Here is a 55760-nt window from a genome sequence, read left to right on the forward strand (position 1 = left end):
GCTGCGCTACGCATGGCTCCGCGCGCCGCCACTCCACCGAATACAAAATTCACATCCAAGCCACCAGTCGGCACGCTTGACTCAAAAGCCCTCATATGAGGGTGGGCAAAGCGAAGCGTGCCCACCATTTCTCGCGTGCGTGCCGATGGTGGGCACGGCGCTATGCGCCTTTGCCCACCCTACGATTCTTATTCCAGCCCGATCTGCGTCAGATCCTGGAACCAGTGCTGCGCCTGCACGAACTTCTTCACCTTCGGCGACAGCGCGTGCGGGTTGGTGTCGTGCACCACCCAGACCAGCGTCGCGTCATCGACGATCGCTGCATGCGCCTGCGCCAGCAGTTCGTCCTGCTTGGCAACATCGAACGTCTGCTTGGCCTCGTCGATCAGCGCGTCGACCTTCGGGCTCTTGTAGCCGCCCCAGTTGACACCGACCGGCGCGATCTGGCCGGAGTGGAAGAAGCGCACGATGGCATAGAGCGGATCCGAGGTGACATAGGCGATGTTGTTGGAGGTGATGTTCGCATTCATCTCGTCGGCCGCGCCCTTGCGCCACGCCGTGTACAGTGTTTCGAGCTCGACCACTTTGAAGTCGATCTCGATGCCGATTTCCTTAAAGCTCTGCTGCAGGAATTCGTTCATCGGCAACGACAGCATCTGCCCGGTGCCGCCCTGCGCGATGATGAAAGTCGTCTTCAGCGGCTTCTCCTTCGAGTAGCCCGCTTCCTGCACCAGTTTCCTCGCCGCCGCGACATCGTACTTCAGGTCAAAGGACGGCTTGCCGAACCAGGGGCTCGACGGGTCGACTTGGCCCTTGGCGGGCTTTGCCAATCCGTTCATGAGGCCAACCACCGCATCGCGATCGATCGCGAGGTTGAGCGCCTTGCGGAGGCGAATGTCGGTCCAGGGCGAGCCGGGCAGTACGCTCAGATGATAATTCCAGACATGCGGCGTGACGTTGTCGACGATCTTCATGCCGGCGGATTTGAGCTGCGGCACTGCATCGGGCGCCGGCGTTTCGATCAGATCGACCTGGCCGGCCAACAGCGCATTGGTGCGCGTCAGCGCCTCCGGCATCGGGATCAGCACGATCTTGTCGGCCTTCGGAAGACGCTTCCTGTCCCAATAGTCGGCGTTCTTGGTCAGCTCCGCGAGCTCACGCGGGACGAGTTTTGTGAGCTTGAACGGCCCGGTGCCCGAGGGCTGACTGGCAAATTTGTCCCAGTCCTTGCCGAGCTTTTCATATTGCGCGGGGCTCGAGACCAGGAACCAGAGCATCTGGTATGGGAAGAAGGAGTCGACGGTCTTGGTCGTGATCTCGATCGTGTCGTCGTCGACCTTGGCGTAGCTGGCGACCGAGGGCAGGCGGGTCTTCACCTGCGCGCTCTGTCGCTTGTCGAACTGCGGTGCCTTGTCGTTGAGCACCTTGTCCAGATTCCAGATCACCGCGTCGGCATTGAACTCGCTGCCGTCATGAAATTTGACGCCCTTGCGCAGCGTAAAGCGCCACTTCTTCTTGTCTGAATCGTCGACCTTCCATTCGGTTGCCAGCCCCGGCACCAGCTTGCCCGGCCGGTCCGACACGTCCATCTCCCAGGCGACCAGCGGATCGTAGATCGTATAGGCCGAAAACTGGTAGGCGCCGGCGCCGCGGTCGGGCTGGCCGGTGGTCAGCGGAATGTCCGCCATCGAAATGCCGTAGCGCACAACGGTCTCCGCCTGCGCCGAAATCGTGGGCAAGCCAAGAGGGAATCCGAGGGCTATTGCCGCGGCAGCAAGAAGCATCGAATATCGGGTGCGCATGATTTAAGCTCCATCGGGCGGGGGGTAGAGCTAAAAAATGCAAGCTTGGTGCCAAATGGAGCATGGAACGCGCGCGTGGATGCGCACTCTACAGGGAGTTGTGCGGCCAATGGCCCCTAGCCAATCGCCTGCCCTCGCACCAGCCTTGGCACAGGCGTTGCATACCTTTGCATAAGAATTAGTCACCCAAGTCGAGAAGGGATTGCTGCATATGCGTAACGAGACATCGAAGAAGACGGCCACCGCGTGGCTGCTGGCGACCGCCCTGGTGGTGGGGCTGCCGCAGCTCGCAAGCGCCGAGACCGTGCTGCGGATCGGCATGACGGCGGCCGATATTCCGCGCACGCTCGGGCAACCCGATCAGGGTTTTGAGGGCAACCGCTTCACCGGCCTGACGATGTATGACGGCCTGACGATGTGGGACCTCTCCTCGGCCAGCAAGGCGAGCGTCATGATTCCCGGGCTTGCGACCGAGTGGAAGGTCGATGAGGCCGACAAGAAGAAGTGGACCTTCAAGCTGCGTCCCGGCGTCAAATTCCATGATGGCAGCGACTTCAATGCCGACGCCGTGGTCTGGAACGTCGAGAAGGTGCTGAAGCAGGATGCGCCGCATTTCGACGCCAGCCAGGTCGGCGTCACCGCCTCGCGCATGCCGACGCTGGCCTCGGCGCGCAAGATCGACGACATGACGGTGGAATTGACCACCAAGGAGCCGGACAGTTTTCTGCCGATCAACCTGACCAACCTGTTCATGGCGAGCCCCGCCAAATGGCAGGCGTTCTACGACAAGGCTGACGGCGCCGACGCCAAGGCGAAATCGCAGGCCGCCTGGGCCGCGTTTGCCAGGGACGCCTCGGGCACCGGCCCCTGGAAGATGTCGAAATTCACGCCGCGCGAACGGCTCGAACTGGTCAAGAACGAGGGCTATTGGGACAAGGCCCGCGTGCCCAAGGTCGACCGGATGGTGCTGTTGCCGATGCCGGAAGCAAATGCCCGCACCGCGGCGCTGCTGTCCGGTCAGGTCGACTGGGTCGAGGCACCGGCGCCGGATGCCGTCAAGGAGATCAAGCAGCGCGGCTTCCAGCTTCAGGCCAATGAATCCCCGCATGTCTGGCCCTGGCAGTTCTCGCGCATCGAAGGCTCGCCCTGGAACGACATCCGCGTCCGCAAGGCCGCCAATCTCTGCATCGACCGTGAAGGTCTGAAAGAGGGCCTGCTCGCCGGCCTGATGGTGCCGGCCACTGGCACGTTCGAGCCCGGCCATCCCTGGCGCGGAAAGCCGACCTTCGAGATCAAGTATGACCTGAAGGCCGCCCAGAAGCTGATGCAGGAGGCCGGATACGGCCCGAGCAAGAAGCTGACGGTAAAGACCCAGACCTCCGCCTCGGGGTCGGGCCAGATGCAGCCCTTGCCGATGAACGAATATCTGCAGCAGGCACTGGCCGAGTGCTACTTCGACGTCCAGCTCGATGTCATCGAGTGGAACACGCTGTTCACCAACTGGCGCCGCGGCGCCAAGGATCCGACCGCCAACGGCGCCAACGCCACCAACGTCACCTATGCGGCGATGGACCCGTTCTTCGCGCTGGTGCGCTTCCTGCAATCGTCGATGGCGCCGCCGGTCTCGAACAATTGGGGCTACATCAACAACCCCAAGTTTGACGAGCTGGTGACCAAGGCCCGCCAGACCTTCGATCCCGCAGCCCGCGACGCGGCACTCGCCGACCTGCATGCGGCATCCGTCGATGACGCGGCGTTCCTCTACGTCGCTCACGACGTCTCGCCGCGCGCGATGAGCCCGAAGGTCAAGGGTTTTGTGCAGCCGAAGAGCTGGTTCGTCGACTTCTCGCCGGTGACGATGGCGCCGTAGGTCCGGACTTGCGATGTTGCACCCTCTCCCCTAGTGGGAGAGGGTGGCTTCGATGCGAAGCATCGAAGCCGGGTGAGGGGTTTTCTCCGCGGACACGCCTCCCTCATCTGGATTGTCTGTGTCCGCGGATAGAACCCCTCATCTGGCGCGGCCTAGCGTCCGCGCCACCTTCTCCCACAAGGGGAGAAGGGAAAAAGAAAAGCAAACCGTGTTCGCTTATATCGCCCGGCGTATCGTCTACGTCATTCCGATCGTGATCAGCGTCGCGCTGGTGTGTTTCCTGCTCGTGCATATCACGCCCGGCGACCCGCTGGTCGCGGTGCTGCCGGCGGATGCCTCGCAGGAACTCGCCGCGCAAATGCGAACGGCTTACGGCTTCGACCGGCCGCTGCCGGTGCAGTTCGGGCTGTGGATTTGGCGCGCACTCCACGGCGATCTTGGCAGCTCGATCGCGACCGGTCGCCCGGTGCTGACGGAAGTGTTGCGCGCGGTCGGCAATACCGTGACGCTTGCGATCGCCGCAGCGATGATTGGCTTCACGCTCGGGCTGTTGTTCGGCCTGATCGCCGGCTATTTCCGCGACACATGGGTCGACAAGGTCGCGACCTCGGTTGCGATTGCCGGAGTTTCGGTGCCGCATTACTGGCTCGGCATGGTGATGGTCATCATCTTCTCGGTGCAGCTCAACTGGCTGCCCGCGGTCGGCGCCGGTCCCGGTGGTTCCGGTTCGTGGGGCTGGGATTGGGAGCATATGAAATATCTCATCCTGCCGGCGATCACGACCTCGGTGATTCCGATGGGTATCGTCACCCGCACCGTGCGCGCGCTCACCGGCGATATCCTTTCGCAGGATTTCGTCGAGGCCCTGCGCGCCAAGGGCCTCCGCGAACTCGACGTGTTCAAGCACGTCATCAAGAACGCCGCTCCGACCGCGCTTGCGGTGATGGGCCTGCAGCTCGGCTACATGCTCGGCGGCTCGATCCTGATCGAGACCGTGTTCTCCTGGCCCGGCTCGGGCTTGCTGCTCAATTCGGCGATCTTCCAGCGCGACCTGCCGCTCTTGCAGGGCACCATCCTGGTGCTGGCGCTGTTCTTCGTCGCCCTTAACCTCCTGGTCGATATCGCGCAGGCCGCGATCGATCCGCGCATCAAGCGGGGCTGATCATGACCGTGATGTCGGATACTGCGCTGCAAGCCGCGCCCATCACCAAGGCGCGGGGCTATTGGGCGACCGTCGGCCGCCGCATCGTGCGCGACAAGGTCAGCATGGTCTGCGCCTTCGTGCTGGTGCTGATCTTCGCTTCCGCGCTGCTGGCGCCCTGGCTCGGCCTCGCCGATCCCTATCAGGGCTCGATGATCCGGAGGCTTCGCCATATCGGCACGCCGAACTATCCGTTCGGCACCGACGAACTCGGCCGCGACATGCTGGCTCGGCTGATCTATGGCGGGCGGCTGTCGCTGATCATCGGCATCCTGCCCGTGATCTTCGCCTTCGTGATCGGTACCTCGCTCGGCCTTGTCGCCGGCTATGTCGGCGGCCGGCTCAATACCGCGATCATGCGCACCATCGACGTGTTCTACGCCTTCCCCTCGGTGCTGCTGGCGATCGCGATCTCGGGCGCGCTGGGCGCGGGCATCGTCAACTCGATCGTCTCGTTGACCATCGTATTCGTTCCGCAGATCACCCGCGTCGCCGAAAGCGTCACGACAGGCGTGCGCAACATGGATTTCGTCGAAGCCGCGCGCGCCTCCGGCGCCGGGCCCTTTACCATCATGCGCGTGCACATGCTGGGCAATGTGCTCGGACCGATCTTCGTCTACGCGACGGGACTGATTTCGGTGTCGATGATCCTCGCCGCCGGCCTGTCGTTCCTCGGCCTCGGCACCAAGCCGCCGGAACCGGAATGGGGCCTGATGCTGAACACGCTGCGCACGGCGATCTATGTCAACCCATGGGTGGCGGCGCTGCCGGGCGTCATGATCTTTGCGGTGTCGATCTGCTTCAATCTTTTGAGCGACGGCATGCGTAGCGCCATGGATATCAGGAACTGACGCGATGAGTGAAACCAGCCCGTCAGTCGATCATTTGGAGCCGGTCGAGGACGTCGGCGGCGCGGCGCAGCCGCTGTTGCAGGTCGCAGGCCTCACCAAGCATTTCCCGGTGCGGGGCGATCTGTTCAGCCAGCGCAAAACCGTGCGCGCGGTCGATAATGTCTCCTTCTCCATTGCCAAGGGCGAAACCGTCGGCATCGTCGGCGAGTCCGGCTGCGGCAAGTCGACCACCGCACGACTGCTGATGCACCTGATGAAGCGCGATGCCGGAGATATTATCTATGACGGCCTGCAGGTCGGCCGTGCACTGTCGCTGCGAGAACTTCGCCGTGGCATGCAGATGGTGTTCCAGGACAGCTACGCCTCGCTCAATCCGCGCCTCACCATCGAGGACTCGATCGCGTTCGGTCCAAAGGTTCACGGCATGGCCGATGCCGCCGCGCGCACGCTGGCGCGCGAACTGCTCGGCAAGGTGGGCCTGCGGCCGGAAACCTTTGCCAACCGCTACCCGCACGAGATTTCCGGCGGCCAGCGCCAGCGCGTCAATATCGCGCGGGCGCTGGCGCTGTCGCCGCGGCTCGTGATCCTGGATGAAGCCGTCTCGGCGCTCGATAAATCCGTCGAGGCGCAGGTGCTCAACCTGCTCGCCGATCTCAAGCGCGAATTCGGGCTGACCTATCTGTTCATCAGCCACGATCTCAACGTGGTGCGTTATATCTCGGACCGCGTGCTGGTGATGTATCTCGGCGAGGTGGTCGAACTCGGCCCGGTCGACAAGGTCTGGGACGCGCCGGCGCATCCCTATACGCGGGCGCTGCTGGCAGCGATGCCGTCGTCCGACCCTGATAATCGCACCGAGACGCCGCCGATCTCAGGCGACCCGCCCAACCCGATCGACCCGCCCTCCGGCTGCCGGTTTCACACCCGCTGTCCGTTTGCGGAGCCGCTCTGCGCAAATGCGACGCCAAACCTCAGCGATGTCGATACAATGGGCCATCAGGCGGCGTGCTACATGGCCATCCCGGGCTCCGGACACAGCCGCGCGCCGGCCGACAAGAATGACATGGGAGTGAGCGCCGCATGACAAGACCCGATCCAAAACAGGTCAAGGTAATGACCGACGTCGCCGGCGTGCCGCAGGATTCGGAAGTATCCGCCCGCATCGCCAATTCCATCGGCCCGGCCTTCGACGGCTTTGCGCCGGTCGCCGGCACGCTGCCGATGGACCTCGAGCCGGCAAGCTTCCTGCTGGTGCAGAACGCGAAGGTGTCGAAATGAGCGGCGAACCAGCCCTGATGTCGCTCGTTGCGGTTGCCAAGGCGATCGCGGCCAAGAAAATTTCCTCGCGCGAGGCGACGCAATCCTGTCTCGACCGGATCGCGCAGTGGCAGCCGCACGTCAACGCCTACATGGCGATCGAGCCGGAGGCAGCGCTTGCCGCGGCCGATGCCGCCGACGCTGATCTCGCCAAGGGCAAGATTGCCGGCCCGCTACTTGGTGTGCCAATGGCGCACAAGGACATGTATTACGACGCCGGCAAGGTCGTGACCTGCGGCTCCAAGATCCGGCGCGAATTCGTCGCGACGACGACGTCGACCGCGTTGCAGCGGCTGAAGGACGCCGGCTCCGTCAGGCTCGGCTCGCTGCAGATGGTCGAATTCGCCTACGGGCCAACCGGCCACAATGTGCATTACGGCGCGGTGCGTAACCCCTGGAATGTCGATCACATCACCGGCGGCTCGTCGTCCGGCTCGGGCTCCGCGGTCGCGGCACGGCTGACCTTTGCGGCGCTGGGCTCGGATACCGGCGGCTCGATCCGGATGCCCGCGCATTTTTGCGGCGTCACCGGCTTCAAGACCACGGTCGGCCTGATCAGCCGCGCCGGCGCGATGCCGCTGTCGCAATCGCTCGATACCGTAGGCCCGCTCGCGCAGACCGTCGAGGACTGTGCGCTGCTGGTGGGGCTGATGGCGGGCGCCGATCCCGAGGATCCGACCACGTCGACGCAGCCGGTGCCGAACTACATGGCCGCGACCACGGGCTCGATGAAGGGCCTGAAGATCGGCGTGCCGACCGCCTTCTATGTCGACGATCTCGATTCCGAAGTGGCGCGGGTGCTGGATGAGACCATCGCTACGCTGAAAAAGGAAGGCGCCGAAATCGTCAAGGTCGAGCTGCCGGACCAGCGCCAGCTCACCGCCGCCTGCCAGATCGTGCTCGCCACCGAAGCTGCCGCCTTCCACAAGCGCTGGATGATCGAACGTCCCCAGGATTACGGTGCGCAGGTCCTGATGCGGCTGCAGAACGGGCTTGCCATTCCGGCCGTGACCTATCTCGAAGCGATGCGCTGGCGCGGTCCGGCGCTCGCCGCCTACCTTGCGGCGGTGGAAGGCACCGATGCCGTGATCGCGCCGGTGGCGCCAATGCCGGCGGCGACGATTGCCGAGAGCGACGTCGGCAACAGCCTCGATGCGGAAGCCGTGATCCAGCGGATCACGCGCTTCACCCGTCCGATCAATTATCTCGGCCTGCCGTCGCTTTCGATTCCCGCCGGTTTCACCAGCAAGGGCCTGCCCGTCGGCATGCAATTGATCGGCCGTGCCTTTGACGAGGCCGGGCTGGTGCGGATCGGCGCGGCGTTCCAGCGCGCCACCGACCATCACCAAAAGGTACCAAAATTGGCATGAGCAATCTTGTCGACATCCGCGACCTCAATATCCGCTTCACCGGCGAGCGCACGGTTCATGCCGTCAACGACATCTCGCTTTCGCTGGGCGAGGGCGAGGTGCTCGGCCTGCTGGGCGAATCCGGCTCCGGCAAGAGCGTGACCCTGCGCGCGCTGATGCGACTATTGCCGAAGAAGCGCACGCTGATTTCGGGCACCGTGAAGGTTTTGGGACGCGACGTGCTGGCGATGAACGACGAGGAGCTTTCGGCGTTTCGCGGCCAGACCGTCTCGATGATCTTCCAGGAGCCTGCGCTGGCGCTCGATCCCGTCTACACGATCGGCCGCCAGATCGCCGAAAGCGTGATCCGTCACGAAGGCAAGAGCGAGAAGGAAGCCATGGCTCGCGCGCTGGAAATGCTGGAGGTGGTCCGGATCCCCTCCGCCAAGCGCCGGCTCGAGGCCTATCCGCACGAAATGTCGGGCGGCATGCGCCAGCGCGCAATGATCGCGCTGGCGCTCGCCTGCAAGCCGAAGATTTTGCTGGCGGACGAACCGACCACGGCACTGGACGCCACCGTGCAGATCCAGATTCTGCTGCTGCTCCGCGAATTGCAGCGCGAGTTCGGCATGTCCGTGATCTTCGTGACCCACGATATCGGCGTCGCGATTGAAATCTGCGACCGCGTTGCCGTGATGTATGCCGGTCAGATCGTGGAGCAGGGCACCTTGCGCGACATCGTCCGCACCCCGGTGCATCCCTATGCCAAGGGCTTGCTGGCTTCGACCGTCCACGGCGCCAAGCGCGGCCAGCGCCTTGAAACCATCCCGGGCACGCCGCCCTCGCTGGACAAGGCGCCCGTCAGTTGCTCCTTCGCGCCGCGCTGCGCGGTTGCGCAGCCGCGCTGCAGCGAGCGATTACCGCCGAATGTGCAGGTGTCGGCGGATCGAACGGCGAGGTGTGTGCTGGCGGAGCGGGCTAATGCAGTTGCTGCTACCTGACAAGTGATGACGCAATTGAACTTCGTCATGCCCGGGCTTGTCCCGGGCATCCACGTCTTCACGGCATTGCAGCGACAAAGACGTGGATGGCCGGGACAAGCCCGGCCATGACGAAAAAAATCGCGCTGCACCGCGTCTGGACACGTGAGAGAAGCTACCCGCCCAATCCCGGATCGGCCCATTGCTCGATCTGTGACGGTCCCACGACTTGCTTCGGCTGATGCGGGTTGAGCGTGCCGGCGCTGGCGGACCAGCCCTTGGCCAGGATTTGCATCGCAAACAATTTTGCGTCGATCTCGGATTTGAAGGTGCGGGTCGAGCGGGCCATGCTCTCCGCAGTCTCATCCGTCTTGTCCGGACCAAAGGTGACGTACCAAATATCGCTCTGTTTCATGGCGACATAACGCGCGTGACATAAAAAAGTTTCACTTCGCTGGCCGCATATGAAGTCGTGCGGACGGCCGGTCACATCGGACCATGATGGGCAGATGGTCGCCCGCGTGCGCTGCGAATCTGGGGGCTGAACATGGTAATTTCCAACGAAGGCATTCTCGTCATTCTGTTTGTCGGCCTGGTGGCCGGCTGGCTTGCCGGCAAGATCGTGCACGGCACCGGCTTCGGCATCATCGGCGACATTCTCGTCGGCATTGCCGGCGCGCTGCTCGCGAGCCTGCTGTTTCCCAAGCTCGGCATTCGTCTCGGCACCGGGCTGGTGTCCGAAATCGTCTATTCCACCATCGGCGCCATCATCCTGCTTGTGATCGTACGGCTGCTCCGAACCGGCGGGCGGTGGTAGCGCGCGCTATTTCGCGCGGCTGACCGCCTCGACGATCCAGCGCCGGACCGCGGCAATCCGGCGGTCGCGCGCCTGCTCAGTGCGGGAGACGAGGTAGATCGTCTCGCTATGCGCGGCCTCGAACGCGAACGGCGCCACCAGTTTCTTGCCAAAGGAGGGCCGCGCCCTGATCAGCGGCGACATGCCGAGCGTCACGCCAAGGCCCTGTTCGGCGGCGTCCAGCATCGCCGGTACGCTGTCGAGCCACAGATGCCCGCGCGGGGTGAGATGCGACAGGCCGGCCTCGCGCAGCCAGACTGGCCAGGCGCGCGGCTGCGTCGTCAGGTGAATCAGCACCTCTCGCGACAGGTCTTCAGGTGCCTTCAATCCGCCCCTGACCAGCGCGGGTGCGCAGACCGGCAGGCCCTTCACCGCGACCAGCGGTTCGAATTTCAGCCCGGTGGAATGTTCGCGGCCATAGCGGATGGCGACGTCGACGCGCGAGGCATTGAAGTCGGCATATTGATGCGTCGCCTCGATGCGCAGCGTGAGCCCTGGATGGCGCCGCTTGAACTCCGGCAGCGCCGGGATCAGCACGGCCGAAGTGAAGAACGGCAGCGAACTGATCCAGAGTTCGGCGCTGGCATCGCGGCGATTTCGCAGCATGTCGCGGCCGGCTTCCTGCAGCGCCGCCAGCGCCGCGGAGACCTTTGCGAGATAACGCTCGCCGTCCGCCGTCAGCCGCACCGAACGCGCGCCGCGCACGAACAGCCTTGTGCCGAACTGCTGTTCCAGTCCGCGGATCTGATGACTGATCGCGGACGGGCTGAGCGAGAGATCGCGCGCCGCGCGGCGAAAGCTCAATTGCGTGGCGGCGCGCTCGAACGCCAGCAGCGCCGGCAGGGGAGGAATCGCGCGCAGCGACGTGCCGGGTGCATCAGACGGATGAATGATATTCATCTGAGGTGACGAATTCCCTTTTGTTACAGGCCCAAGTTTCCGCCAGATTGGCCCGACGCTCAACCCTGCTCATCTCTGGAATCCGAGCCATGGCCATCTTCGAATCCACAGGCCCCAACCGCTGGCAGCCCACCGCCCTTGCCGCCGGTCCTTTCGCGGGCCCGCAGGGCGGGGCGGTCGCAAGCCTTCTGACGGCGGAAATCGAGGCGCTGGCCGATCGGCGAAACTGGGGCACGGCGATCGCCTCGTCGGCCTGGTTCCTGCGGCCGACCCCGATGGCGCCGTTGCGAACCGCGCTGTCGGTCGTGACCGACGGCGGCCGCGTCAGCGTGGTCGACAACGCGCTGTGGCCGGCCGGCGAGGACCAGCCCTGCGCCACCGTGCGGGTGACGCTGTCGCGCGAACGCGCCGTTGAAGTGCCCGGCTTTGCCGACTCCCCGCGCGAGGCTGCCGATCTCACGCAGTTGCCGATTCGCACCCGGCGGGCGGCGCATGGCAAGCCGTGGTTCATGGAGGCGATGGAGGCCCGCGAAGGCGACGGCGTCGCCTGGTTTCGCATGAACCAGACGATCATCGACGGCGCAGGATCCTCGCCGAAGCTGCCGCTATCCTCGGTGCTCGGCCCGGCGGACTGGACCCATGGCATCGCCCGTCCATTCCAGGACGTGGTGGCGGATCCGAACCCGAATCTGACGGTTCAGTTGTTCCGCCAGCCGGCCGGCGAATGGGTCGGCGTTCGCGCGCAGGCCCGCTGGCGGCCCGCGGCCGACCTTGGCGTCGGAAGCGGCGTCCTGCTCGACGTCCATGGCGAGATCGGCCGGGTCTCGATGTCGGTGATTCTGGCACCGTTTCCGCGCCCGGCGAAGCCCGAACCCGCCGCAGGACTTGCGCCGGCCTCGAATTAGCTGCCCAGACGCGTCTCCGCCCCGCTCATCGGGGTGAACTAAAGGCAGGTTAACGTGACATAAATAGACGATGTCCAAAAACATCGCTAAAACCAGCACGTTACCCGATCGTCCTGAAGAGACACGCATTTATGGCAGCCGCTCCCGGCGTCCGGAAATCCGAGCTCGGTGAGGCGCTGCGCGCCTGCCGCAACGCCTTTATCGGCGTTGGCGTCATGAGTTGCATGATCAATTTGCTGTACCTGACCGGCTCGATCTTCATGCTGGAGGTCTACGATCGCGTGTTGCCGAGCCGCAGCGTGCCGACCCTGGTTGGCCTCGTGATTCTCGCCGCCGGCCTCTACATCGCGCAAGGAGGCCTCGATCTGATTCGCGGCCGCATCCTCGGCCGTATCGGCACCGCGCTCGATGAGGCCATCAATGCGCGCGTGTTCGAAACCGTGGTGCGGCTGCCGCTGATGGTCGGCGCCCGCAACGAGGGGCTGCAGCCCTTGCGCGATCTCGACAATGTCAGGTCATTTCTCGGCAGCATGGGGCCGGGCGCGTTTTTCGATCTGCCGTGGCTGCCGTTCTATCTCGCGATCTGCTTTGCGTTCCACTGGCTGCTCGGCGTCACGGCGCTGGCTGGCGCCATCATTCTGGTAGCGCTGACGCTGATCACCGAATTCCTGTCGCGCACGCCGGCCAAGGAGGCGATGACGCTGGCGGCGCGGCGCAACGATCTCGCCGCCACCAGCCGCCGCAACGCCGAAGTGCTGGTCGCGATGGGCATGTCCGGACGACTGATGAAGCGCTGGGGCGAGGCCAATGAGACCTACTTGGCCGGCAATCAGCGCGCCAGCGACATTGCCGGCGGCCTCGGCGCCGTCGCCAAGGTGCTGCGCATGATGCTGCAGTCGGCGGTGCTTGCAGTCGGCGCTTATCTCGTGATCCATCAGGAAGCGACCGCCGGCATCATCATCGCGGGCTCGATCCTGAGCGCCCGCGCGCTGGCCCCCGTCGACCTTGCCATTGCGCACTGGAAGGGCTTTGTCGCCGCGCGGCAGAGCTGGCATCGTCTTTCCAAGCTGCTGGAGCAGATTCCGGCGTCGAACGCGCAGACGGCGCTGCAGGCGCCGACCAAGCGGCTGTCGGTCGAGGCCGTCAGCATCGTGCCACCGGGCGAGCAGCGCGTCATCGTGCAGGACGTCAATTTCGCTGTCGAGGCCGGCACCGGCGTCGGCGTGATCGGTCCGAGCGGCTCCGGAAAATCGTCGCTGGTGCGCGCGCTGGTCGGCGTCTGGACGCCCGCCCGCGGCAAGGTGCGGCTCGACGGCGCGGCGCTCGACCAGTGGTCGTCGGACGTGCTCGGCCGTCACATCGGCTATCTGCCGCAGGACGTGGAACTGTTCGCCGGCACCGTGGCGCAGAACATCTGCCGCTTCGACCCCGAGGCGAAGTCGGACGCCATCATCGCTGCTGCCAAGGAAGCCGGCGTGCATGAGATGATCATCAAGATGCGCGAGGGCTATGACACCCAGATCGGCGAGCAGGGCGCTTCGCTCTCGGCCGGGCAGGCGCAGCGCGTGGCGCTGGCGCGCGCGCTTTATGGCCATCCGTTCCTGATCGTGCTCGATGAGCCGAACTCCAACCTCGACAGCGAGGGCGACGAGGCGCTGACCCGCGCGGTGCGCGCCGCGCGGGAGCGCGGCGCCATCGTGGTCGTGGTGGCGCACCGGCCGATCGGCATCGAGGCGGTCGATCAATTGCTGGTCTTGAAGGACGGCCGCATGCAGGCGTTCGGTCCGAAGGAAACCGTGCTCGGCCAGGTGCTGCAGCGCGTTCCGTCGCCGCCGCCGCCGATCAAGATCGTTTCCGAAGCGGGAGCTGCGAAGAAATCATGACCGCGGAGCTGAAAGGCGCGCGCCGCTCGATCCGCTCGCACCTGATCCTGGGTCTGGCGCTGATGCTGGTGATCGTCGGCGGGTTCGGCGGCTGGGCCTCGACGGTGCAGATTTCGGGCGCGCTGATCGCGCCGGGTTCGGTGGTGGTCGATTCCAACGTCAAGAAGGTGCAGCACCCGACCGGCGGCGTGGTCGGCGAGGTCCGCGTGCGCGACGGCGATATCGTCAAGGCCGGCGACGTTGTGGTGCGGCTCGACGAGACCGTGGTCAAGGCCAGCCTTGCCATCGTGGTCAAGACGCTGAACGGCTTGTGGGCGCGCGCCGCGCGGCTGGAGGCGGAGCAGCGCGGCCTCGACAAGATCAAGTTTCCGCCGCAGCTCGCCGATCGCGCCGACGACCCCGATGTCCGCGACGTCATCGCGAGCGAAACAAAACTGTTCGAGGTCCGCGTGTTCGGGCGCGCCGGGCAGAAATCGCAGTTGCGCGAGCGCGTGGCGCAGCTCAACGAGGAGATCGCCGGCCTCACCGCGCAGGAGCAGGCCAAGGAAAAGGAAATCGCGCTGGTGGAGAAAGAGCTGGTCGGCGTCCGCCAGCTCTATGAGCAGCGCCTGATCCAGATCTCGCGCCTGACGGTGCTGGAGCGTGACCTCGCCCGCCTGTCGGGCGAGCGTGCGCAATATATCGCCGCGCGGGCGCAGGCGAGGGGCAAGATCACCGAAACCGAACTGCAGATCATCCAGATCGACAAGGACGTCGTCAGCGAAGTTTCCAAGGACCTGCGCGAGACCAACGACAAGATCGGCGAGTTCGTCGAGCGCAAGGTCACCGCCGAGGATCAATTGCGCCGCATCGACATCCGCGCGCCGCAGGACGGCGTCGTGCTGCAGTCGACGGTGCACACTGTGGGCGGCGTGATCACCGCCGGTGACGCCATCATGATGGTCGTGCCGCGGGCCGACGATCTCTCGGTCGAGGCCAAGGTCAATCCACAGGATATCGACAAGCTGCAGATCGGCCAGAAAACGCTGCTGCGGCTATCCGCCTTCAACCAGCGCACCACGCCGGAACTCAATGGTGTGGTGACTCGCGTCTCCGCCGACGTCACCACCGACCAGCGCACCGGCCAGAGCTATTACACCATCCGCGTCTCGCTGCCGCCGGCCGAAGTCGCCCGCCTCGGCGACAACGTCAAGATCATCCCGGGCATGCCGGTGGAAGCCTTCGTCCAGACCGGCGACCGCACCATGTTCTCCTATCTGATGAAGCCGTTCAGCGACCAGCTGATGCGCTCGTTCCGGGAGAGGTGAGGACGTCTGCGTAGCCCGGATGGAGCGAAGCGCAATCCGGGAATCGGTTCATCTGGCTGGCACTGCCCCGGATTTCGCTGCGCTTCATCCGGGCTACGTCCCGCTATCTCCTGTCATACTCATCCGGTCCCATCGCCCACGCCCATTCCTCATGGCCCGGCGCGTAGGTGCGGTTGGTCTCCGCCGGGTTGCGGTTGACCAGCGGCCGCATGAACATCGGGTGCGTGGCGCTGCGGACCTCGTGCTCGACGGTGAACAGGTGCTTGCCGCTGTCGAGATCGACGATGTCGCGGAAGCGGTACTGATACTGGTTGTCTTCCTGCGAGATCAGGCCGCGCTCGCGCAGGCGGCGATATGGGCCGGAAAAGTCCGTGATGTAGATCTGCACGTGATGCCCGTCGTAATCCGGCAGCATCCGGTCGGTCTCGCGGAACTGCAGATATTGGTTCTTGCCGGCATTGACGCGCGCCACGGTGCCATCGCCATTCACAAGCTCGGCCTGCATCCCCATGATCGCCGGATAGAAGCCGCAAATCGCTTTCGCCGTCCCGACGGGTACGTCGAACTCGACATAGGGAATGCCGAGCGTGATGCGCCCGAAGCGCGCGGCATCCGGCTCATAGCAGCGCACGCGGTTGCCCCATGGGCAGATCGCTTCGACATGGTCGTTGTGCTCTCGATACGCAAACGCTGTGCCCTCGAGCTTCTTCGCGACCGATGCCAATCGCTCCAGCAGCGCCGCGCGGCCCGCGATGACGATGCCGGTATGGCCGCGCAGCACCTGCGGCGTACCGTTCGGCAGATGAAACTGGCTCCGCCCCGCATTGACCCACATGTTGGTGTCCGAGACCATCAGATAGGGATCGCGGGTCAGCCCGAGGCCCGCGACATAGAACAGCGTCGCCAGCCGCTGATCGGGGATGGTGACGTTGACGTGCTCGAAATGGATCGAGTTGCCGAGATCTTCTGCGGCGCGGTCGAATTGTTGCATGATGCGATCCTCGCGTAGGGCAGTAGGGTGGGCAAAGCGCAGCGTGCCCACCACTCACATAACGGATCAAGATGGTGGGCACGCTTCGCTTTGCCCACCCTACGAATCTAGATGCAGCAGCAACAACTCCAGTGCCGTCTTCGCGAACGCCTGCATGTTTGCCTGGCGATCGCTGCGGCCTGTCTCCAGCGTGATCACTGAGCGCACCCCACCCAGCGTCACGTTCTCCAGCCTGCCTAACGGCACCACCCGACTAGAGATCGCCATGCAGCTATGACCAGCGGCGTCGCCGTAGCGATTGCCGGTCGGCCCGGTCGCGCCGGTCTCCGACAAGCCCCAGTCGGTCGCAAAGCGCTGGCGAACCTGGCTCGCCAGCAGTCTGGCGTAAGGCTCCGATGCCGAGCGAATGCCCTTCATCGCCTCGTCCGGAATGTCCATCAACAACCGCCGCGCATCACGCGTGTAGACCACGGCGCCGCCGAGGAAATAGGCGGACGCGCCGGGCACTGACAACAGCGCCGCCGAGATCAGCCCGCCGGTTGAAGATTCCGCCACCGCAATCGTCTGTTTGCGCGCGATCAGTTGGGTGGCGATCTTTTCCGCAATGGTAACGAGTTCGTTCATCTCACCTCCCAAAAATCTCGCCAGTCATGTTTTTCTAGCACAGGAGGTTCACGTTTGCCGAGTTGCGGGGCGCATGTGGCCCTGATTGAATACCTCAAACAACTGCGTCGTGCGGGCATACGAGGAAACACCATGACGTCGCCGATCCCGGGTGGCATGGATTGCGATCTGCATCCCGCCGTTCCGCATCTGACCAGCCTGCTTCCCTACATGAACGACTATTGGCGCGATCAGGTGACGACGCGCGGCATGACCGATCTGGTCTCGCAATCCTATCCAACCAATTCGCCGATTTCCTCGCGGCCGGACTGGCGGCCGGCGCAGGGCAAGCCGGGTGCCGATCTCGCCGACATGCAGAAGCAGGCGCTCGATCGGTTCGGCGTGCGTTACGGCATCTGCAATCCGCTCTATGGCGTGCAGATGGTGTTTTCCGAGGACATGCAGGACGCGTTCTGCCGCGCATTGAACGATTGGCTGACCAAAGAATGGCTCGACAAGGACGATCGGCTGCGCGGCTCGATCGTGATCCCGACCCAGAGCGTCGAGAAATCGGTCGCGGAGATCGAGCGCTGCGCTGAGGATAAGCGCTTCGTCCAGGTGCTGATGTTGGTCATGGGCGACATGCCGCTCGGAAAACGCGCCTACTGGCCGATCTACGCCGCCGCCGAGCGGCTGGGCCTGGCCGTCGGTGTCCATGCCGGCAGCGCCTATCACAATCCGCCGACCTCGGTCGGCTGGGGTTCCTACCACATCGAGGATTACGTAGCCCAAGCGACGGCGTTCCAGACCCAGCTCACCAGCCTGATCGTCGAAGGCGTGTTCGCCCGCCATCCGAATCTGAAAATGGTGATGCTGGAATCGGGCTTCACCTGGCTGCCGGCCTATCTGTGGCGGCTGCACAAGTTCTGGCGCGGCATACGGATGGAAACGCCGTGGGTCGATCGCGCGCCGCTGGAGATTGTGCGCAGCAACATCCGCTTCTCACTGCAGCCGGTCGATGCGCCGCCCGATCCCGCAACCCTGAACCGCCTGTTTGACCATATGCAGTCGGACGAATTGCTCCTATTCTCGACCGACTATCCGCACTGGCAGTTCGACGGCGATGAGGTGCTGCCGCCGGGCCTGTCGGGCGATCTGGTGCGCAAGATCATGATCGACAATCCGCTCGCGACATATGGCCGGTTGGAATTAGCGAAGGAGACGACGCCATGAACGTCCAGTTTCGCCCTGAGCCTTCGGTATCCACCAGCATCAAGACCGCGATCGCCGATTGCGACATTCATCCGGCGCGCGCGACCAAGGACGAACTCTATCCATTTCTGGCGAAGCGCTGGCATTCGCATCTCGAGACGTACGGCATTCAGGCCTATCACGGCATGATGGAAGGCCCGCCCTATCCGAAGGCGCAGCCGAACGCCTCGCGCCGCGACGCCTGGCCGCCGGAAGGCGGGCCGCAGGGCTCTTCGCTGTCCTTCATGCAGAAGCAGTTGCTCGATCCCTACAACGTCGCGCTCGGCGTGCTCAATCCGCTCGCCACCGGGCAGGGCCTGCGCAACCAGGATTTCGCCGGCGCGCTCTGTGCCGCGATCAACGACTGGCAGATCGAAAAATGGACCAGCAAGGACAAGCGCCTGAAGGGTTCGATCGTTGTCGCCAATGAGGATGGGGTGGCCGCCGCTGCCGAAGTCCGCAAGCGCGCGGGCGATCCGAACTTCGTGCAGGTGCTGCTGCTCTCCCGCAACGTCGAGCCGCTCGGCCAGCGCCGCTACTGGCCGGTCTACGAGGCGGCGCAGGAGATCGGCCTGCCGGTCGGCGTGCACGCTTTCGGCTTCGGCGGCAACCCGCTCACCCCGTCCGGTTGGCCTAGCTTCTACATCGAGGAGATGGTCGGCCATGCGCAGTGCCAGCAGACCGTGCTGGCGAGCCTTGTGCTCGAAGGCGTCTTCGAGCGTTATCCCAAACTGAAGATGGTCATGATCGAGGCCGGCTTCGGCTGGGCGCCGTCGCTCGGCTGGCGGCTCGACAAGAGTTTTGAACGGCTGCACAGCGAGGTGCCGTATCTCAAGCGGAAACCGTCGGAATATATCCGCGACCACATCTGGTGGACCACGCAGCCGATGGAAGACCCGGAGCGCCGCGATCATCTGTTCCAGACCATCGAATGGATCGGCTGGGACAAGCTGCTGTTCGCCACCGATTACCCACATTGGGATTTCGACGAGCCGTCGCGCGTGCTGCCGCCCGGCGTCAGCGATGCCAACCGCGAAGCGTTCTATCTCGGCAACGCCAAGAAGCTGTACGGGATTGCGTAGCATGATCCGAAAAAGTGGGACCCGGTTTTTCGAAATAGATCATGCGGCCTTAAAATGACTCGGCACGTCATTGCCCCGGTGGACGAGCTTCCGCCGGGAACGCGAAAATTCCTCGACATCGATGGGCGGCCGATCGCGATCTTCAACATCAAGGGCGAGTTCTTCGGCCTGCTGAACCGCTGCCCGCACCAGGGCGCGGCGCTGTGCGAGGGCCCGCTGATCGGGCTGGCGCAATCCTCCGATCCCGGCGAGATCGAATATACAAAGCTCGGTGAAATCATCCGCTGTCCCTGGCACGGCTGGGAATTCGACATCCGCACCGGGCAGTCCTACTGCGACCCCAAACGCTTCCGTGCGCGGGCGTATCCAGTGAATGTGGAGTCGGGATCGGCGGTGGTGAAGGGGCCGTATGTTGCGGAGACGATCGCGGTCTCGGTCGAGAGCGATTACGTGGTGGTGGATTTGTAGTCTCGTCAGTGCGAAATTTGTGGGGGTGGGCAAAGGCGCGTCAGCGCCGTGCCCACCATTTCACGCTCGCAGGCGATGGTGGGCACGCTACGCTTTGCCCACCCTACGGTAGTTCTGGGAGCCAAGTTTTGTGATTTTGATCACAAGGCTTAGCTAATTGCCTCGATAGTTTGCATTGCTTAAATGCTGGTTCCGACCGGGGCACCGGTAATGAGGGCTTTCGTATGCTTCGCAAACTATTGTTCTGCTTTGCAATCCTTGTCATCGCTGACCCCGCAGCCGCAGATGACACGACGCGCTGCTTCCGCGAAACTGGCGAAGTCGCCGTCGCGGCGTGCACGCGTGCAATCAACGCCAGCGCGGGGCAGCGAGATCCCAAGTATGCGAAAGCCTACTACAACCGGGGGAACGCTTACAGCAACAAAGGCGACACGGACCGTGCCATTGCCGACTACACCGCGGCGATACGGCTGGAGCCCACGTATGCGAACGCGTACTACAACCGGGGGAACGCCTACAGCAACAAAGGCGACACGGACCGTGCCATTGCCGACTATATCGAGGCGATACGCCTGGAGCCCACGTATGCGAACGCGTACTACAACCGGGGGAACGCTTACAGCAACAAAGGCGACACGGATCGTGCCATTGCCGACTACACCGAGGCGATACGACTGGATCCCAAGAATGCGAACGCGTACTACAACCGGGGGAACGCCTACGGCAACAAAGACGATCCGGACCGCGCCACTGCAGACTACACCGAGGCGATACGGCTGGATCCCACGTATGCAAACGCGTACGTCAATCGTGGACTGGCCTATGAGAAGCTCGCAGATTTCGCCAAAGCGCGGTCTGACTTCAATACTACGCTCGGATTGAGACAAAAGGCCACAAAATGGGCGCAGGACATGGCGCGAGAGCGGCTTGCCGTCTTGCCTTCATCGCAACCTGCAACGGCGTTGCTCGAGAAAGCCAACGTTGCTCCAGCCATTGTTACTGCACCGGTGTCGAATAATGATCGTCGCATCGCCCTTGTCGTTGGCAATTCTGCTTATGAAAACGTGGCCGCATTACCGAACCCTGTGCGCGACGCAAACCTTGTCGCCGACGTCTTAAGACGCACCGGGTTTGAAACAGTTACTTTGCTGACCAATCTCCGAAAAGACGCCTTGGTTAGCGCCCTGCGCGATTTCGCAGCCCGTGCAGAAACGGTGGACTGGGCAGTCGTATATTATGCCGGACATGGTATGGAAGTTGGCGGAATCAATTATCTCATTCCGACCGACGCCAAAATTGCCGCGGATCGCGATATTGGATTTGAAGCCGTACCGCTTGAACAGGTTCTAAATGCAGCGGAGCGCGCCAGGAAACTACGCCTCGTAATTCTCGATGCCTGCCGCGACAACCCATTCGCCAACCAAATGAAGCGTACGCTAACAGTCGCGTCCCGTTCGGTATCGCGAGGTCTGGCCGCTGTCGAGCCGGAGGCGGGAACGCTCGTGGTTTATGCTGCCAAGGATGGCGAGACCGCGCTCGACGGTGACGGGATTAACAGTCCGTTCGCATCTGCCTTCGTCAAAAATCTTCCAACGCCCGGCCTCGAAGTCCGCAGGCTTTTCGATTTCGTTCGCGACGACGTCATGGAAGCGACCGGTCGCAAGCAAAAGCCTTTCAGCTACGGCTCGATTTCCGGAAGGCAGGACTTTTATTTCGTGGCTGGCAAATAACTTCCATACGAAGTGCGACGCAGATCTGATCGCTGCCACTCGAATTGGCAGGTATCGGTTCCATAGGAAGTCGTCGGAGGAAAACCCTCGACGTCCGCTCTTGGCACATCGCGTCATTTCGCCGCGCGCTGGAATTTGGCCGCTATCGGGGCATGGCGGTCATCGATCAAGCCGCACTCAGGCTCGATTAGCGGGTACGCGTCCTGACCCGTTGTGCGGCCTATCTCACTTGCAAACACGCTCGGCGTGCAAAGCTGTCGGCCGTAAGCCTTTCTATTGGCTTCCGTGGCCTTCCGCGGAGTGCTAGCGTTCAGGCCGAACCCACTCATCTGGGGGAACATTCCATGAGCGAGTGGGTGGGCTTACATTGCTGTTTCCAACGGATCTGACCTCGTTCCTCGACCTCATAAGCCAACACGGCGATGCGGCCTACAGCTTCATGTTTGCCTATGCGGCCTCGCATAGTCTGCTGCTTGCGCTATTCGCGGGCTACGCGGCGCATTCAGGCGCGCTAGGTCTTGGCAAGCTCATCGTGGTCTGCTGGTTCGGTAGTTTCGCCGGCGACGCCATTCGCTTCTGGATCGGGCGGCGCTACGGCGAACGCTTGCTCGATCGTTTTCCGCGGTTTGAACGTCCCATCCAGACCGTCGTCCGACTGACGGACCGTCACTATTTCTGGATGATCCTGTTTCATCGTTTCCCGCATGGCATCCGCGGGCTCGCGGGGTTTGCTTACGGGATCTCGCGGCTGCCCTGGTCCACTTTCCTTGCGCTCAATTTCGTCGCGGCGGGCCTTTGGTCCGGAGCTGTTGTCTCGGCCGGCTATGCCTTCGGTCAGTTTTCGGAGACGTCCATCAACAACGCCTCTTCGGGTCTGGGTCTCGTGATGCTGGTCGCGTTCCTCGGCATGTCCTGGCTGCTCAGCAGGAAGCTCGATCAGATCATGGAGCGATACTGAAGCAACAGCGGTTGATCGCTGGATCGTGATGCGCCGGGTGTGCGCGAAGCCACAGGCACGCGCGAAATGCGTGCCTGATGACAGGCTTCACGTGCCACCGCCAAAACGCTTGCGCGATGGTGGATACGGCGCTTCGGCGCCTCTTGCTACTCCTCCATCGGGCCGGCAAGGGTGCGGCGAAGTTGCTGAGCTTCGCGCCAGGTTTCAAGAACCTCTTTCCCGATACGAGCGAGCTTGGTCGCCACGTGCATGATGATGAGTGTGACCATGGCTAATGCCCCGCCTTGACGAGCAGACGAGCAATTTGGCGCTCTGCATCATCCGACAGCCGCTGCAGGCCGTGGGAAGCAATATAGTCCGCAACAGCGCGTTCAGCCCGTCGTTGTCGAGCTTCGGCGTTAGCGCGCAACAATCGTGCGAAAAATGAGGGTTTTTTGATCGGGGCAGAAAGCCAGGCCCCAGTGGTGAGTACGTTCGCCATAAGACGGCTCCTTTATCGGAGTTGTCCTTGGGGCAAATTTCCTTCCTGAATCGCAGATAGGTATTGGTGAGCGCCAATGCCAGACCAAATCGCAGGCATTGGTGCATTAATTCGTTGCGCCGGAATAACGGCCGTAGGGTGGGCAAAGGCGCGTCAGCGCCGTGCCCACCATCCATTCACCGAACGCATTTCCTGAATGGTGGCCACGCTGTCGCTTTTGCCCACCCTACGATTCGTTACCGGCCGCCGCCTCCTCCGCCGCCACCCGCGATACCGCCTGATCGCATTAGGACGATGACTCGGACAGGCTCCGCGAGGCAATCCATGTCGCCGCTTGCTGAGAAATGGATTGCTTCGTCGCTGGCGCTCCTCGCAATGACGGGGAGAGAGTAGCGACTCTATTCTCCCGCCCCATGCGCCATCGCACGCCGCTCCCGCGCATAACGCACCAGCGCGGTGAAGCGATAGATGCCGTGGACGAACTTGCCATAGGGCATGGTGACGAACAGCGAGAACACGACGCCGAGATGCAACGCCAGCAGCGGGCCCATCGCGGCGGTCTCGCGCAAGATCAAAAGCGCCATGCCGGTGAGGCTGGTCAGGAACAGCATCACGATGAACGCGATATCCATGCCGTAGCGCGCTTCGTCGACCAGCACCGAATCGCGCTTCCATCGCTCGGCGAGCAAACCAATCGGCCCGATCAGCAACCCGATGCCGCCGAGCGTGCCGAGCACGACCGGCAGATCCCACCATGGATACGGCGCCTGCCGCGCCAACAGATAGTGATAGAGCGTCGCAACTGAGGTCGAGGCGAAGCACAGCGCAAAGCCGTAGAAGGTGAAATGATGATAGAGCCGGCGGCGGTCGGTCGGGCGATCGTCCTCGTTGAAGCAGCCGACGCCGCCGCCGTCGAGATAGCGCAGCTCGCCGGCATCGCGGATGGCCTGCAGCAGCGAACCCGCATCGGTCTTCATGCCGACGGGCTCGCCGATATCGCGCCAGAACGCGCGCACGCCCATCACCAGCGCGACGATCGCATAAAGGAACGCCGCGCCGAACAGGGCTACCATCGCGTTGTGCGGCATCAATTTATAGAACGCGCCGGGGCCGGTATGCACGCCGAACAGCACCTGCCGGTCGTGCAAAGCCGCAAAGCCGAAAATGAACGCGGCGACGCTGAGCGCCGCGACGAGGCTGATGACGAGCCCGTTGCGCGCGAACGCGCCGGCAAAGGCGCGGGGCCAAACATAGGCGGCCCAGGATTCGGCGCGCGCCACCGCGAGCGTCTTCGGCACATTGACGTCGAATTCATGCGGCGGCGAGAACTGGCAATCGGTGTAGCAGGCGCCGCAAGCGTGGCAGAGATTGGCGAGGTAGTTGAGGTCGCCGTCGGAGAAGGCGCGGCGCATTTCCATCGCCGGAAAGACCGCGCACAGTCCCTCGCAATAGCGGCAGGAATTACAGACCGTCATCAGGCGGTCGGCTTCATCAAGGATTCGCGTTCCGTGCATCCGTTGCTTCCTGCCCTCCGGCCTTTCCGGTTACTTCGTCAGGCCCTTGCCTTCGAGCCATTTCTGGATCAGTGCGGCGACCTCGGCATTGTTCTTGTCCATCATCACCATGTGCGAATTGCCCTTGATGCCGGCCTGCGGCAGGTCGACGACATCGACGCTGCCGCCGGCCGCCTTGACGGCGTCCGCAAACGCAATGCCGTTGGCGCGAATCTTCGGCCAGCGCGAATCCTTTTCGATGTAGTCGCCGTAGATGATCAGCGTCGGAATGTTCTTCAGCAGGTCGGCCTTGGCGGGATCGCCGAGGCCGGCCGGCTCGACTGCAATCAGCGCCTTGACCTTGTCGGGCCGCGCCTGCGCCACCTTGAAGCCGAAACTGCCGGCCTGGCTGTGGAACAGGATGATGGACGGACCAACGCGATCGATTTCAGCTATATAGGCGGCGATGATGGCATCGTCGGTGGTGGTCCAGCGCGGCACGTTCTGCTTGACGAAATTCTCATAGCCCTCGTTCGGAAACTGGCTGCCCGGCATCAGCTTGCGCTTGGCGGGATCCGGATCATAGGAGCCCGCACCATCGCCGATGCGAAAGCGCTCGAACGGGTTCGCCGTAGTTAAAAACACCGGCTCGCCCTTGAAGATGTCTGGATATTGCGCCCAGCCGGCGCGGCCGCGCTCGACCGCATCGGAATTGTAGACGGCCCAGCCCTTGCGCAGGAAATAGTTCAGCCAGCCTTCGCGTCCGTCCGGCGTCGTTTCATAGGTGACGCCGGTCAGCCCGCCGCCATGCCACATCAGCAGCGGATAGGCGCCCTTTTCGTTGGCGGGCAGAAAATACTGCACATACATCTGCTCGACCTGATAGGTGCCGTTCGGATCGACCTTTGCCGGCACGCCGCCGGGCGTGAAGGTGACTTCCTTCACCGGCTTGCCGGAAATTTCGACCAGCCGTCCGCCGACATGGAACGAGCCCATGTCGCGCAGCGCGATCGGCTCGGCGGAGTTCGCCAGTGTTGCAGACATCAGAACTGCAACAGCAGAGAAAATCGCTACGCGCATCATCAATCCTCCCATCGTCGTTGTTGTCTCCCTCTCCCCGCTCTTCGCGGAGAGAGGGTAGGGGTGAGGGGCTCTCTCCGCGCGCCGTGCTCGCAGGGGAGTGAACCCCAACCTAATTCCTCGCATTCTTCGCCGCCTCACGCCCGGCCACCCGCCCAAACACGCTGCCGATGGTCATGCCGATGCCGGCCGCATAGCCCTTGCCGAGCACGTTGCCGGCCATGATCTCGCCGGCCGCGAACATGTTGGCGGAAGGCTTGCCGTCCTTCATCACCATCCGCGACTGCTTGTTCACGCGGGTGCCGAGATAGGTGAAGGTGATGCCTGGCCGCACCGGATAGGCGAGGTAAGGCGGCGTCTCGATCCGGCGCGCCCAATGCGTCTTCGGCGGCGTGATGCCTTCGGTGCGGCAATCGTCCAGAATGGTATGGTCGAAGGTGCCGGGCTGCACGGCAGCGTTGAATTCGGTGATCGTCTTCTCCAGCGCGGCGGGATCGAGTTCGAGCTTGCCCGCGAGTTCGGCGATGTTGGCGCCCGCGATCGGCGGGAACAGCGTCGGCATGAAGCTCGTCACCACAGTAGAATCGAAAATGATGTAGGCAATTTGGTCCGGTTGCGCCGCCACCAGCCGGCCCCAGATCGCGTAGCGTTTCGGCCAGATATCCTCGCCCTCGTCGTAGAATCGCTGGGCGTCCTTGTTGACGACGATGCCAAACACCACCGAGTCATGGCGCGTGATGATGCCGCCGTCGAACTTCGGCGCGCGGGCGTCGATCGCCACCGCATGGCATTGCGTGGGATCGCCGATATCCTGCACGCCCTTGGCAAGCAGCATCTTCAGGATCGAGCCGCGGTTATAAGGCGTGCCGCGGATCAGGAAATTGTCGGCGGCCGCGCCCCAATACTCCTTCAGCCATTCGATGTTGGCTTCAAAGCCGCCGGCCGCTGCGACCAGCGCGGAAGCTCGAATTTCGCTGAGGCCCTCGATGGGCTGTTTCAGCTTGGCAGAGAGGAACATGCCGTTCTCGATCTCGAGGTCGACGACCTCGGCATCGTAGGCGATCTCGACGCCGAGTTTTTCGGCGGTCAGGTACAGCGCGTTCAGCATCGCGCGCCCGCCGCCGAGGAAGAACGAATTGGTGCGGCCAAGGCTCAGCGTGCCGCCGAGCGAGGGCTGCCAGCGCACGCCCTGTTCGACGATCCAGCTCAGGATGTCCTTGGACTCCCGGATCATAAATTTCGCCAGTTCCGCGTCGGTCTGCCCGCCGGTCAGGTGCAACAGATCGTCCCAGAATTCTTCTTCGGTGTAGGGGCCGGTTAGAATCTCGGTGGCGGCATCGTGCGCGCAGCGCATGTTGCGGGTGTGGCGGGTGTTGCCGCCGCGATAGAATTTTGGCGCGCCTTCCAGCACCAGCACGGAAGCGCCCGCACGCCGCGCGCTGATGGCGGCGCAGAGAGCGGCGTTGCCGCCGCCGATCACCAGCACATCGAATTTTCTAGTCAGATCGGCCATGCGCCCTTGTTGTCGTTGTTGGCCTGGAAATCAAACCGGCGCTCGGCCAGGAAAATCCATCCGCCCCTTAAGATTTTCTAGCCTGATGAAGAGGCGGCGTCACGCGTCTCGTGCGCGCCGAAATGCGCCCTTATGCGACGATGTCGCATGCAACTCGGTGTGCGGAATATCTGCGATGTCAAGGCTTGCTCTGCACGGACGTGAGCAGCCACTGCCGGAAGGCCGACAGCTTTGGCGGATCGGCTCGTCCCGCGGGCGAGACCAGATAGAAGCCGGCATCTACCGGCAGCGAGATCTTGAAGGGAACCACGAGTCGGCCCCTGGCGATGTCTTCCTCCACATAGGCCGTGCGTCCCAGGGCGACGCCGAAGCCGTCGATCGCGGCCTGCACGGTCATGAAGATCATGTCGAAGGTCACGCCCGGCTGTTTCGAAAGATCGGCCGGCAGTCCGGCTGCCGTCAGCCACAGCCGCCAATCGTCGCTGTTCGTGCTGCTGGTATGCAGCAGCACGTGGTCCCTGAGGTCCTCGGGGCATCTCAGCGCCTTGTTGCCCTTCAGCAGCGCCGGGCTGCACACCGGAAACAGCTCCTCCGCCATCAGCCAGTCAGCGCGAACGCCCGGCCATTGGCCTCGGCCATAGCGAATGCCGGCGTCGACATTGTCGCGCTGGAAGTCGACCAGACTGGTCGAGGTGGTGATGCGCACGTCGATGCCGGGATGGGCTTCCTGAAACGCGGCGAGCCGCGGCAGCAACCATTTGGCCGCCAGCGACGCCAGCGTCGACACCGTCAGCACATGGTCGTCGTCTTTGCGCAGCAGGCGGTCGGTCGCAAGCCGAAGATCGTTGAAGGCGGCGCGGATACCCGGGAGGTAGTCCTCCGCTTCCGCCGTCAGCGCCAGCGAGCGGTTCTGGCGGATGAACAGGCGGACGCCGAGCTCTTCCTCCAACCGCTTGATCTGGTGGCTGATCGCGGTCTGCGTGACGTTCAGTTCGGACGCCGCCTGTGTGAAGCTCAAATGCCGGGCCGCGGCCTCGAACGCCCGCAATCCATTCAGCGATGGCAGCCTGGCGGTCATTCTGCGATCCCCCGATACATGAGTTTATATCATCCGAAACGGTACAAAGTGTCGTTTGTGGAAGGCTCGGACCAGGCAGATATTAGCGCCAACAGATTACTACAGGAGCCGAAAATGTCCACTTACACGCATGAATCGATGATAAATCATCATGGACCGGGCTTTTTGAGCCAGTTGGCCGAAACCCTCCATGTCTGGCGGCAGCGCTACCAGTCGCGCCGCGAACTGGCCCGGTGGTCGGATCGGGAGCTGCATGACATCGGCATCTCCTGGAGCGACGTCGCCTACGAGGCCGATAAACCGTTCTGGCGGGCTTGAGTAGCAGCCGGCTGGCGCCGCCTGTTTAGAGGGGCGCCAGCCATTTTCATTGAGGACCGGCGGGAGCGCGCCATGACCACGCTGCGTTTCGACGATCTCAGGCAGTATTCGGACGTGCTGCGCTCGCGGCACGGCCAGGCCGTGACCGTGCGCTTCGTCGAGCCGCGCGATGCCGAGGCGCTGCAGAATTATTTCCGCGCGCTCTCGACGCGTTCCCGCTACAGCCGCTTTCTCGGCGCGGCCAGCGAACTGCCGTCGTCCGAACTCGAGCGCTTCATCCATGTCGGCGAGGCCGATCGCTTCAGCGTGGTCGCGACCGTGCTGGTCGATGGCCATGAGGTCATCGTCGGCGAGGCGCGCTATGCCTTCGACAGCGAGGCCAGCTCAATCGAGTTCGGCCTGTCGATCGACGATCGCTGGCAGGGCCACGGCATCGGCAAGGCGCTGTTGAAGAATCTCGAATGCCGCGCGGCTGCCTTTGGCGCCGAACGCATCTTCGGCGATACGCTGCGTTCCAACGACGTCATGATCGCGCTCGCCCGCAAGGCTGGCTATGCCTTCACCAATACGCCCGGCGACTGGAGGCTGACGCGCTTCCACAAACAGATCCATATCGAGCCGCAGGAAATCCCATGCGCCAGTTGGCGGCTTGCCGCCGTCTCCCCCAGCGCCATGTCCTCGCTTGCGGTTTGATCACTGAGCCCGGTTCTGGCCACCCCAGAACCGGGCTGTTTTTCCGTCGCTACGCGGCTTCGTCAGTGAAGTCCGTGGAGGTCGCCAGCGTCCTCCATTCCGTCAGTTCCCTTGCAACGAACGCGTTCTTCGCTTCGATCCGCTCCACCGTGTCGCTGCCGAGCGGCAGCCGCAGCGGCGGATTCTTGGCGTTTGCCAGCGCGATGAACGCACTCGCCAGCTTGCGCGGGTCGCCGCGCTGGCCATGGTTGACATCGGCTGCATGGGCGCGGGTGTTGCCGACGCTCTCGCGGTAATCATCGATATGCTGCGCGGTGCGCGCCAGCGACGTCTCGTCGAGGAAATCGGTGCGGAAGAAGCCGGGCTCGACCACGGTGACCTTGATGCCGAGCGGCGCCACTTCGGCTGACAGCGCCTCGCTGATGCCTTCGACCGCGAACTTGGTCGCGCCATAGACGCCCCAGCCGGGATAGCCGGTGTAGCCGCCGACCGAGGAGATGTTGATGACGTGGCCCGAGCGCTGGCGCCGCATATGCGGCAGCACTGCGCGCGTGACGCCGAGCAGACCGAAAACGTTGGTGTTGAACAGCTTGGCGGTCTCCGCGGCGCTGGCTTCCTCGATCGCGCCGAGCAGGCCGTAGCCGGCATTGTTGACGAGGATATCGATGCGGCCGAATTTTTTCACTGCCTGGCCCGCGGCCTCATGAGCCTCTGCCTCGCTGGTGACGTCGAGCCGGGTCGCCAGCAGCCGGTCATGCTGACCGAGCCGGGCGGTAACGGTGTTGGGATCGCGCGCGGTGGCGACCACCGCATCGCCCGCCTTCAGCGCGGCTTCCGCGATCAGAGCGCCAAAACCCCGGGAAGCTCCTGTGATGAACCAGACACGCATTTTCTTGCCCTTTCGATTAGGCCCGGCGGGATCGCCTGGCCTGATGGGCAAGGAATAGCGGCTCGCCATATCTGAGATAATCCGCTATATACTTCATAGCTTATTGAGTAACATTCATCAATGCGGATCGACCCTTCCGACCTCGCGACCTTCCTGGCGATCGCCCGGCACCGCAGCTTTCGCGCGGCCGCCACCGAGCTTGGCGTCTCGGCCTCGGCGCTGAGCCATGCGCTGCGCAATATCGAGGAGCGGCTGGATCTGCGGCTGATCAACCGCACCACGCGCAGCGTCGCGCTGACGGAGGCCGGCGAGCGGCTGTTCTCGCGGATCAGCCCGGCATTCCGCGATATCGACGATGCGCTGGAGGACCTCAACAATTTCCGCGGCAAGCCGGCCGGCACGCTTCGTTTCAACGCCGCGCGGCAATCGACCCAATTGGTGCTGCTGCCGATCGTGACGCGCTTCCTCAAGCAATTCCCGGACGTCAATGTCGAGATCGTCATCAACGACGCGCTGATCGACACGGTCGCGGCGGGTTTCGACGCCGGCGTCCGGTTCGGCGAGACCATCGCCGCCGACATGATTGCGGTCCCGATCGGGCCGCGTCATCGCTTTGCGGTGGTGGGCTCGCCGCGCTATTTCAAGACCTACAAGCCGCCGATCACGCCGCATGACCTCAAGGGCTTGCCGTGCATCCGCTACCGCTTCACCAGCGGCGTGATGTATCGCTGGGAGTTCGAGCGCGGCGGCATCGAGGTCGATATCGACGTCGAGGGGCCGCTGACACTCAACGACCAGGACCTCATGGTTGACGCAGCGCTGGATGGCGCCGGCCTCGCCTTCGTGTTCGAGGCGCAGGTCGAGGAGTTGGTCGCCAAACGCAAGCTGGTGCGCGTGCTGGCCGACTGGTGTCCGGCCTATCCCGGCTTCTTCCTGTACTATCCGAGCCGGCGGCAACTGCCGGCGGCGCTGCGGGCCTTCGTCGACTTTGCGCGCGGGGGCGGGGCGGCGGTCGATTGATAATGCCTTCGCCGCGGTCTAGGCTTCCTACGGCGACTTCGCAGGGAGGGGCCGGTCATGGGCGTCGATCCAGGATTCGTGCGAAAGATCTTTGCCGGCCTCGAGCACGGCGATGGCGCCGGCTTCTTTGCCCATGTCGCCGAAGACGTCGACTGGACCGTGATGGGTACGCATCCGCTCGCCGGTCACTATTTGTCGAAGGCCGATTTCATCGCCGGCACGTTTGCCAAGCTGGGCAAGGTATTGCCGAACGGCGCGCAATTGCACGTCGACAACCTGATCGTGCAGGACGATGTGGCAATTGTTGAGCTGCATTCCGAAGCGACCGCGAAGAACGGCTTTCGCTTCGACAACCATTATTGCTGGGTCTGCTACTTCAGGAATGACACCATCGTGCGCGTGCGCGCTTATCTGGATTCGGTGATGGTGGGGCGGCTGTTTGAGGAGAATCCGATCTAGATTCGTAGTCTCGTAGCCCGGATGGAGCGAAGCGCAATCCGGGACCGGTCTACCCACTTGCGAGAGTTGCCCCGGATTTCGCTCCGCTCCATCCGGGCTACGACGCTATCGCAACCGCAAGCTCGCGGAGAGAGCCCCTCACCCCCACCCTCTCCCCGTGAAGAACGGGGATGAAGAACGGGGAGGGAGAAGAGGCTCACTTGCCAGAGAACACCGGCGCCCGTTTTTCGATGAAGGCTTGCACGGCCTCCCTGTGATCGGCCGTCACCTGGCTTCGGATCATGCGCTCGGCCTCATGATCGCGCGCTGTGGCGAAGTCGAACATCAAGGCTTCGTCCAGATTATCCTTCATGTAGCGGATCGCGATCGTCGGTCCTTCGGCGATCGATTTAGCGAGCGCGAAGGCCTCCGCCTGCAGCCTGTCGTCGGGGACCACGCGGTTCACCAGGCCGATCGCCTCGCACCTGGCCGCATCGACCCTGTCGCAAGTGAACATCAATTCCCGTGCCCGCGACGTGCCGACCAGCCGTGTCAGGAGCCAGGCGATGCCGTAATCGCCGCTCAGGCCCACCTTGAGGTAGCCGGTGGAAAGGAATGCCGATTGCGCTGATATGCGCATGTCGCAGGCCATCGCCAAAGCTAATCCGGCGCCGACCGCGGGACCGGGTAGAGCGGCAATGGTCGGCTTGCGCACCGAGACCAGCGCGCCGGTCAGGAGACGCTGCCGCTCCTGGAGGTCGGCGACCCGCTCGTCATGGGACATTGCGAGCTTTGTCTTGTCGCGATTCGCCCCCATGCCCTTGACGTTACCGCCGGCGCAGAATGCCTTGCCGGCGCCGGTCAGCAGCAGCACGCCGACATCTGGATTCTCGCCGCAGGCCTTGATCATGTTGCGCAAGGCTGGGGTCAGATTATCCGACATCGCATTACGCGCCTCGGGGCGGTTCAGCGTGATGATGGCGACGCGGTCGCGGATCACGCAGAGCAGTTCGTCGGTGCCGGTGTCGATCTTGGTTTCGGTGGTCATGGTTCCCCCTGTTGTTGTTCGTTTTCGTCATTGCCTGCGACAAACGCGAAGCGTTTGCGCAAGGGAGCGCAAGCGACGAAGCAATCCATCTTCCTGTCGTGCAACGCTATGGATTGCTTCGCTGCGCTCGCAATGACGGTGGTGGTCGCGTCAAAACTTCTCCACCCACGGCCTCAGTTCGACCTCCCAGGTCCAGGCGCTGCGCGGCTGCTGCAGTACGCTCCAATAGCTCAATGCGATCGCATCCGGATCTAGCATCGAGTCCGGCTTGTCGGCAGGTTCGGCGCGGGCCGCGCTGCGGATGCCGCCGTCGATGACGAAATGCGCCACATGAATGCCCTGCGGCGACAATTCGCGCGACATGCTCTGGGCCAGTCCCCGCAACGCGAATTTTCCCATCGCGAACGGCGCCGACTGCGGATAGCCCTTGACGCTGGCGGACGCGCCGGTGAACAGGATCGCGCCGTGCTTGTTCGGCAGCATGCGCTGCGCCGCCTGCTGCGCCACCAGAAAGCCGCCGAACGCCGAGACCGCGATGGCATTCGCAACCTCGGCCGGCACCAGATCGGTGAAGGCACCGCGCGCGCGGCCGCTGGCGTTATAGACCACGATGTCGGGCGTGCCGAGCTCGCGCTCGACCATGCCGAACAGGCGTTCGACTTCTTCGGCCTCGGTGGCGTCGCAGGCAAAGGCGCGGGCGCCGGTCTCGGTGCAGAGCGCGCCGAGTTTTTCGATCTTGCGCGCGGCAAGCGCAACCTTGATACCTTCGCGTGCAAACAAGCGCGCCAGCGATGCGCTCAATCCCTCGCCGACGCCGACGATCAGGGCAATCTTGTATTTTGGAATTTCCATGGGCGCGGTCCTCGGATGGTGGGACTTAAGTATCTAGGAACCCGATTCCGCATGGGCAATCGTCCGCCATGGGGCGGCCCTCCAATTATGCGTGTTGACGGCTTGAACGCCTGCGCTATCGGTAGATGATCAAGATCGGGCGGAACGAACAAGGGCTAAAAATGCATCCACTCATGCAAGATCGCGCAACCGCGTCGGCCAGCCAGCCGGGATTGCTCGCGCCTGACACAACCGGGATGAATTTCTACCGCGCCGATCCGGCGTTGACCGACCTGCTGCGGCTGCATCTATCAGATGCGCTGTTCCGTCATATCGAGCCGCATCTCGACCGCCTCGGCGAACTGGCCGGCGGCTATCTCGACGAATGCGCGCGGCTGGCCGATCGCCACACACCGGTGCTGCACCAGCGCGACAAGTTCGGCCGCGATACCCAGTATATCGAATACCACCCGGCCTATCGCGAGCTCGAAAAGGCCGCGTTCGGCGAGTTCGGCATTCACGCGTTGTCGATCCGCAAGGGCATCATGGGCTGGCCGGACAAATACCCCGTCGTCGCCAAGCATGCCTTTACCTTCCTGTTCAATCAGACCGAGTTCGGCATGGGCTGCCCGATCAACGTCACCGACGGTTGCGCCAAACTGCTCAACAATTTCGGCAGCGACGCGCTGAAGGCGAAATATCTCGACGGCCTGACGCAGACCGACATGAGCAAGCTGACCCAGGGCGGCCAGTTCATGACCGAGAAGGAAGGCGGCTCAGACGTCGGCACGCTGACGACAAGGGCCGTGCAGGAAGGCGATCACTGGCGGCTCTATGGCGAAAAATGGTTCTGCTCCAATGCCGACGCCAAGGTGGTGATGCTGCTGGCGCGCCCGGAGGGCGCGGGCCCCGGCACGCGCGGCGTCGGCCTGTTCCTGATGCCGCGCTTCCTCGACGACGGCTCGCAGAACCACTACCGGATCGTGCGCCTGAAGGACAAGCTCGGCACCCGCTCGATGGCGTCGGGTGAGATCAAGTTCGAAGGCGCGATTGCGTACGCGGTCGGCAAGCTCGACCGCGGTTTTGTGCAGATGGCCGAGATGGTCAATTCGTCCCGGCTCTCCAACGGCGTCAAATCCACCGCGCTGATGCGGCGTGCGCATCATGACGCGATGACGGTGGCGAAAAACCGCGTGGTGTTCGGCCAGCGCATCATCGATCTGCCGCTGGCGCGGCGGCAATTGATGAAAATCATGCTGCCGACCGAGCAGGCGCTGTCGATGAGTTTCCTCACGGCGGATGCGCTCGATCGCGCGGAAGCCGGCAGCCAGGATGCGGCGGCGCTGCTGCGCATCCTCACCCCAACGCTGAAATTCCGCGCGACGCGCGATGCGCGGAAAGTCTGCGGCGACGCGTTGGAGATGCGCGGCGGCATCGGCTACATTGAGGAGTTCGCCACCGCCCGGCTGCTGCGCGACGCCCATCTCGGCTCGATCTGGGAAGGCACCGGCAACATCGTCGCAATCGATGCACTGACGCGCGCGGTCGGCCGCCACAGCGCCGATGCCGCGCTCGCCGCCGATCTGCATGCCCGCCTCGACGACAGCGCGAACGTGCCGCAGGCGTGGCGCAGCCGTTTGCACGAATTGACCGACCGCGCCGTCGGCTTTGCCCGCGAAGTTGCGAGCCGGAGCGAAAATGAGGGCGATGCGCGGCGCGCCACCAGCCTGCTCTATCAGGTCGCGAGCGCCGTCGCACTGGCCTGGGAGGGCGGACGCATTCACAAAATGCGTGGCGACGCCAAACGGCTTCTGCTCTCGCGGATGGTGATCGACCATCGCGTCTTGACAGGCGATCCGTTCCGCTTAACGGAAAATGCCACCCAGCGCGCAATCACCGGCCATCTGCTCGGCGAACGCGACGTCGGCATGGCCGAAGTTGGCGAATTGCTGGCCGCGGCGTAGGCTGATTTCAATACTGGTTCAAAAAAACAGAAATAGAGGGAGCACCCGATGAAGGCCGCCGTTCTGCATGAAGTCAACCAGCCGCTGGTGATCGAGGATGTCAGCGTGCCGAACCCCGGCCCGCGCGAAGTCCTGATCCGCACCCGCGTTGCCGGCCTCTGTCATTCCGACCTGCACTTCATGGAAGGGCTGTACCCGCATCCGCTTCCCGCCGTGCTCGGGCATGAATCCGCCGGCGTGGTCGAAAAGGTCGGCTCCGACGTCACCTACGTAAAGCCCGGCGATCACGTCGTGACGTGTCTTTCGGTGTTCTGCGGCACCTGCGACAACTGCACCACCGGCCGCACTGTGCTCTGCACCGACACGACCGTGAAGATGCTGCCGGGCGCCTCCAATCGCCTGTCCTGGGCGCGGTCGGAGAAGCTCAACCAGTTCCTCAATCTCTCTTCGTTCGCGGAGCAGATGCTGGTGCACGAAAACGCCATCGTCAAAATCCGCAAGGACATGCCGCTGGAGCTGGCCGCCCTGATCGGCTGCGGCGTCATCACCGGCTACGGCGCTGTGGTGAACACTGCAAAGGTTCAGGCCGGCGAGACCGTGGCGGTGATCGGCTGCGGCGGCGTCGGCATGGCCGCGATCAATGGCGCCGCGATCGCCGGCGCCGGCCGCATCATCGCAATCGACACCAACCCGGCCAAGCTGCAACTGGCCACCAAGCTTGGCGCCACCGACATCGTCGATCCCGCCCGGGGCGACGTGGTGCAGCAGGTGCGCGAACTCACCGGCGGCGGCGTGCATCACTCGTTCGAGGTGCTGGGCCGCAAGGAAACTGCCGAGCAGTCCTTTGCAATGCTGGCGGCGGGCGGCACCGCGACCATCGTCGGCATGATCCCGTTCGGCCAGAAGATCGAGTTGCATGGCTTCGACTTCCTGCGCGAGCGCCGCATTCAGGGATCGTCGATGGGCTCCAACCATTTCCGTGTCGACATGCCCCGCCTCGTCGAATTCTACATGCGCGGCAAGCTACATCTGGAGGACTGGATTTCGGCCAAGCTGAAACTCTCCGAGATCAACGAGGGTTTTGCCAACATGAAAGCCGGCAAGACGCTGCGCAGCGTGATCGTGTTTGATAGCTGAAGAAGCTCGTCATGCCCGGGCTTGACCCGGGCATCCATCGATCTTCGCAAGAAGCCCTTTGTCAAACGGGATGGATTGCCGGGTCAAGCCCGGCAATGACAGTTTCATCTACCGGGTCACATGCGCTGATACCGCAAGCCACCTGCCGTTCTGCTTCGCCCAGCAATCGGTATAGCGGCCGTGCGCCTGCTGCCCGTCGGCGGTCGTGTAGCTTGTCGCCGCGTGGATGATGGCGAAATCGCCGAGGATTCGGATCTTCACGTCTTCCGCGCGCAGGTTCTTGATCGCTACCGGCTTTGCGGTCTGTTGCAGGAACGCGGCGCGATCGACCAGCGACTTGTCGGGATTGGAGCAGTAGAAATCCGGGCTAAGGATTTCGTCGAAGCGCTTGACGTCGGAATTCTGCACGGACGCCACATAGTCGTGGTTGAGCTCGGTCAGCTCGGCGAGGTCGTTGTTCATGATTTCCTCCGGTTCTTGGTCAATGCAGAGCGGCCATCACGCTGTTCTCGGCGAGCGCTTGATCGCGACGCGGGCGAGCGAACCAAGCACGTAACCCGCAAGCGAGAAAGCGACTGGCGGCAAGAGCCCCTTGAGATCAAGGATGGCCCGAGACAAAAATTGTTCAAGCGCCGGTGGCGCCAGCAGAAGATCCAGGTTCAGGAAAACAAGCGGCGATACCACAAGCAACGCCAAACGAAGCGGGTGTTTGGCAAAGATGCAGAGTATTGCGACGACAACGGCCGTGGCGCCGAACAGGCCATAGGCGATCTCATAGCCGAGAGCGTGGCGGATGTTGAAACCGCTGGCCAGCAACAGACCCCAAACAAGGCCGGCGATGAGAAGCGCCGTGTCGTCGACGCGCCGGAAAAGCGGCAGATACCCCAGTGCCAGGAATGCCAGGATCGACAGGGTAGGCCAGGCCGCGACATAGGTGCCATGCATCAGCCCCCACAAGTGGAATGTTGGCCAGCCGAGCGCGGCATAGGCATAGCCAAGCGGCCACATCAGCAGGAAGCCGGCAACGACGGCGATGATGCTTCGAATGAAAGTCCGCATGGCGCGTTCAACCGTACTGCTTCACCCTCGCTCCTCGCAATGACGTTGCGTTTCGTCGCTCAATCGTCAAACATCGGCGGCGGCTTGAAGCCGCCGAATTCGCGTTCGATCAGTTCGGCGAGCTTCAGCGGCGTGCGGTCTTCCAGCCAGGGGCCGACGATCTGCACGCCGACCGGCAATCCGTTCGGCGAGAAGCCAGTCGGGACAGCGGTGGAGGGCAGGCCGGGCAGGGTAGCGATACCAGGCCAGGAGAGCATGTCGGGATAGACGTGATCCTTGCCGTCGATCCTGATGCGGCGTTTTTCCTGGTCGTCGGAGTGGTCGTGCGGATAGGCCGGCGTCGGCATGATCGGGCAGATCACGGCATCATAGTTCCCAAACAATTCGCGCCATTGCGCGCGCAGGCGGGCGCGCGCGCCGTCGTCCATCAGCCAGTTGCGGTGGCTTTGCGCTATGCCGCGCAGCCGTTCCGCGGCAAGGCTCGTCTCGCTCGCCGGCAGCGCGGCGACGGCGGCTTGCGCGCCCTCATAGACCTCTGGCGGAAAGGAAGCACCGAGGAACGACATCAGCATCCGCATGTAAAGCCGGGACGTCTCGGCAAAGTTCGGCAGCAATGGGCTCTCGCGATCGATCCTGACGCCGGCCTTTTCGAGATTGGCGGCGAGCTTGTGGATCGTGCCGCGCACCACCTCGTCGGTCGGCATGACCGGGTCGGTGTCGACCACCAGCACGCGAAAATCCTTCAGCGCGGCGTGACGTGGAGCCGGCAGTGCGAGCGTGTAACCCTTGCCGGCCTCCAGCGGATCGGGGCCGGCGATGGTGTCGAGCAGCAGCGAGAGATCGGCGGCGCTGCGCGCCATCGGGCCGATCACGGCGAGGTCGCGATCGAGCGGCAGCGGTTGGAACGGCGGCGGCGTGTGGCCACGCCCCGGCACCAGCGCAAAGGTCGGCTTGTGTGCAAAGACGCCGCAATGAAAGGCGGGCACGCGCAAGGAGCCGCCGATGTCGGAGCCGAGCGACAGCGGGCCATAGCCGGCCGCGAGCGCGGCTGACGAGCCGCCGGACGAGCCGCCCGGCGTGCGGCCGAGATCGAACGGATTGTTGGTGGTGCCGTAGATCTCGTTGTAGCTCTGCCAGTCGCCGAGCCCGAGCGGCACGTTGGTCTTGCCGAGGATGACGCCGCCGGCGTCCTTCACCCGCGAGATCGACAGCGCATCCTCCACAGGCGTGAAATCCTTTTGCGCCGGAATGCCCCAGGTCGTCGGCAACCCCGCGATATTGTAGGATTCCTTCACGGTCAGCGGGATGCCGAGCAGCGGCTTCCTGACGCCGCGCGCCAGTTCAGCGTCGGCGGCGCGGGCGGCGGCAAGTCCGCGCTCGAAGTCGCGAACGCAAATCGCGTTGATTTTTGCATCGTGCCGTTCGATGCGGCCGATGACGTCCTCGGCAAGTTCAACCGCGGAGACCTTTTTCGCGGCAAGTGCGGCCGATAGTTCGACGGCGGTCTTGAAACCGCATTGCGATTTGGCCAAGGCGTACTCCCGCTCTGTTTTCGAATGCGGCGCGGATGATGCTCAGTTTGGGTGCGCGCGGCAAGAGCAATGGCTGTACAGCGGCGATCCTGTCATGTTGCTAACCGCTTGGCGAAGGCCGGGTTGCTGGTTAGTCTTTCGATCAACAAAACGGACAGAGGTAACCATGCCGCCGACCGCGAGCCGGAAATTTCCCGTGTTGTCCACCAGGCGGCTGACCTTACGGGCGGCGATGCCAAAGGATGTGCCTGCCTTTCGGGCGCTATTGTCGATTCCCGACGTAACGCGGTTTTCCAATTGGCCCGATACGCCGTCTACGACGCGGGTCGAACGGTCCTTGCGCTGGATGTCCAAGATCCACGGCTCCGGCAAGGGTTGTGCCTGGATCATCGAGATCAGCCGCTCGAAGGCGCTGGCCGGCGCGATCCGCTTCAACAATTTCGAGAAGAAATGGCGGTGCGGCCAAATTGGCTACGAGTTGCATCCGGACTATTGGGGCAAGGGCTTGATGACGGAGGCGGTGCGGGCCGTGGTCGCGTGCGGACACGAGACCTTCAGGCTCAATCGCATAGATGCCTGGACGTTGCCCGGTAATGCCGCGTCCGACCGCGTGCTGGAAAAGTCAGGCTTTCAGTATGAAGGCACGTTGCGGCAAAAGGCATGGTTCAAGGGCGCGTTCCATGACTTTCGAATCTTCGGCCGGATCGCGGGAGACGCCGCGAGCGCGAACTGAGACGCTCGCTAAGCCGCGCCGATCAATATCCCCACCGCCAGCACGATGGCGCCGCCGAGCACGATCTGGAACACCGCCTGCAGGAACGGCGTGTCCATGTAGCGCGCGCGGATGAAGGCGATCGCCCATAGTTCGAAGAACACGATGATGCAGGCGATCGCGGTCGCGATCCAGAACGCATTCGGCCAGGAGTCAGGAACGAGATAGGGCAGCGTGTGGCCAACACCGCCGAGCGTCGTCATCAGCCCGCAGGTGATGCCGCGCAGCCAGGGCGAGCCGCGTCCGGTCAGCGAGCCGTCGTCCGACAGCGCTTCGGCAAAACCCATGCTGATACCGGCGCCGATCGAGGCGGCGAGGCCGACCAGAAACGTCTGCCAGTTCTGATGCGTGGCAAAGGCCGCGGCAAACAGCGGCGCCAGCGTTGAAACCGAACCGTCCATCAGTCCGGCCAGTCCCGGCTGCACATATTGCAGCACGAACATGCGCCGCCGCGTCTTGTCTTCCTCCGCGCGCACATCGGGGCTGAGGATCTCGCCGGTCAGCTTCACCGCTAATCGCTCGTGGCCCTTTTCCTCCTCGGCGAGGTCGCCAAGCAGGCGGCGGACGCCGACATCCTCGGCGTGCTCTGCGGCCTTGATGTAAAATTGCTCGGCTTGGAGCTCCATCGTCTCGACCTCCTTGCGGATGGTGTCGAGCGACAGGTTCTTCGTCAGCCAGATCGGGCGCCTTCGCAAGAATCCCTTGACGTCCTCGCGGCGGATCGGCGGTAGATGCGCGCCGAACCGCTGCTCGTACATTTCCAGCAGCCGATGGCGATGGCCGCGTTCTTCCTCCGCCATCTCTTCGAATACTTTTGCCGAGTCCGGATAGCGCTCCGCGAGGTCCTCCGCGAAGGTCATGTAGATGCGGCTGTCTTCTTCCTCGGAAGAGATCGCAACAGCCAGCACTTCGCGCTCGGTCAGATCGGCGAAATTCTTCACGGGACGCCTGCCTTTTCTTAGTTTAGAATTATTCTAATCTTGGCGTCTGCCGCGGTCAATTGTTGGGCGTGCCCTGGCTCGCCTTCGTCCCTCGCAGGAATTGCACCAGCAGCCAGCTCACTTTGTTGGCCTGCTCCTGCTGCACCCAGTGGCCCGCACCGTCGACGAGATGACAGCCGATCATGTTTGTGCAGGCCTTCGATTGCATTGCCTGGTAGACGCCGGGACGCTGGTAGGTGCCCCAGTCCTGCTTGCCCGAGATGAAGGCGGAGCGCACGTCGATGGTGCGGCCCGACCATAACTGCAATTCCGGTGTGAACGCGCCCGAGGTGCCGCAGCGATACCATTGCAGGCCGCCCTGAAATCCGGTGCGTTCATACTCGGCGCTGTAGAAGGCAAGCTCGCTGTCGGGCAGCCATTTATTCCCTGCGATTTCCGCCGGCGAGGGCATTTCTTCCGCAACGGTCGCGGCCATGTCCTTGGCGAGGTCCATCACGTAATAGGTCGGCAGCTTTGCGATTTCGCCCGCGGACCATGATTTGAGCGGGTAGGGTTTGTTGTCCTTCCAGTCCGCGCTCTTGTGATGGTAGTAGGCGCGCAGAAAATCATGCACGCCCTGCGGTGCGCGGTGCATGTCGTCATTCGCCTCGCGCGTCGAATAGTACCATTGATAGTGCTTGCGCGGCCGCGGCAGTGCGGCCAGATCGCGGTGAATGGGATCGTCGATGCGCCCAGCAGGTTCGTTCACCGTGTTGAACGGCAGCGCCGGCGGGCCGCCGAACGGCGCGCTCATCATGACAACCGAGCGGAATACGTCGGGCCGGATCAGCGCGCACCAGGCCGCGACCGACGAGCCGAAATCATGCCCGATCACGGCGTCGACGCTTCTGTAGCCGAACGCCGACACCAGCCCGAGCACATCGCGCACCAGATTGGGGAGGCGGAAGGAGGCGAGATCGCCGTCGTAGTCAGGGTCCCATCCGGTGGTGCGGCCATAGCCGCGCTGGTCCGGCGCGAGCACGTGATAGCCGGCCTCCGCGAGAATCGGCATCACCTTGCGCCAGGAGAAGGCGAGTTCGGGGAAGCCGTGCAGCAGCAGCACGCAGGGCCGGCCGCGCGTTTCGAAGCCGGCTTCCAGCACATGCATGCGCAAGCCGTTGATGCCGTCGACATAGCGCGAGCGGATGGAGGAGTGGAGCGGGATATCGGGGAGGTCAGCGCGCATGACACGTTTACCCGGAAAAACCTTGTTCAACTCATTACACGGAATTCTACGGGTTTTCGATAATCTTCGGTAGCCGCGCAACGCATATCATCAGCCACAAACAAGTAGCTTCGGTCGGAATGTGAAATCGATTGACGATATGCCCTGCGCAATCCTGCGTATGGGCCCTGGGGCGGCATGCTTCCTGCTCGGAAATGCTCTCATCTATCAATATCTCTGGCAGCTATGGTGGCACCTGTCATTGGTGGCGTCCTTGGGTACGCGGCGGGCGTCATGACGTTGAGAAGGCGGAAACTGACGTTCACGGCGACCCCGGGCGAACTCAAGGCTGCTCATTCAACTGAGAGGCTTGAACCTTGGCCTCGTCAGGATCGTCTAACGGCGACAACATTTCCTAGAGGATGAATGCCACATGCGTTGGCTGGGGATCGCAAATTTTCACGGCTTGTTCTTGCGCATCGGTGCGGCGATCGCGGCCGCAAGTCTGCTCCTTGCTTCCGTCGCCCACGCGGCGGAGATGGAAGATCTGACCCAAAATATGCCGCGTGGGTTTTTTGGCGAATTCCGCTGGGATGGTGATAGGACGGTGCAGAACGTCGTTATCACCTTCGACTCGGTGCGGGCCCTCGACAGCCAGAATGCCGAAGCGCTTGGATGCGGTACGTACGAGGTCGGTCGCCAGGTGACGAAGATAAAGGTCCGGATGCTTGTTCGCCTGTCGGATCTGCAGGTGGAGATTTTCGAGCTGGCGCCTGAAGGCAATACGGCATTCACGACGGATGGCAGCCATCGCGGAAAGCTATCGAAAGACTTGCAGCAGATCGATGCTCAATGGACCACGGCGACCACTGGACAGCGGGGGCAATTGCAGATGCGCGCATTGCCATCCGTGGCCTGCGCGCCGGCTGGCACTGCGTAGCCAGCCCGTATTCGTCCGGACTCGCATGTCTTCGACTGGCGCTGCATACTCGCAGCCATTCTAAGAGTGTGTATTTGCTCAGAGTGTGTATTTGCGTTCGCCCGGCCCTCCTTACTGGAGGGCCGGGCTTTTGCTTGGCCGCGTTGGTTCTCTGGGAAGAGAAGATAACTGGCTCTCACGCCTTCGCGGCCGGCTTCGGCCAATAGCGGTCGCGCAGATGCCGCTTCACCAGCTTGCCGGTGGGCGTGCGCGGCAGTTCGGCCTCGAAGTCAATGCTTTTCGGGCATTTGATCGGCGACAGGTGCTTGCGGCAGAACAGGATCAGTTCGGCCTCGAGTTCCTTGCCAGCTTTTGTCATGTCGTGCGGCTGCACCACGGCCTTGACCTCTTCGCCCATCTCCTCGTTCGGCACGCCGAACACGGCGACGTCGGAGACGGCAGGATGGGTGATCAGCACGTCCTCGGTCTCCTGCGGATAGATGTTCACCCCGCCGGAGATGATCATGTAGCTCTTGCGGTCGGTGAGATAGAGAAAGCCCTCGTCATCGAGATAGCCGACGTCGCCGAGCGTCGACCAGCCCTTGTCGTTATAGGCCTTCCTCGTCTTTTCGGGATCGTTGTGATAGGCGAAGGCTGGCGCGTCAGCGAAGTAGACGGTGCCGATTTCGCCCACCGGTCGCTCCTCGTCATTCTCGTCGAGGATCTTTACCTTGCCGACCACGGCGCGGCCAACGGTGCCGCGATGGGTCAGCCATTGCTGCGACGTCGAGACCGTGACGCCGTTGCCCTCGGAACCGGCATAATACTCGATCAGGATCGGTCCCCACCACTCGATCATCTTCGCTTTCACGTCGACCGGGCAGGGCGCCGCGGCATGGATCGCGCCGTTCAGCGTCGAGACGTCGTAGGCCGCGCGCACCTCGTCCGGCAGCTTCAGCATGCGCACGAACATGGTCGGCACCAGCTGCGATTGCGTGACCTTGTATTTCCCGACCAGCTTCAGAAATTCCTCGGCGTCAAAGTGCTCCATGATGACGGAGGTGCCGCCGAGCGTGATCGCCATCATGTTGAAGCGCAGCGGAGCGGCGTGATAGAGCGGCGCCGGCGACAGATAGATGCTGTCGGAGTTCATGCCGCACATGTCGGCGCAGAGAATTCTTAATAGCGGGTTCGGCACGTCGATCGCCTTGCCCTCGAACTCCTTCTTGATGCCCTTGGGCCGCCCGGTGGTGCCGGAGGAATACAGCATGTCGTAGCCCGCGACCTCGTCCGCGATCGGCGTCACCGGCATCGCGATCGCTTCCTTGTCGAAGGAGCGGAAGCCGGGGGCGGGCTCGTCCACCATGAAGAACAGCGGCTCGCCGGGCTCGCCCTTGATCAGGCCCTTGACCTTGTCGGCGCACTGCGGCGTGGTGATGAAGACTTTCGCGCCGCAATCCCTCACGATGTAGGCGATCTCTTCCTCGGTGAGGTAGCGGCTGATCGCGGTGTAATAGAGACCCGAGCGCTGCGCAGCCCAGCAGATTTCCATGAAGGCGAGGCGGTTTTCCATCAGGAAGGCGATGTGGTCGCCCGCTTTCAAGCCGAGCTTGCGGAACAGATGTGCGCCCTGGTTCGAGAGCTCATCCAGCTCGCGATAGGTGATCGCCTTGCCGGTCGCCGCCATCTGATAGGCGATCTTGTTCGGCTGGGTGCGCGCGTAGACGGACGGATGTGTCATGGGTGTTTCCTCAATAAGAAAATGGCGAGCAGGAAGCACACTCCCTGCTCGCCAGTCGCCAAACGCTTTTCTTGTTGTTAGAGCCGTTCGACGATGGTGACGTTGGCCATGCCGCCGCCTTCGCACATGGTCTGCAGGCCGTAGCGCTTGTTGTTCTGCTTCAGGGCGTTGACCAGCGTGGTCATCAGCTTGGTGCCGGAGCCACCGAGCGGATGGCCGAGCGCAATGGCGCCGCCATTGACGTTAAGCCTTGAAGGATCGGCGCCCGTCGTCTTCAGCCAAGCCACCGGCACGGCGGCGAAGGCTTCGTTGACCTCGAACAGGTCGATATCGTTGATCGACATGCCGGCCTTCTCCAGCGCCCGCTTGGTGGCGTGTAAGGGCGCATCCAGCATGATCACGGGGTCGCCACCCATCATGGTCATGTGATGGATACGCGCCAGCGGCTTGACGCCGAGAGATTTCAGTCCCTTTTCGTTGACCACCATGACGCCGGAGGCCCCGTCGCAGATCTGGCTGGCGCTGGCGGCGGTGTGCTTGCCGTTCTCGGCGATCAGCTTGACGCCCTTGATGCCGTCGAGGCTGGCGTCGAAGCGGATGCCTTCGTCGATATGGTGGGTGTCGGTCGTATTGTCGGCCCGGGTGATTTGCACCGGAACGATCTCATCCTTGAATTTGCCGCCTTGTGTCGCGGCAATCGCGCGCTGATGGCTGTTGTAGGAATATTCGTCGAGCTGGTCCTTGGAGAGCCCGTACTTCTCCGCCATCATTTCAGCGCCGGTGAACTGGCTGAACACGATGTTCGGATATTTCGCTTCGATACCCGGGCTCTTGTAATGGCCAAAACCGTTCTTGGCGGGCAGCGATGAGGCGAGGCCCATCGGCACGCGCGTCATTGATTCCACGCCCGCCGCGATCACGATGTCCATGCTGCCTGCCATCACCGCCTGCGCCGCAAAGTGCAGCGCCTGCTGCGAGGAGCCGCACTGCCGGTCGACCGAGGTGGCGGGCACGCTCTCAGGCAACTTCGAGGCCATCACCGCGTTGCGGGCGATGTTGTTGGACTGTTCGCCGGCCTGCATCACGCAGCCCATGATCACGTCCTCGATCTGGGCGGGATCGACGCCCGAGCGATCGACCAGCGAATTCAACACGGAAGCGGCGAGATCGGCCGGATGCCAGCCCGCGAGACGTCCTCCCTTGCGGCCGCCCGCGGTGCGCGCAGCGGCGACGATATAGGCCTCGGCCATTCCTGTTCTCCCTGGTCGTTGTTGGTGGATTTTTCAAAGATGGGCCGGATTTAAGGGGCCCTGCGGAATTTAGTCAATCAATCAATTAACTCTTGAGTGCAGCCGCGGCATGCGCTTATGTGCGGGCAGATTTCCCGCCCTCGGCCGTGATGAGATCGCCGTTGAATACCAGCGTACCGACCAGGCTTGCGAACGGCAAAAATACCACCGCCGAGAAGCTGCTCGTCGCGGCGAGCGAACTGATGATCGAGCGCGCCTCGATCGAGGTCTCGCTATCCGACATTGCGCAGAAGTCCGGCGTCAACGCCGCGCTGGTGAAATACCACTTTGGCAACAAGGACGGGCTGTTACTGGCGCTATTGGCGCGCGATGCCGCGACCGAGATGTCTCAGCTCGAATACCTCATCGGCCAGCCGATCACGCCGACGGCGAAGCTGCGTCTGCATATCGGCGGCATCATCCGCGCCTATCACCAGTTCCCCTATATGAACCGGCTGATCCACTATCTCCTGCACGAGAGCAGCGCGGAAGCCGCGGACGAAGTCTCGCAATTCTTTGTCGCGCCCCTGCTGAACTTCCACCGCCGCCTGCTCGCCGAGGGCGTCAAGGCCGGCGAGTTCCGCGATATCGATCCGGTGCTGTTCTACACCAGCCTGATCGGCGCCTGCGATCACCTGTTCTTCGGCCGCCACGCGATGTCGCGCGCGACCGGGGTGGGGCCCGTCACCGACGAAGTCTGCCGCGACTACATCAAGCATATGGAAGCGCTGATCTTCGGCGGGATGCTGAATGGGCGAATGGCGAGTAGCGAATAGCGAATGGATGACCATTCGCTACTCCCTATTCGCTATTCGCAAAAACCAGAGAAGAAACAACCAAGGAAAGGTCCTCAAAAATGCAGTTGCAAGACGTAGCCGTTCTCATCACCGGCGGTGGCTCGGGCCTGGGTGCCGCGACCGCCCGCGCGATGGCCGCCAAGGGCGCGAAAATCGGCGTGATCGACCAGAACAAGGAAAACGCCGAGAAGGTGGCCGCCGAGGTGAAGGGCGTCGCCCTCCATGCCGACGTCACCGACGAAGAGGCGATCAAGGCGGCGATTGCCAAGGCCGAGGCCGCGCACGGCATCGCGCGCGTGCTGATGAACTGCGCCGGCATCGGCGGCTCGCAGCGCGTCGTCGGCAAGGATGGCGTCTATCCGCTGGCCAAATTCGTGCGCATCATCAACGTCAATCTGATCGGCACCTTCAACGTGCTGCGGCTATTCGCCGAGCGACTCGCGACCGCGCCGCCGATCGGCGAGGAGCGCGGCGTTGCCATCAACACCGCCTCCGTCGCCGCTTATGAAGGGCAGATCGGCCAGATCGCCTATTCGGCATCGAAGGGCGGCGTTGTCGGTCTTACGCTGCCGGCCGCGCGTGATCTCGCCAGCCTCAAGATCCGCGTCAACACCATCGCGCCCGGCCTGTTCCTGACGCCGCTCCTGATGGGCCTGAACGAAGAGGCCCGCAAGAGCCTCGGCGCGCAGGTGCCGCATCCGGCCCGCCTCGGCGATGCCTCCGAGTACGGCAACCTCGCGGTTCACATCGTCGAGAACCCGATGCTCAACGGCGAGACCATCCGCCTCGACGGCGCCATCCGCATGGCGCCGCGGTAAGGCGCCTTGCGCTTCTTCCTTCTTCCCTTGTGGGAGAGGTGGCGCGGACGTAGTCCGCGCCGGATGAGGGGTTCTCTCCGGCTGGCAACCCCTCACCGCATTGAATGCACGGCAAATGCCGGTGTAGCCCTCTCCCACAAGGGGAGAGGGCGCAGCAATGAGCGCCGCAGTCCGCGGATGCAGGGAGCGCCTCGTGACTCAACCGCTGCTGATCGCACATCATGACGGGGTCGATTGGGTCACGCTCAATCGCCCTGATAGTCTCAACGCGCTCGATCCCTCGCTGATCGATGCGCTCAATACCTATTTCGAAGGCCTGCAACGCAATCGCTCGACCCGTGTCGTGGTGCTGAAAGGCGCCGGCGCGTCGTTCTGCGCCGGGCTTGATCTGAAACACGCCATGAAGCGCCGCGCTGGCCAACAGGAGCCGCCCGGAGTGACCGAGTCATTGGACTCGCAGCGCCGCATTGCCGACATCGTGATGCTGATGCGGCGCTGCCCGCAGCCGATCATCGCGCTGATCCAGGGCGCGGCAGCCGGCGGCGGCTTTGCGCTGGCGCTCGCCGCCGATATCCGCATCGCGACAAAATCGGCGCGGATGAACTGCGCCTTCATCAAGCTCGGCCTCGGCGGCTGCGATATCGGCACTTCCTATTTCCTGCCGCGCCTGGTCGGTGTGTCGGTCGCTTCGGAACTGATCCTGACCGGCCGCTTCATTGGCGCCGAGCGCGCGCTTGCAGTTGGCCTCGTCTCGGAAGTCGTCGAGGAAGGCGGGCTTGATGCCGCGGCCGAACCTTACGTCGATGCGATGATGACGGCTTCGCCGGTGGGCCTGCGGTTGTCGAAGGAATGCCTCAACATGAGCGTCGATGCCGGCTCGATCGAAGCCGTGATCGCGATGGAAGACCGCAATCAGGTGTTGTGCAGCCGTTCCGAAGATTTCAACGAAGGCATCAGGGCCTTCCTTGAGAAACGAAAGCCTGTCTATATCAGGCGATGACGACAAGATCCGCAAAGGACAGGAATTCCGGGAGACGCAAAATGGGTGGAAGTGCAGCGAAGGCGCTGACAAAGCCGGCCTTCCGCAAGGTCGAGTGGCTGCCGCGCGACATCGCGGTCGAGCGTCGCGCTGACGGCGTCATCATCCTGAAGTCGCGCATTCCGCTGCAGCCTTATGAGACACACATTCCGGCGTCGCTCGCGAAGTGGGCGAGACAGGCTCCCGAGCGCATCTGGCTGGCGCAGCGCGGCGGCGCCGACCGGCAATGGCGAAAGGTCTCCTACGGCGAAGCCAAGCGCATCGTCGACGGATTGACGCAAGGGCTACTCAATCTCGGCCTCGGCGAAGGCCGCCCCGTCGCGATCCTCTCCGGCAACTCCATCGAGCACGCGCTGATGACGCAGGCCGCGATGCAGGCGCGCGCTCCCGCGGCGCCGGTGTCGCCGGCCTATTCGCTGATGAGCCAGGATCATCTCAAGCTCAAATATCTCTTCAATCTGATCAAGCCCGCGGTCGTGATGGTGCAGGACGGCCCGACCTTCGAGAAGGCCTTGAAGGCGCTCGATCTCACCGGGGTCACCGTCGTGCACGTCTTGCGGCCCTGCGAAGGCATCAAGAGCGTGTCCTTTGCCGATCTTGCGGCAACACCGGTAACGGACGCGGTCGAGGGATCGATTGCGAAGATCACGCCAAAAACCGTCGGCAAGCTGCTGTTCACCTCCGGCTCGACGGGCATGCCGAAGGCCGTCATCAACACCCAGGAGATGATGTGCGCCAATGCGGCGATGATGATGCAGGTGCGCCCGCGCGATCCGAATGGGCCTGTCGCGACCGTACTCGACTGGATGCCGTGGAACCACACCATGGGCGGCAATGCCGCGTTCCATCCGATCCTGGTCGATGGCGGCACGCTCTATATCGATGACGGCCGGCCGATGCCCGGCCAGTTGGAGGAGACCATCAGGAATCTGCGCGAGGTGTCGCCGACCTATTACGCCAACGTGCCGGCCGGCTACGCGGCTTTGGCGGCGGCGATGGAAAAGGACGACGCGCTGTGCCGCAGCTTCTTCAAAAACCTCTCCATCATGGCCTATGGCGGCGCGCGGCTGCCTGATGATCTCTACGACCGCATGCAGGCGCTGGCGGTGAAGACCACCGGCGAGCGCATCGTGTTCTATACGGGCTGGGGCTCGACCGAGACCGCGCCGACCTCGACCGGCACCTATTGGGACACCGAGCGCGTCGGCCTGATCGGCCTGCCGTTCCCCGGCGTCGAACTGAAGCTGGTGCCGTGTGGCTCCAAATACGAACTGCGCCTGCGCGGCATCAATGTCACGCCGGGTTATTTCGGCCAGCCCGATCTGACGAAGAAGATGTTCGACGAGGAAGGCTATTATTGCATCGGCGATGCCGGCGTGTTCGTCGATGACAATGATCCGCTGCAGGGCATTATCTTCGCCGGTCGCGTCGTCGAGGATTTCAAGCTGACGACCGGCACGTTTGTGCACGTCGGCTCGCTCCGCACCGATGCGATCGCCGCTGCGACGCCGGTCGTGCACGACGCGCTGGTCGCCGGTCAGGACCGCGCCTTCATCGGCTTGCTGGCCTGGCCCAATCTGCACGCCTGCCGGCAGATAATAGGCAATCCCGATGCGACGTTTGAAGATGTCATCAGGCATCCCGAGGTGATCGCCTGCCTGAAGCGCGGGCTGGAAGCGCATAACGCCTCCGCCACCGGCAGCAGCATGCGGATCGCGCGCGCCATGCTGATGGCCGAGCCGCCCTCGATCGACGGCAATGAACTCACCGACAAGGGCTACATCAACCAGCGCGCCGGCCTCGAGCGCCGCGCCGCGCTGGTGGAGAAGCTTTACGCCGAGAAGCCGGGAGACGACGTGATTGTGCTGCAATGAAGACGACGCTCTCTCCCTCCGTCATTCCGGGATGGTCCGAAGGACCAGACCCGGAATCTCGAGATTCCGGGTTCGATGCTTCGCATCGCCCCGGAATGACGGCAAACAATAACAGCAAGCCAAGAAGGTAAGCCGCCATGAACTTCGATTTCTCCGACGACCAAAAACAGATGCGCGACGCGGCGAGGAAATTCCTCACCGAACAGTGCCCGCCGAAAGCCGTGCGCGAGGTGCTGGACGGCAAGGCGACCTATGACAAGGCGCTGTGGAAGGGCCTCGCCGAGATGGGCTTCCTCGGCGTCGCGATCCCGGAAGAGTTCGGCGGCGCGGGCGCCGGCCATCTCGAGCTCTGCGTGATCGCGGAAGAAATGGGCCGCGCCAATGCGCCGGTGCCGTTCTCCTCCACGGTGTACCTCGCCGCCGAGGCGCTGCTGCTCGCAGGCTCGGATGCGCAGAAGCAAAAATGGCTGCCGAGGATTGCGTCGGGTGACGCGATCGGCACGCTGGCGCTGTTCGAGGGCAAGGGCAATCCGTCGCCGAAGGCGATCAAGCTGCAGGCCTCCGGGGGCACGCTGAACGGCGTGAAGAAGCCGGTGCCGGATGGCGCGATTGCTGATTTTGCCGTCGTCGCCGCGCGCACCGGTTCGACCGGGCGTGACGCCGATATCTCGCTGTTCCTGGTCGACCTGAAGGCCGGCGGCGTCGAAGCCAAGGCACTGACCAATGTCGATCCGACCCGGGGGCAGGCCGAACTCACCTTCAAGAATGCCAAGGCCGATCCGCTTGGAGCTGCCGGCGAAGGCTGGAGCATTTTGACCCAGGTGCTCGACCGTGCCGCGGTGCTGATGGCGTTCGAGCAGGTCGGCGGTTCCGACCGCGCGCTCGAAATGGGCCGCGACTATGCGCTTGACCGCATCGCCTTCGGCCGGCCGATCGGCTCGTTCCAGGCCGTAAAACATATCCTCGCCGACATGTATGTCTCGGCGACGCTGGCGCGCTCGAATTGCTATTACGGCGCCTGGGCGCTCTCGACAAACGCGTCGGAATTGCCGGAAGCAGCCGCTGCCGCGCGCATCAGCGCGACGCAGGCGTTCCAGCACTGCTCCAAGAACAACATCCAGGTTCACGGCGGCATGGGTTTCACCTGGGAGTTCGACTGTCACATGTACTACCGCCGCGCCAACGCGACAGCGCTGACGCTCGGCAGCCTGTCGTACTGGGAAGACCAGTTGATCGACCGCATGCGCAAGAAGAACGCGGCGTGAGTTTGTGAACGTCATTCCGGGGCGATGCGAAGCATCGAACCCGGAATCCAGAGGTTTGGATCGAGATTCCGGGTTCACGCTTCGCGTGCCCCGGAATGACAGAAAGAGAAGCGCCATGAACTTCGACGACACCCCGCAGGAAGCCGCATTCCGAGCCGAGGCCAAGGCGTGGATATCAGCCAACGCGCCGAAGCAATATGAGGAAGAACTTCGAAAGTCCTCGCTCGGCCGCACCGTGCTCAAGGGCGCCAATATTCTCGAGGTCGCAAAGGCCTGGCAGAAGAAGAAGGCCGACGCCGGTTGGGCCTGCCCGCACTGGCCCAAGGAATATGGCGGCCGCGGCGCCTCGCCGATCGAGCGCGTGATCTGGCAGCAGGAGGAGGGCCCGTTCGGCAAATTGAGCGGCATGTTCATCATCGGTCACGGCATGTGCGGGCCGACCATGATGGCGTTCGCCGGTGAGGAGCAGAAGCGGAAATACCTGCCGCCGCTGGCGTCAGGCGAAAAGGTCTGGTGTCAACTGTTCTCCGAACCCGCCGGCGGCTCCGACGTCGCGGGGCTGCGCACCCGAGCCGAGAAGAAGGGCGACGACTGGATCATCAACGGCCAGAAGATCTGGACCTCGGGCGCGCACTATTCCGATTACGGCATCCTGCTCACCCGCACCGATCCGACCGTGCCTAAGCACAAGGGCCTCACCATGTTCTTCCTGGACATGAAGAGCCCGGGCGTCGAGGTGCGGCCGATCAAGCAGGCCAGCGGTCAGTCCGACTTCAACGAGGTCTACTTTACCGACGTCAAGATTCCGGATTCGCAGCGACTGGGCGCCGTCAATGACGGCTGGAATGTGTCGCTGACGACGCTGATGAACGAACGCATGTCGATCGGCGCGGGCGTTGCGACCGGCTTCCCGGAATTGTTCGACTTCTGCAACAACCTGATGCTGGAGGATGGCCCCGCGATCGAGGATCGCAACGTCCGTTCAAGGTTGGCGAACTATGCGGTGAAGGCGAGCGGGCTCCGATACACCAGCATGCGCGCGATCTCTGCGCTGTCGAAAGGCGAGCGTCCGGGGCCGGAAAATTCCATCGGCAAGTTGGTCGCGGGATCGATGGTGCAGGAGGTCGCGATGTATGCGCTGGACCTGCAGGGCGCCGCCGGCGTGCTGAGCGGACCTGATGACGCCGAAGTCGCCGGCAAATTCCAGGCGATGCTGCTGCGCGCGCCGGGCACCCGCGTCGAGGGCGGCACCGACGAGATCATGCGCAACATCATCGCCGAGCGCGTGCTTGGTTTGCCCGGTGACATCAGGGTCGACAAGGATGTGCCGTTCAACCAGATCCCGACCAAGGGAAGGACGTAGTTTCGTCATTCCGGGGCGCGCGTCAGCGCGAACCCGGAATCCAGAAGTTATCGATCGAGATTCCGGGTTCATGCGCGTTCCGCGCACGCCCCGGAATGACAAGCAAAAAAGGAAGCCGCTAATGAACTTCGACGATACGCCGCAGGAAGCCGAATTCCGTAGCCTCGCCCGCAAATGGATCGAGGCCAACGCGCCCAAGCAATATGAGGCGGAGCTTTCAAAATCCTCGCTCGGCCGCATCCGGCTGGAGAAGGAAGAAATCGTCGACGTCGGCAAGGCCTGGCAGAAGAAGAAGGCCGAAGGCGGCTGGGCCTGCCTGCACTGGCCGAAGGAATATGGCGGCCGCGGCGCCACCCCGATCGAGAAGGTGATCTGGCAGCAGGAAGAGGGCGTCTACGGCAAGCTGACGCAGCCGTTCCAGATCGGCGAGGGCATGTGCGGCCCGACCGTAATGGCGTTCGGCAGCGAGGAGCACAAGCGCCACTATCTGCCGAAGCTCGCCTCCGGCGAACATATCTGGTGCCAGCTCTTCTCCGAGCCCGCCGGCGGCTCCGACGTTGCAGGCTTGCGCACGCGCGCGGAGAAGAAAGGCGACAACTGGATCGTCAACGGCCAGAAGATCTGGACCTCGGGCGCGCATTATTCCGACTACGGCCTTCTGATCACGCGCACCGATCCCAATGTGCCCAAGCACAAGGGCCTAACGATGTTCTTCCTCGACATGAAGAGCAAGGGCGTCGAGGTGCGGCCGATCAAGCAGGCCAACGGCATGCAGGAGTTCAACGAGGTCTATTTCACCGATGTGGTGATTCCGGACAGCCAGCGCCTCGGCGCCGTCGGTGACGGCTGGAACGTGTCGCTGACCACGCTGATGAACGAGCGCATGTCGATCGGCTCGCGGCTCGCGACCGGCGTCCCCGAGATGTTCGAATTCTGCTCGAACCTGATGCTGGAGGATGGGCTCGCGATCGACGATCCCGCGGTGCGCTCCAAGCTCGCGAGTTGGGCGGTGAAGTCGAGCGGGCTGAAATACACCAGCTACCGCGCGATCTCCTCGTTGTCGAAGGGCGAGCGCCCCGGCCCGGAAAACTCCATCGGCAAGCTGGTCTCCGGTTCGATGCTGCAGGACATCGCGGCGTACGCGATGGAGCTGCAGGGCGCGGCCGGTGCGCTGACCGGCACGGATGAGGAAATGGTTCACGGCCAGTTCCAGCAGATGCTGTTGTCTTCACCGTCGATGCGCATCGCCGGCGGTACCGACGAGATTTTGCGCAACATCATCGCCGAGCGCGTGCTCGGCCTGCCCGGCGATATCAGGGTCGACAAGGATGTACCGTTCAACAAGATCCCGACCAAGGGGCGATGATCATGGACGCAAAGACACCGAAGGCACGCTATGCGAGTGCAGATCGCATCGGCGTGCTGGAAGAGCTGCTGAACGAGCGTTACTCCGTGCGCGCGTTCCTGCCGCAGGAGGTGCCGCGCGAGACTATCGAACACATTCTTAACGTGGCGCAGCGCACGGCCTCCTGGTGCAACAGCCAGCCCTGGCAGGTGCTGATCGCGAGCGGCGAGGCCAAGGAGGCGTTTCGCAAGGCGATCTATGCCGAAGCTGCATCCGGCGCCAAGGACGACCATGATTTCACGCCGCCGCGCGAATATCTCGGCGTCTATCTCGAGCGCCGCCGCGAGAGCGGTTTTCAGCTCTACAACACGCTGGGCATCCCGCGCGGCGACAAGATGGGCTATGCCAAGCAGGCGCTGGAGAACTACAATTTCTTCGGCGCGCCGCATGTCGCCATCATCCATACCGACGAACCGCTCGGCATCTACGGCGCGGTCGATTGCGGCGCCTATGTCTCTAATTTCATGCTGGCCGCGCAGGCGCTCGGCCTCGGCACTATACCGCAGGCGGCGTTGGCGCGGCACTCCGGGCTGATCCGGCGTCACTTCAAGCTGGCCGACGATCGCAAGGTGGTCTGCGGCATCTCCTTCGGCTTCGCCGACCATTCGCACAAGGTCAACAGCTACCGCACCTCGCGGGCGAGTGTGGCGGACACTGTGACGTTCGTCGACTAACCCAGCAATTCCTCAGCGACGTCGTCGGAGAACTGCCTTCGTACGCGCGCGACCATCTCGTGTTCGGAATCGCCGGGAAGCGCAATTGCACCGGGCATGCCGTGGTCGCGCAGGGCGCGTGCGCAGCCGACCCAGTCGCCGCCCTCGACCGGCTCGTTGAGGGATGCCCATGACAGCGAGCCGCGGGCGTTGTCGCCGTAGCCATGCCGCTCGGTCCATTCAGCCCCGTTTTCGAGCAGAAAACGCGTCAGGCCGGCGTCGCCGCGGAATACCGCCTGATTGAGCGCGGAGGCATCCCAGTCGCCGCCGCGCACGGCGATCGGCCAACCCAGTCGGATCATCAGCTTAACGACGTCATCGGCACCGGCCGCGGCCATGTCGGGCAGCAATCGCAATTGTGCCGGTGACAGTGAGGCCGGCAAATCGGGCCGCCGGGCTTGAATCGCGCGTGCCTCGGCTTCGTCGCCGCGCGCACATGCGGCGACGAAGCGTTCGTCGTCGGAGATATCAGGCTCGCCGGCTGGTCCGCGCAGCAGCGCCGCGGCATCGGAGAGCCCGAACTGCAGCGCCAGCCGGTAGGGACTGATGCCGGCAGCGGTCGGCCGCAACGGGTCGGCGCCCGCTTCGAGCAGCGCCCTCACGTGACGCGGCCGCCGCCGGTAGATCGCCCATGACAGCGGCGAGCCCCAATCGGTCAGCGGCGCATTCCGCGCCGGCTCGTTCGGAATCGCCGCCATGCTGCAGCAGCAGCTTTAGCGCGGCCTCGTCCTCGAGATCGATC

The 55760-nt window shown here is 63.3% G+C and carries 55 protein-coding genes (1 of these 55 running past the window's edge); 32 read left to right on the plus strand and 23 right to left on the minus strand.

Annotated features, from left to right (window positions below):
* Positions 1-188: 188 nt before the first annotated feature.
* Positions 189-1802 (minus strand): ABC transporter substrate-binding protein, encoded by a 1614-nt coding sequence (locus AC0QUY_RS34735; protein ID WP_161851609.1) that lies wholly within the window; start codon positions 1800-1802, stop codon positions 189-191.
* A 202-nt stretch (positions 1803-2004) separates the two neighbouring features.
* Here AC0QUY_RS34735 and AC0QUY_RS34740 point away from each other — a divergent pair, with 202 nt between their 5' ends.
* The 7 genes from AC0QUY_RS34740 (at position 2005) to AC0QUY_RS34770 (ending at position 9391) form a co-directional block, all read left to right on the plus strand.
* Entirely contained in the window at positions 2005-3672 is a 1668-nt protein-coding gene (locus AC0QUY_RS34740) for an ABC transporter substrate-binding protein (protein ID WP_475390489.1), read from the plus strand.
* A gap of 208 nt (positions 3673-3880) precedes the next feature.
* Positions 3881-4834 carry an ABC transporter permease gene (locus tag AC0QUY_RS34745; protein ID WP_161851611.1) on the plus strand — a complete coding sequence of 318 codons (954 nt, stop codon included), beginning with the start codon at positions 3881-3883 and terminating at the stop codon, positions 4832-4834.
* An 11-nt stretch (positions 4835-4845) separates the two neighbouring features.
* Complete coding sequence (locus AC0QUY_RS34750) at positions 4846-5724, plus strand: ABC transporter permease (RefSeq protein WP_475390563.1); 879 nt, start codon at positions 4846-4848, stop codon at positions 5722-5724.
* 4 nt (positions 5725-5728) lie between these two features.
* The gene (locus tag AC0QUY_RS34755; RefSeq protein ID WP_475390490.1) at positions 5729-6808 is read left to right on the plus strand and encodes an ABC transporter ATP-binding protein; all 1080 of its coding nucleotides are present in this window, start codon (positions 5729-5731) and stop codon (positions 6806-6808) included.
* On the plus strand, positions 6805-7002 hold the full coding sequence (locus AC0QUY_RS34760; RefSeq protein ID WP_161851613.1) for a hypothetical protein: 198 nt from the start codon (positions 6805-6807) through the stop codon (positions 7000-7002). The genes AC0QUY_RS34755 and AC0QUY_RS34760 overlap by 4 nt, the downstream gene beginning before the upstream one ends.
* Positions 6999-8411, plus strand: coding sequence for an amidase (locus tag AC0QUY_RS34765; protein ID WP_161851614.1), 1413 nt, complete (start codon positions 6999-7001; stop codon positions 8409-8411). The genes AC0QUY_RS34760 and AC0QUY_RS34765 overlap by 4 nt, the downstream gene beginning before the upstream one ends.
* A complete protein-coding gene (locus AC0QUY_RS34770) occupies positions 8408-9391 on the plus strand; it encodes an ABC transporter ATP-binding protein (protein ID WP_161851615.1) in 984 nt (327 codons plus the stop codon). The genes AC0QUY_RS34765 and AC0QUY_RS34770 overlap by 4 nt, the downstream gene beginning before the upstream one ends.
* 154 nt (positions 9392-9545) lie before the next feature.
* On the opposite strand, the gene AC0QUY_RS34775 is transcribed toward AC0QUY_RS34770, so the two are convergent.
* A complete protein-coding gene (locus tag AC0QUY_RS34775) occupies positions 9546-9785 on the minus strand; it encodes a Sec-independent protein translocase family protein (protein ID WP_161851616.1) in 240 nt (79 codons plus the stop codon).
* A gap of 132 nt (positions 9786-9917) precedes the next feature.
* Here AC0QUY_RS34775 and AC0QUY_RS34780 point away from each other — a divergent pair, with 132 nt between their 5' ends.
* Positions 9918-10187, plus strand: coding sequence for a GlsB/YeaQ/YmgE family stress response membrane protein (locus AC0QUY_RS34780; RefSeq protein ID WP_161851617.1), 270 nt, complete (start codon positions 9918-9920; stop codon positions 10185-10187).
* A 6-nt stretch (positions 10188-10193) separates the two neighbouring features.
* Here the strand turns inward: AC0QUY_RS34780 and AC0QUY_RS34785 are convergent, their stop codons facing one another.
* Entirely contained in the window at positions 10194-11126 is a 933-nt protein-coding gene (locus AC0QUY_RS34785) for a LysR substrate-binding domain-containing protein (RefSeq protein ID WP_475390492.1), read from the minus strand.
* A gap of 89 nt (positions 11127-11215) precedes the next feature.
* Here AC0QUY_RS34785 and AC0QUY_RS34790 point away from each other — a divergent pair, with 89 nt between their 5' ends.
* From AC0QUY_RS34790 to AC0QUY_RS34800, 3 genes are all read left to right on the plus strand, one after another.
* Positions 11216-12031, plus strand: a complete 816-nt coding sequence (locus tag AC0QUY_RS34790) for an acyl-CoA thioesterase domain-containing protein (RefSeq protein ID WP_475390494.1) — start codon at positions 11216-11218, stop codon at positions 12029-12031.
* A gap of 131 nt (positions 12032-12162) precedes the next feature.
* On the plus strand, positions 12163-13914 hold the full coding sequence (locus tag AC0QUY_RS34795) for a type I secretion system permease/ATPase (RefSeq protein WP_161851620.1): 1752 nt from the start codon (positions 12163-12165) through the stop codon (positions 13912-13914).
* A complete protein-coding gene (locus tag AC0QUY_RS34800) occupies positions 13911-15221 on the plus strand; it encodes an HlyD family type I secretion periplasmic adaptor subunit (protein WP_475390496.1) in 1311 nt (436 codons plus the stop codon). The genes AC0QUY_RS34795 and AC0QUY_RS34800 overlap by 4 nt, the downstream gene beginning before the upstream one ends.
* A 103-nt stretch (positions 15222-15324) precedes the next feature.
* Here the strand turns inward: AC0QUY_RS34800 and AC0QUY_RS34805 are convergent, their stop codons facing one another.
* Positions 15325-16215 carry a hypothetical protein gene (locus AC0QUY_RS34805; protein ID WP_475390565.1) on the minus strand — a complete coding sequence of 297 codons (891 nt, stop codon included), beginning with the start codon at positions 16213-16215 and terminating at the stop codon, positions 15325-15327.
* Between the two features lie 96 nt (positions 16216-16311).
* Positions 16312-16836, minus strand: coding sequence for a CinA family protein (locus AC0QUY_RS34810; protein ID WP_475390498.1), 525 nt, complete (start codon positions 16834-16836; stop codon positions 16312-16314).
* Positions 16837-16968: 132 nt separating this feature from the next.
* Here AC0QUY_RS34810 and AC0QUY_RS34815 point away from each other — a divergent pair, with 132 nt between their 5' ends.
* The 5 genes from AC0QUY_RS34815 to AC0QUY_RS34835 all read left to right on the plus strand — a co-directional run bounded on the left by AC0QUY_RS34815 (position 16969) and on the right by AC0QUY_RS34835 (position 22304).
* Entirely contained in the window at positions 16969-18048 is a 1080-nt protein-coding gene (locus AC0QUY_RS34815) for an amidohydrolase family protein (RefSeq protein ID WP_475390500.1), read from the plus strand.
* A complete protein-coding gene (locus AC0QUY_RS34820; RefSeq protein ID WP_475390501.1) occupies positions 18045-19148 on the plus strand; it encodes an amidohydrolase family protein in 1104 nt (367 codons plus the stop codon). Before AC0QUY_RS34815 ends, AC0QUY_RS34820 begins: the two co-directional genes overlap by 4 nt.
* Before the next feature lie 54 nt (positions 19149-19202).
* Complete coding sequence (locus AC0QUY_RS34825; protein ID WP_475390503.1) at positions 19203-19616, plus strand: Rieske (2Fe-2S) protein; 414 nt, start codon at positions 19203-19205, stop codon at positions 19614-19616.
* Between the two features lie 224 nt (positions 19617-19840).
* Positions 19841-21346 (plus strand): tetratricopeptide repeat protein, encoded by a 1506-nt coding sequence (locus AC0QUY_RS34830; protein WP_161851626.1) that lies wholly within the window; start codon positions 19841-19843, stop codon positions 21344-21346.
* A gap of 367 nt (positions 21347-21713) precedes the next feature.
* On the plus strand, positions 21714-22304 hold the full coding sequence (locus AC0QUY_RS34835; protein ID WP_475390505.1) for a DedA family protein: 591 nt from the start codon (positions 21714-21716) through the stop codon (positions 22302-22304).
* Positions 22305-22450: 146 nt separating this feature from the next.
* Here the strand turns inward: AC0QUY_RS34835 and AC0QUY_RS34840 are convergent, their stop codons facing one another.
* The 6 genes from AC0QUY_RS34840 to AC0QUY_RS34865 form a co-directional block, all read right to left on the minus strand.
* Positions 22451-22573 (minus strand): hypothetical protein, encoded by a 123-nt coding sequence (locus AC0QUY_RS34840; RefSeq protein WP_256380308.1) that lies wholly within the window; start codon positions 22571-22573, stop codon positions 22451-22453.
* Positions 22574-22575: 2 nt separating this feature from the next.
* Complete coding sequence (locus tag AC0QUY_RS34845) at positions 22576-22785, minus strand: hypothetical protein (protein WP_475390507.1); 210 nt, start codon at positions 22783-22785, stop codon at positions 22576-22578.
* A 398-nt stretch (positions 22786-23183) separates the two neighbouring features.
* Entirely contained in the window at positions 23184-24299 is a 1116-nt protein-coding gene (tcuB, locus tag AC0QUY_RS34850) for a tricarballylate utilization 4Fe-4S protein TcuB (RefSeq protein ID WP_475390509.1), read from the minus strand.
* 30 nt (positions 24300-24329) lie between these two features.
* On the minus strand, positions 24330-25358 hold the full coding sequence (locus AC0QUY_RS34855; RefSeq protein ID WP_475390511.1) for an alpha/beta hydrolase: 1029 nt from the start codon (positions 25356-25358) through the stop codon (positions 24330-24332).
* Positions 25359-25470: 112 nt separating this feature from the next.
* On the minus strand, positions 25471-26862 hold the full coding sequence (tcuA, locus tag AC0QUY_RS34860) for an FAD-dependent tricarballylate dehydrogenase TcuA (RefSeq protein WP_475390568.1): 1392 nt from the start codon (positions 26860-26862) through the stop codon (positions 25471-25473).
* Positions 26863-27049: 187 nt separating this feature from the next.
* Positions 27050-27949, minus strand: coding sequence for a transcriptional regulator GcvA (locus tag AC0QUY_RS34865; protein ID WP_475390513.1), 900 nt, complete (start codon positions 27947-27949; stop codon positions 27050-27052).
* 114 nt (positions 27950-28063) lie between these two features.
* Here AC0QUY_RS34865 and AC0QUY_RS34870 point away from each other — a divergent pair, with 114 nt between their 5' ends.
* On the plus strand, positions 28064-28267 hold the full coding sequence (locus AC0QUY_RS34870) for a DUF1127 domain-containing protein (protein WP_161851632.1): 204 nt from the start codon (positions 28064-28066) through the stop codon (positions 28265-28267).
* A gap of 72 nt (positions 28268-28339) precedes the next feature.
* The gene (locus AC0QUY_RS34875) at positions 28340-28960 is read left to right on the plus strand and encodes an N-acetyltransferase family protein (RefSeq protein WP_475390514.1); all 621 of its coding nucleotides are present in this window, start codon (positions 28340-28342) and stop codon (positions 28958-28960) included.
* Between the two features lie 49 nt (positions 28961-29009).
* On the opposite strand, the gene AC0QUY_RS34880 is transcribed toward AC0QUY_RS34875, so the two are convergent.
* Complete coding sequence (locus AC0QUY_RS34880; RefSeq protein WP_475390516.1) at positions 29010-29849, minus strand: oxidoreductase; 840 nt, start codon at positions 29847-29849, stop codon at positions 29010-29012.
* Between the two features lie 120 nt (positions 29850-29969).
* Here AC0QUY_RS34880 and AC0QUY_RS34885 point away from each other — a divergent pair, with 120 nt between their 5' ends.
* Entirely contained in the window at positions 29970-30869 is a 900-nt protein-coding gene (locus tag AC0QUY_RS34885; RefSeq protein WP_475390518.1) for a LysR family transcriptional regulator, read from the plus strand.
* 57 nt (positions 30870-30926) lie between these two features.
* The gene (locus tag AC0QUY_RS34890; RefSeq protein ID WP_475390519.1) at positions 30927-31328 is read left to right on the plus strand and encodes a nuclear transport factor 2 family protein; all 402 of its coding nucleotides are present in this window, start codon (positions 30927-30929) and stop codon (positions 31326-31328) included.
* Positions 31329-31524: 196 nt separating this feature from the next.
* On the opposite strand, the gene AC0QUY_RS34895 is transcribed toward AC0QUY_RS34890, so the two are convergent.
* Together AC0QUY_RS34895 and AC0QUY_RS34900 are read right to left on the minus strand one after the other, a co-directional pair.
* Complete coding sequence (locus AC0QUY_RS34895; protein WP_475390522.1) at positions 31525-32355, minus strand: enoyl-CoA hydratase; 831 nt, start codon at positions 32353-32355, stop codon at positions 31525-31527.
* Positions 32356-32505: 150 nt separating this feature from the next.
* Entirely contained in the window at positions 32506-33207 is a 702-nt protein-coding gene (locus AC0QUY_RS34900; protein WP_475390523.1) for an SDR family NAD(P)-dependent oxidoreductase, read from the minus strand.
* 173 nt (positions 33208-33380) lie between these two features.
* Between AC0QUY_RS34900 and AC0QUY_RS34905 the strand changes: the two genes are divergently transcribed.
* Both AC0QUY_RS34905 and AC0QUY_RS34910 read left to right on the plus strand, forming a co-directional pair.
* Entirely contained in the window at positions 33381-35150 is a 1770-nt protein-coding gene (locus tag AC0QUY_RS34905) for an acyl-CoA dehydrogenase family protein (protein ID WP_475390525.1), read from the plus strand.
* Between the two features lie 48 nt (positions 35151-35198).
* The gene (locus AC0QUY_RS34910; RefSeq protein WP_475390527.1) at positions 35199-36287 is read left to right on the plus strand and encodes a Zn-dependent alcohol dehydrogenase; all 1089 of its coding nucleotides are present in this window, start codon (positions 35199-35201) and stop codon (positions 36285-36287) included.
* Positions 36288-36395: 108 nt separating this feature from the next.
* Here the strand turns inward: AC0QUY_RS34910 and AC0QUY_RS34915 are convergent, their stop codons facing one another.
* The 3 genes from AC0QUY_RS34915 to AC0QUY_RS34925 are packed head-to-tail and all read right to left on the minus strand — an operon-like array spanning position 36396 to position 38878.
* On the minus strand, positions 36396-36749 hold the full coding sequence (locus tag AC0QUY_RS34915; RefSeq protein WP_475390528.1) for a nuclear transport factor 2 family protein: 354 nt from the start codon (positions 36747-36749) through the stop codon (positions 36396-36398).
* Between the two features lie 36 nt (positions 36750-36785).
* Positions 36786-37346: a hypothetical protein gene (locus AC0QUY_RS34920; RefSeq protein WP_475390530.1), complete on the minus strand. Its 561-nt coding sequence runs from the start codon at positions 37344-37346 to the stop codon at positions 36786-36788.
* Between the two features lie 59 nt (positions 37347-37405).
* Positions 37406-38878 (minus strand): amidase, encoded by a 1473-nt coding sequence (locus AC0QUY_RS34925; RefSeq protein WP_475390532.1) that lies wholly within the window; start codon positions 38876-38878, stop codon positions 37406-37408.
* A gap of 166 nt (positions 38879-39044) precedes the next feature.
* On the opposite strand from AC0QUY_RS34925, the gene AC0QUY_RS34930 reads away from it, so the two are divergent.
* On the plus strand, positions 39045-39611 hold the full coding sequence (locus tag AC0QUY_RS34930) for a GNAT family N-acetyltransferase (RefSeq protein WP_475390534.1): 567 nt from the start codon (positions 39045-39047) through the stop codon (positions 39609-39611).
* An 8-nt stretch (positions 39612-39619) separates the two neighbouring features.
* Here AC0QUY_RS34930 and mbfA read toward each other — a convergent pair whose 3' ends face one another.
* Together mbfA and AC0QUY_RS34940 are read right to left on the minus strand one after the other, a co-directional pair.
* The gene (gene mbfA / locus AC0QUY_RS34935) at positions 39620-40591 is read right to left on the minus strand and encodes an iron exporter MbfA (RefSeq protein ID WP_161851645.1); all 972 of its coding nucleotides are present in this window, start codon (positions 40589-40591) and stop codon (positions 39620-39622) included.
* 55 nt (positions 40592-40646) lie between these two features.
* The gene (locus tag AC0QUY_RS34940) at positions 40647-41816 is read right to left on the minus strand and encodes an alpha/beta fold hydrolase (protein ID WP_475390535.1); all 1170 of its coding nucleotides are present in this window, start codon (positions 41814-41816) and stop codon (positions 40647-40649) included.
* Positions 41817-42228: 412 nt separating this feature from the next.
* Between AC0QUY_RS34940 and AC0QUY_RS34945 the strand changes: the two genes are divergently transcribed.
* Entirely contained in the window at positions 42229-42735 is a 507-nt protein-coding gene (locus AC0QUY_RS34945; RefSeq protein WP_475390536.1) for a hypothetical protein, read from the plus strand.
* A gap of 175 nt (positions 42736-42910) precedes the next feature.
* Here AC0QUY_RS34945 and AC0QUY_RS34950 read toward each other — a convergent pair whose 3' ends face one another.
* Positions 42911-44455, minus strand: coding sequence for an acyl-CoA synthetase (locus AC0QUY_RS34950; RefSeq protein WP_475390538.1), 1545 nt, complete (start codon positions 44453-44455; stop codon positions 42911-42913).
* Between the two features lie 77 nt (positions 44456-44532).
* Complete coding sequence (locus AC0QUY_RS34955; RefSeq protein WP_161851648.1) at positions 44533-45705, minus strand: acetyl-CoA C-acetyltransferase; 1173 nt, start codon at positions 45703-45705, stop codon at positions 44533-44535.
* A gap of 149 nt (positions 45706-45854) precedes the next feature.
* On the opposite strand from AC0QUY_RS34955, the gene AC0QUY_RS34960 reads away from it, so the two are divergent.
* The 8 genes from AC0QUY_RS34960 (at position 45855) to AC0QUY_RS34995 (ending at position 54979) form a co-directional block, all read left to right on the plus strand.
* On the plus strand, positions 45855-46520 hold the full coding sequence (locus AC0QUY_RS34960) for a TetR family transcriptional regulator (RefSeq protein ID WP_161851649.1): 666 nt from the start codon (positions 45855-45857) through the stop codon (positions 46518-46520).
* A gap of 80 nt (positions 46521-46600) precedes the next feature.
* On the plus strand, positions 46601-47359 hold the full coding sequence (locus tag AC0QUY_RS34965) for an SDR family NAD(P)-dependent oxidoreductase (protein ID WP_161851650.1): 759 nt from the start codon (positions 46601-46603) through the stop codon (positions 47357-47359).
* 193 nt (positions 47360-47552) lie between these two features.
* Complete coding sequence (locus tag AC0QUY_RS34970; RefSeq protein ID WP_475390540.1) at positions 47553-48359, plus strand: enoyl-CoA hydratase/isomerase family protein; 807 nt, start codon at positions 47553-47555, stop codon at positions 48357-48359.
* Positions 48360-48400: 41 nt separating this feature from the next.
* A complete protein-coding gene (locus tag AC0QUY_RS34975) occupies positions 48401-50272 on the plus strand; it encodes an AMP-binding protein (RefSeq protein WP_475390542.1) in 1872 nt (623 codons plus the stop codon).
* Between the two features lie 137 nt (positions 50273-50409).
* Positions 50410-51537, plus strand: a complete 1128-nt coding sequence (locus tag AC0QUY_RS34980; RefSeq protein WP_475390544.1) for an acyl-CoA dehydrogenase family protein — start codon at positions 50410-50412, stop codon at positions 51535-51537.
* Positions 51538-51652: 115 nt separating this feature from the next.
* Complete coding sequence (locus tag AC0QUY_RS34985) at positions 51653-52900, plus strand: acyl-CoA dehydrogenase (protein ID WP_475390546.1); 1248 nt, start codon at positions 51653-51655, stop codon at positions 52898-52900.
* 121 nt (positions 52901-53021) lie between these two features.
* Positions 53022-54266: an acyl-CoA dehydrogenase gene (locus tag AC0QUY_RS34990; RefSeq protein WP_475390548.1), complete on the plus strand. Its 1245-nt coding sequence runs from the start codon at positions 53022-53024 to the stop codon at positions 54264-54266.
* 2 nt (positions 54267-54268) lie between these two features.
* Entirely contained in the window at positions 54269-54979 is a 711-nt protein-coding gene (locus AC0QUY_RS34995) for a nitroreductase (RefSeq protein ID WP_475390551.1), read from the plus strand.
* Here AC0QUY_RS34995 and AC0QUY_RS35000 read toward each other — a convergent pair.
* Both AC0QUY_RS35000 and AC0QUY_RS35005 read right to left on the minus strand, forming a co-directional pair.
* The gene (locus AC0QUY_RS35000; protein ID WP_475390553.1) at positions 54976-55587 is read right to left on the minus strand and encodes a hypothetical protein; all 612 of its coding nucleotides are present in this window, start codon (positions 55585-55587) and stop codon (positions 54976-54978) included. The two genes, AC0QUY_RS34995 and AC0QUY_RS35000, sit on opposite strands and share 4 nt — an antisense overlap.
* Positions 55487-55760 carry the end of a hypothetical protein gene (locus tag AC0QUY_RS35005; protein ID WP_475390555.1) on the minus strand. 848 nt of this gene lie beyond the right edge of the window, so the window shows 274 of its 1122 coding nt (coding positions 849-1122); its start codon lies beyond the right edge, outside the window — the gene reads right to left on this strand; the stop codon is at positions 55487-55489. The genes AC0QUY_RS35000 and AC0QUY_RS35005 overlap by 101 nt, the downstream gene beginning before the upstream one ends.

The sequence above is a fragment of the Bradyrhizobium sp. WYCCWR15520 genome, from assembly GCF_056174665.1.

Coding starts and splice junctions, on each gene's coding strand:
- AC0QUY_RS34735 (WP_161851609.1), bottom strand. CDS start 1,802: ATGCGCACCCGATATTCGATGCTTCTTGCTGCCGCGGCAATAGCCCTC.
- AC0QUY_RS34750 (WP_475390563.1), top strand. CDS start 4,846: ATGTCGGATACTGCGCTGCAAGCCGCGCCCATCACCAAGGCGCGGGGC.
- AC0QUY_RS34755 (WP_475390490.1), top strand. CDS start 5,729: ATGAGTGAAACCAGCCCGTCAGTCGATCATTTGGAGCCGGTCGAGGAC.
- AC0QUY_RS34760 (WP_161851613.1), top strand. CDS start 6,805: ATGACAAGACCCGATCCAAAACAGGTCAAGGTAATGACCGACGTCGCC.
- AC0QUY_RS34765 (WP_161851614.1), top strand. CDS start 6,999: ATGAGCGGCGAACCAGCCCTGATGTCGCTCGTTGCGGTTGCCAAGGCG.
- AC0QUY_RS34770 (WP_161851615.1), top strand. CDS start 8,408: ATGAGCAATCTTGTCGACATCCGCGACCTCAATATCCGCTTCACCGGC.
- AC0QUY_RS34775 (WP_161851616.1), bottom strand. CDS start 9,785: ATGAAACAGAGCGATATTTGGTACGTCACCTTTGGTCCGGACAAGACG.
- AC0QUY_RS34780 (WP_161851617.1), top strand. CDS start 9,918: ATGGTAATTTCCAACGAAGGCATTCTCGTCATTCTGTTTGTCGGCCTG.
- AC0QUY_RS34785 (WP_475390492.1), bottom strand. CDS start 11,126: ATGAATATCATTCATCCGTCTGATGCACCCGGCACGTCGCTGCGCGCG.
- AC0QUY_RS34790 (WP_475390494.1), top strand. CDS start 11,216: ATGGCCATCTTCGAATCCACAGGCCCCAACCGCTGGCAGCCCACCGCC.
- AC0QUY_RS34795 (WP_161851620.1), top strand. CDS start 12,163: ATGGCAGCCGCTCCCGGCGTCCGGAAATCCGAGCTCGGTGAGGCGCTG.
- AC0QUY_RS34800 (WP_475390496.1), top strand. CDS start 13,911: ATGACCGCGGAGCTGAAAGGCGCGCGCCGCTCGATCCGCTCGCACCTG.
- AC0QUY_RS34810 (WP_475390498.1), bottom strand. CDS start 16,836: ATGAACGAACTCGTTACCATTGCGGAAAAGATCGCCACCCAACTGATC.
- AC0QUY_RS34815 (WP_475390500.1), top strand. CDS start 16,969: ATGACGTCGCCGATCCCGGGTGGCATGGATTGCGATCTGCATCCCGCC.
- AC0QUY_RS34820 (WP_475390501.1), top strand. CDS start 18,045: ATGAACGTCCAGTTTCGCCCTGAGCCTTCGGTATCCACCAGCATCAAG.
- AC0QUY_RS34825 (WP_475390503.1), top strand. CDS start 19,203: ATGACTCGGCACGTCATTGCCCCGGTGGACGAGCTTCCGCCGGGAACG.
- AC0QUY_RS34830 (WP_161851626.1), top strand. CDS start 19,841: ATGCTTCGCAAACTATTGTTCTGCTTTGCAATCCTTGTCATCGCTGAC.
- AC0QUY_RS34840 (WP_256380308.1), bottom strand. CDS start 22,573: ATGGTCACACTCATCATCATGCACGTGGCGACCAAGCTCGCTCGTATC.
- AC0QUY_RS34845 (WP_475390507.1), bottom strand. CDS start 22,785: ATGGCGAACGTACTCACCACTGGGGCCTGGCTTTCTGCCCCGATCAAA.
- tcuB (WP_475390509.1), bottom strand. CDS start 24,299: ATGCACGGAACGCGAATCCTTGATGAAGCCGACCGCCTGATGACGGTC.
- AC0QUY_RS34855 (WP_475390511.1), bottom strand. CDS start 25,358: ATGCGCGTAGCGATTTTCTCTGCTGTTGCAGTTCTGATGTCTGCAACA.
- AC0QUY_RS34865 (WP_475390513.1), bottom strand. CDS start 27,949: ATGACCGCCAGGCTGCCATCGCTGAATGGATTGCGGGCGTTCGAGGCC.
- AC0QUY_RS34870 (WP_161851632.1), top strand. CDS start 28,064: ATGTCCACTTACACGCATGAATCGATGATAAATCATCATGGACCGGGC.
- AC0QUY_RS34875 (WP_475390514.1), top strand. CDS start 28,340: ATGACCACGCTGCGTTTCGACGATCTCAGGCAGTATTCGGACGTGCTG.
- AC0QUY_RS34880 (WP_475390516.1), bottom strand. CDS start 29,849: ATGCGTGTCTGGTTCATCACAGGAGCTTCCCGGGGTTTTGGCGCTCTG.
- AC0QUY_RS34885 (WP_475390518.1), top strand. CDS start 29,970: ATGCGGATCGACCCTTCCGACCTCGCGACCTTCCTGGCGATCGCCCGG.
- AC0QUY_RS34890 (WP_475390519.1), top strand. CDS start 30,927: ATGGGCGTCGATCCAGGATTCGTGCGAAAGATCTTTGCCGGCCTCGAG.
- AC0QUY_RS34895 (WP_475390522.1), bottom strand. CDS start 32,355: ATGACCACCGAAACCAAGATCGACACCGGCACCGACGAACTGCTCTGC.
- AC0QUY_RS34900 (WP_475390523.1), bottom strand. CDS start 33,207: ATGGAAATTCCAAAATACAAGATTGCCCTGATCGTCGGCGTCGGCGAG.
- AC0QUY_RS34905 (WP_475390525.1), top strand. CDS start 33,381: ATGCAAGATCGCGCAACCGCGTCGGCCAGCCAGCCGGGATTGCTCGCG.
- AC0QUY_RS34910 (WP_475390527.1), top strand. CDS start 35,199: ATGAAGGCCGCCGTTCTGCATGAAGTCAACCAGCCGCTGGTGATCGAG.
- AC0QUY_RS34915 (WP_475390528.1), bottom strand. CDS start 36,749: ATGAACAACGACCTCGCCGAGCTGACCGAGCTCAACCACGACTATGTG.
- AC0QUY_RS34920 (WP_475390530.1), bottom strand. CDS start 37,346: ATGCGGACTTTCATTCGAAGCATCATCGCCGTCGTTGCCGGCTTCCTG.
- AC0QUY_RS34930 (WP_475390534.1), top strand. CDS start 39,045: ATGCCGCCGACCGCGAGCCGGAAATTTCCCGTGTTGTCCACCAGGCGG.
- AC0QUY_RS34940 (WP_475390535.1), bottom strand. CDS start 41,816: ATGCGCGCTGACCTCCCCGATATCCCGCTCCACTCCTCCATCCGCTCG.
- AC0QUY_RS34945 (WP_475390536.1), top strand. CDS start 42,229: ATGCGTTGGCTGGGGATCGCAAATTTTCACGGCTTGTTCTTGCGCATC.
- AC0QUY_RS34950 (WP_475390538.1), bottom strand. CDS start 44,455: ATGACACATCCGTCCGTCTACGCGCGCACCCAGCCGAACAAGATCGCC.
- AC0QUY_RS34955 (WP_161851648.1), bottom strand. CDS start 45,705: ATGGCCGAGGCCTATATCGTCGCCGCTGCGCGCACCGCGGGCGGCCGC.
- AC0QUY_RS34960 (WP_161851649.1), top strand. CDS start 45,855: ATGAGATCGCCGTTGAATACCAGCGTACCGACCAGGCTTGCGAACGGC.
- AC0QUY_RS34965 (WP_161851650.1), top strand. CDS start 46,601: ATGCAGTTGCAAGACGTAGCCGTTCTCATCACCGGCGGTGGCTCGGGC.
- AC0QUY_RS34975 (WP_475390542.1), top strand. CDS start 48,401: ATGGGTGGAAGTGCAGCGAAGGCGCTGACAAAGCCGGCCTTCCGCAAG.
- AC0QUY_RS34980 (WP_475390544.1), top strand. CDS start 50,410: ATGAACTTCGATTTCTCCGACGACCAAAAACAGATGCGCGACGCGGCG.
- AC0QUY_RS34985 (WP_475390546.1), top strand. CDS start 51,653: ATGAACTTCGACGACACCCCGCAGGAAGCCGCATTCCGAGCCGAGGCC.
- AC0QUY_RS34990 (WP_475390548.1), top strand. CDS start 53,022: ATGAACTTCGACGATACGCCGCAGGAAGCCGAATTCCGTAGCCTCGCC.
- AC0QUY_RS34995 (WP_475390551.1), top strand. CDS start 54,269: ATGGACGCAAAGACACCGAAGGCACGCTATGCGAGTGCAGATCGCATC.